Below are 57,671 nucleotides of genomic sequence, written 5' to 3'. Positions count from 1 at the left end.
GTAATCAATTGTGTGACCTCAACACCCAGCAGAAGCAAAACAACTGTAGATGTAAAGGTCCGGAATGTACGACACCTCCGAAACAACCATGGGATCCAGATGCCCAGCGGAATGAACAATACGATATTGCCAAACAGGTTTTTGACCCAGGTATCTGTATTGTACCTCTCCCTCTCCATAAGAAGTGGACGAATCGTCTCGAAGGGTACGAGATTATATTGATAATACATGCTAGGTGTTCGTCCACTGACAAACAGTAAAATGCCCATAATCAGTAGGTAAAGCACTGCCATGCAAGCAACAATGGTCAGTATCCACTTGGAGTGGAGCCACGACTTTTCGCTCATTCATCCCGTCCTCCGACCTTGAATTCCGCGAAGCGGTAAGGTCTATTTTAACGGGATATAGATCTTCATGTCCAGTTGTTCAGGGGTCGATTTCCAGACATCCGTCACTTCAAAGTCCGGCCCTTCCCTCCGTTCATAGTTAGACTGCGGCAACCAGCCGCCATAGATCATTTTCCGAATATCCTGCCCAGAGCCTTCCACGGTGAATTCTGCATACAAGCCGCCGGGAATTTCAATCGAGGTAAAACCGGGTTCAAGTACCTGCGATGCTCCACTGCTTTCTTCACCCACAATAAAAGAAAATGCTCCATCCTCTTCAAAATGACAGGCCACACCGTAAGCCATATCAGGGCGTGTCCTCTCCGGGATCGCCATGAATTTCTGTTCCATGCCAAAATCGTGATAAAATCCGGGTATTTCAGCATAATGCTGATTGTCATTCAGGTTGGTCTTATATTCATAGCCGACAATCCAGTTCGGTTCCCGTGTGACCAGACGGGGCGTGTTCATGTGGAAAGTTCCATCAAGCCGAGTTCGATAATCGTTAAAATCAATACTCTGTTGCATCTTCAGAAGAGACAACTGATCCACTTCCAGCTTACGCAGCTTCGCCGGTGTCATTCCAAAGTAGGCTGAAAATGCACGGGTAAATGCCTCTTGAGATTGATAGCCAAAGCTCATCGCAATGTCCAGTATGCCTTCCGATGTGCCCCGCAGCATCCCTACAGCTTCCGTTAATCTGCGTCTGCGCACGTACTCCAGTACCGTGAATCCCGTGATCGCCTGAAATAAACGCTGAAAATGAAACGCCGAAAAGCTCGCAGCAGCGGACGTCTCTCTGATATTAAAATCATCTTGCAAATGCTGCTCCAAATACTCAATAGCAAGCTGAATTCGTGTGTAATGATCCATAGTGACGGCTCCCCTATCTAATTCAAAATATCAAACGATTTCTTATGTAGTATGACTGAGATCCAGATCTTTTTTTTGATTTTGTGTGCGAACTTGTATGACGAAAGATACGCGAGTTCCGATTCTCTTCAAGTTGAATGACACTATGATACACTCTATGCCAAAATCCCCTTGTTCTACAAGGAGATGCTCTCTACGCTGGTTGATTTACCAGCAGAGATGTCTCTTGTGAACAAGGGGATTTGTTTGTCTAACAATCTTTTCTTAACCTTTCCAGTTCCCGGACACGGGATGAATACCCCATATATCTGTCGCATACTCACTAATGGTACGATCACTGGAGAATATGCCGGAATTAGCCGTGTTTAATATAGCTTTCCGAGTCCAGCCCGGAATATCCCGATACGCCTGATCAATCGCAGCATGCGCGTCGGCATAAGCAGCAAAATCACGCAATACAAAGTATTCGTCACCATGGGCCAGCAAGGAGTCATAAATATCCCAGAACTCCCCGTCACGATAACAGAATGCGCCTGGATGTACCAGTTGCTCCACGACCTCGCGAATGCGTTCATCGTGCTGCACAATCTCATTCGGACGATAGCTGCCGGAACGATAATACTCAAGTACTTCGTCTGCACGCAGACCATAGATGAACATATTTTCTTCCCCAACCTGCTCCGCCATCTCCACGTTGGCTCCATCCATCGTGCCAATCGTTAAAGCCCCGTTCATCATAAATTTCATGTTGCCCGTACCGGAAGCTTCCTTACCTGCGGTTGAGATCTGTTCACTAACATCCGCAGCGGGAATGATCTTCTCTGCAAGAGAGACGGAATAATTTTCGAGGAAAAATACCTTCAAGCGGTCATTCACGGCCGCATCCCGATTCACCGTGTCAGCCACGTTGTTGATCAACTTGATAATTTTCTTGGCAAAATAATAACTCGGCGCTGCCTTGGCACCAAAGATGAACGTACGTGGTACCATATCAAACGAAGCATCATTCTTAAGCCGGTTATACAGATGCATAACATGCAGAATGTTCAACAGTTGACGTTTGTACCCGTGTAGTCTCTTCACCTGCACATCAAAGATGGAATCCGGATTCACTGCTGTCCCGGTATGGTCTAGAATATACGCAGCAAGCCGCTCTTTGTTATCCCGCTTAATTGAACGGAACTGCTCCTGGAATGATGTATTATCCGCAAAACCAGCCAGCTGGTCCAGCTTGCCCGGCTCTGTTATCCATTCGTTACCGATTGTATCCGTAATCAGATCAGACAATTTCGGATTGGCATGCATCAACCAGCGACGATGGGTGATACCATTCGTTTTGTTATTGAAACGCTCTGGATACAGTTCATAGAACGGAGCCATCTCGCGCTCTTTCAAAATCTCGGTGTGCAGAGCTGCAACACCATTCACGCTATGACTGCCTACAATCGCCAGATGTGCCATCCGTACCTGATCGTTTGCAACAATAGCCAAATGCCCTATGCGATCCTGATCTCCCGGATACCGGTCCAGCAGCATGCCACAGAAACGTTTGTTGATCTCTTCAATGATCATGTAGATTCGTGGCAGCAGCCTGCTGATCATGGATACAGGCCACTTCTCAAGCGCCTCACTAAGCGTTGTATGATTGGTATACGATACAGTACGGGTTGTGATATCCCATGCTTCATCCCAGCCGTACCCCTTCACATCAATCAGGATGCGCATCAGTTCTGGTATAACCAAGGTTGGATGCGTGTCATTAATGTGGAAGGCCACTTTATCAGGCAAACGATCATACGGTAGCTCCAGCTTGTTGAACGTACGCAAGGCGCTCTGTACACCTGCTGAGCACATGAAGTATTGCTGCTTCAATCGCAGCAGCTTTCCTTCGTACTGGGAATCATCCGGATACAGGAATTCCGAGATTGATTCAACCGATCGGCTATAATCCAGATAACCGTAGTAGTTCGAAGGGGTGTCGAGTGAAGTCTCGCGCTTTGGCTCGGCACTCCATAGACGCAATGTATTCACATGGGTTTGACCATAACCGATGACAGGCACGTCATAGGGTATGGCGACAACCGATTCGGCATCTTTTGTAACAAACTGATATTCTCCATCCTGCTCATGAGCTTCTACTCGGCCCCAGAACTGTACTTCCACCTTTTTGTCTGGACGGCGGACTTCCCATTCATTGCCCTTATCCAGCCAATTGTCGGGTAACTCTACCTGATTACCATTGATGATTTTTTGCTCAAACAACCCGTATTTATATCGAATCCCGCAACCATGTCCTGCATATCGTAGTGATGCGAGTGAATCCAGGAAACAAGCAGCGAGTCGTCCCAGACCTCCGTTACCGAGTCCTGCATCCGCCTCTTGTTCTTCTATCTCTTCCAAGGAGAAGCCCAGCTCAGCTAAACTGTCACGCACCAATTCCAATTCATTCACATTCAACAGATTGTTGCCGAGCAGACGTCCAATCAGGAATTCCAGCGAGAAGTAATAGACCTGTTTATCCTGGCGCTGCTTGAACCCCTGATTCGACGCTGCCCAATCCTGGCCTGCATATTCACGAATCATGCTTCCCAGTACATGGTACACGTCTTCCTGTGTTGCTTCTTCAATCGGTTTGCCCAATTTGCTGACCAGATTCCGTGTAAATATACTCTTGAACGTTTCCTTGTTGTCAAACAAAAGTAGGTTCCTCCCGGGGAAATCCTGCAGGATGGTGGCGGTTCATATAAATTGAACTAGAGAATATTTACACTGGACACTTCGATGACAGAATAACCTTCCGATCGCTGTTATCCCCAGATTTTTTTGATTCCTTTTTAAAATGGGAAAATCCGGGGATAAAGGCGAGCGCTACGCTTCTTCAGGTCATTTCTGTCCTCTCCGTTTTGTGTAAATGTTTAAGTTGAATTTATATAATCAAGGGTAAAATTTGAAGACAGCATATGCTTTCGAAGCAGCTTTCTTGCAGAAAGCTTTTAGGAGACCGCTACGCTTCTTCAGAATCGATTTCGTCCCCTTCACTTACTGCCTACGCTCTTACCAAACAACGTTCGTGTATGAACCTTAAATCCATCCTACAGGATTTTTATTTTATATATATTTATAGAAGATATCGGTTACGTGGGGGCATTAGATAATAGTACTTTTCGCTAAAATGTATGGATTCGACGGGTCGCCAATCAGCGTCTGTCCTCCGGTCAGCTTCACGTCTTTATCGAGAATGACATTCTCAAGTACCGTCCCCTCACCAATGTAACATTTCTGCATGATGATGGAACCTTTTATTTTGGCACCCTTGGCCACCTGTACCCCACGGAACAGAATGCTGTCCTCCACCTCTCCACCTACGATGCAGCCATTCGCGAGAAGTGAATGTTTAACATCGGCGGTATCCAGGTATTTGGCAGGCGCTTCGTATTTAATTTTGGTCTGGATCGGATCTTCCTTGAAAAGTTGTTCATATTGCCCTGTGTTCAGCAGATCCATACTGTTGCGATAATAACTGTCAATGGAATTGATGACTGCGTGATAGCCATCATATGCATACGCAGCGATATTCAATCCATCCGGATTTTTTTGAATCACATCCCGGAAGAAATGGCTCTCGCCATGATCGATGCAGCGTTGCACCTGGCGCAAGAACAATTCTTTTTCCATGATGAAAATTTCTGTATATATATTCGGGTGATTAGCGCTTTGGTGAATGTCCACCACGTTACCGTCCCCGTCATGTTCAACTTTGACACAGGCGTCATGTTCAGGCAGCAGCTGATCTACTTTTTTGCAGACCAGTGTAACGTCCGCTCCTTTACTGATGTGATACCTGTAGACATCCTGGAGGTCTGCTTTGGTCACATGGCGACTGCCCGCATGCACAACATATTGTCCTGCCCCTCTGTGGAAAAAGTCCAAATTGTTATGGAAATGTTGCAAATCCCCTTGTGATGTATCTGTTGGATCGTTCCAGTCTGGTGGCAAAATAAACATGCCACCATGCTTGCGATCCAAATCCCAAGGTTTACCGTCACCAAGATGGTCCATCAACGAGCGATATTTTCGCCGTACAAATACACCAATACTCTCAATGCCTGCATTCATCATATTGGATAGAACAAAATCGATCAGACGGTAACGCCCGGCATAAGGCACCGCGGCTCCGCAGCGAAAATACGTCAATTCCTTCAATTCTTCAAGTTCATGGTCAAGGTTAATAACTCCGATCAATTGTTTCATCGCATGCACCGTCCTTTTAACTTCAATTAGGCCTTGCTGGTTATTCCTTGGCGAAGCTGGCGTTCCAGTTCTTCCTGATCCACGAGCAATATATCACTCTCATCTCCCGGTGCAGGCGAAATCTGTGTTCCATCTGGAATAACCAATCCTTCTGCGATAATAGCTCGGTAAATGCTCACATTTTGCCCGATTTTCACTCTTGGCATGATGACCGAATCGATGACAGCACTGTTCTCGCCAACTTCAATTCCATAGAACAGAACAGAATGATTGACCTCACCATGCACTACAGTACCCTCACTAATAATACAATTCCGCACCTTGCCCGAAGGTGAGATGTATTGTGCAGGTTGGTTCGGATTACGTGTGAAAATACGCCAGTCCGGATCATTCAGATTAAACGGTGTGTCTTCGTCCAACAGGTCCATATTGGATTCCCACAGACTGTGAATGGTACCTACGTCTTTCCAATAACCTTCAAATGGATACGCATATAAGGATTTTTTATTTTCAAGCAATAAAGGAATAATATCTTTACCAAAATCATAGGAGGTGGATGCCTGTTGTTCATCCTGGATCAGGAAACGTTTCAGTACATCCCACTTGAAGAGATAGATACCCATGGAAGCGAGTGTGCTCTTGGGCTCAGGAGGTTTTTCTTCAAATTCATAGATGCTATAGTCATCGTTGGTGTTCAGCACTCCGAACCGGCTGGCTTCTTCCAATGAGACATCAATGACCGATATGGTGCAATCCGCATCTTTTTCTTTGTGATACTGGAGCATTTTTTCGTAGTCCATCTTATAGATATGATCCCCTGACAGAATGAGCACATGCTCAGGATCGAATTGTTCAATAAAGTTCAGGTTGCGGAAGATCGCATCCGCTGTACCCCGGTACCAGTTGCTACCGTCTTCACGTTCATGTGGAGGAAGTACATATACCCCGCCGTTTTTCCGATCCAGATCCCAGTCACTGCCAATGCCAATATAGGAATGTAAGACAAGTGGTTCATATTGGGTCAATACACCCACTGTATCAATACCAGAATTAGAGCAGTTACTCAGCGGGAAATCAATGATTCGGTACGTGCCCCCAAAATATACAGCTGGCTTAGCCAGTGATTTGGTCAATCCTTTTAACCTCTTACCTTGCCCTCCGGCAAGTAGCATCGCTACGACTTCTTTTTTCGCCATCATTACAGCCTCCTCCACGTGCATTCGTTCTGATTCATTTCAGAGCCCATAATCGATATTCTGTTGTGTGGACACTGTTGTCTTGATTAGGAGCTTGCTGTACAGATGTGTAACCAGTGAATCTTTGTTGCAGTTGAACTTCTTGGATTGTAAAGCCTGAAATAGAGATGATGCTGGTGTAGAATTGCTTGACTGTCTTACAGAGGTGAATGTTAGATGCAGAACTTAAGGTGTAGCTCGTGAACAATGAAATAGTCTACTCCTATTTAACATTAAACACGAAACGGACTGGGGAATCTTACTGGAAAACATCGACATCAAGTTGCGGGTAAGATTACCCTTTCTCTTGCCGCTGTTATTCATATTGTATTCGATATAAGAGAAGTAAACTCCTTTTGGAAAATTCATGGTAAAAGTGTGACACTACTAGACCCATAAACCTATAAAATCAAAAACGCAGGTCTTACGAATCATAAAATGGCAATCAATTTGTAAATTTTTAGAGGATTATATAGAAATGTGTCGAATAGATAGATGTAGTATAGAAGTTATGATCAGATTTGCCAAAGCAATCTATTAGGAATTTACATACTAATAACTATAAATTATTTGGAGGTTAACATTGAGTACATTAACAAATTGCTACAAAATAAAATTAATAAGCAAATCAGATGATGAAGACTATATCAAAGCTTTGAAAATATATGAAGATCAAACACCAGTAGAAATTAGAACAGCTAGCAATGAGATATCATATTGGATAGACAAGAGTAGAGATGATAATGCTGATTTTAACTTTATGGTTTTTGCAGTTTATCTAGATAATGTAGTCATTGGGTTCTCAGAAACAGCGTATTTCTCGCATAACAGATTTGTTTTATTTGATTACATTACTTTTAGCAAGGATTTTAGGGTAAATGCTGTATTCTTTCCAGTATTCAGTTTAATAAAAAACTATTTTAAAGATAGAATGAATTTTTCGGTCGATTATTGGATCACTGAAATTAGTGATCGTGAAAATGGAAAGCAAATCGACAAGGAAAGTGCATTTTTAAAGAAACTCATCTATATGGAAAATTTCTGCTGTATTGATATTGATTATGTACAACCACAATTAGGAAATAATAACTTCGAGAGTTCGTTTCAGTGCAAGCTCTATTTGCAAACTAATTCAGAGATATCACAACTCTCTAGAGATACTGTCGATAGTATTGTAAAGAATATATATTACTCTTATTACTTTAATTGGTACATTCCATTTTTAGAGGAATCTGAGTTGAAATTGTACAAAATTAATTTAGATAAGCATTATAGTTATTTTAAAAAAAGTATGAATGATAAGAGTAATGTTGCTGTCAAGTACAACAAAAGTTATATAGATGATTCACATATCCAAATAACTTCAGGTTCAGTTCCAGCAAGTAAAAAAAGAAGTAAAACAATAAAATATATGATCATGGGACTATCCATAATATTCATTCCTATATTAACAGTTGTTGCATCAATTTATCTGTTTAAGTTACTTGGATTTAGTCTCGATATCTCATATGGTTTTGCTGGAATTGCTCCTGCTATAATTTCAGCTATTGTTGTATGGGTGACAAGCAAGAAGGGAGACAAATTTTAATGTTTTTGGCACAGCATTATTATATTATGACTATACTGTGAAAGAACTGGAATAAAGCGAAAAAGAATATCAAAATTAGCGAATAGTGCCGCCTTATTCTCATTTTTATAGTATTTATAAGCATAACTACTTAATATATGAAACCTATCTAAATCAATTACTTTGAAATCGTTTTGTTTTAGTATTTGATGGATATATTTCTTGGAATAAACCCATAATTTATGTTCTGTATTAAAGTACTGTGTAACCGCCATTTCAACGTTTTTTTTATGAACTGATGACTTATAGAATTCCATGCTCCAACTACTCTCGAACTCTAGGATTAAGTATCCTTTTGAAGAGATAACTTTCGAAAGTTGAGATATTGAATTAGTCGCATTGCAATAATTAAGCACACTTCCAACACAAATTCCTAAATTAAATGACTCGTTCTCAAACGGCATGTTTTCAACACTTCCAACAGTATATTTATTGAAGTGAGATATGTATTTACCCGTTAAATCTAAATGGTGCATTTCTTCTTTAAGATTATATGTGCTGCCTCCTGATCCTGCATTAAGTATGTTTAATGGAATATCATTTTTAATTTTTTTTATATACTTGTTTACATACCGTGTTAGTTGTTGTTTTGTGTACTTATGCCAGTTATCACCCTCTGGCCAAATATCTTCATGACTATTATAAAAATCTATAACCTCTTTATTATCTATACTTTTCATCACAAGACCTCCAAATAATTTATAGTTATTTGGAGGTTTTTCTCTACACTTTTAGATTATTTCTCGGATTAAACCGTGAAAGCACATCCTTCTTCCGTTCAACAGACACTTCTGTGTATATTTGGGTCGTGCTTACATTGGTATGTCCGAGAATTTCTTGGACTGATCGTAAATCTGCACCATTGTTCAGAAGATGTGTAGCAAAGCTGTGCCTGAGATAGTGCGGTGTTGATTTTTTGCTAACTTTAGATAAATCCCTGTATTTAGAGTAAATATCCTCAATGGAGTAAATGGAGAGTCGATCACCATATTTGTTAAGGAACAGAGCATCAGATTGGGGGTCGAAATGTTCGCGGGCATGCAACCATGTTTTAATTTTATGGATGACTTCGCTGCTTGAAATGTAGAGCAATCGCTCCTTACGACCTTTTCCAAAAATCAACACGGTTTTCTCTTCGAGATCGATGTGCTCCATATCAATATTCACTAATTCTCCAATACGAATTCCAATAACATAGAGCAGTTCAATGATAGCATCGTTACGAAGGTTGATTCTTCTTCTAAAACTCGTGTGTAATTGTTTCATGTGCTCTTGTGGTGCATTTAGTAACTTTTCAACCTCATTGACAGAAAGTGTCTTTGGAATACGTCTTGCCGTTTTGAATTTTTTTCCGAAACCAATAATTGGGGACTCGATTATATCTCCGCTTTGAACCAAATAATTAAAAAATGCTTTGAAGCATATGTACTTTCTTTTAATGGTCGAGTCTTTAAGTGTGTGTTCACTGTTTAATTGTTCCAGATACATTCGTAAATTTTCTCTGGTTACATCATGAATATGTTTAGTATCAAGCCATTCTACAAGTCTGTTGAGATCAGACAGATAGGCTTTAATGGATTTAAGGGATAGATTACGCTCCACGCTTAAATAAGTCTCATATTGCTTAATATAGGTGTTTAGGTTACTTGTACTAAGTCTCATGATGCCTCCTGATGTCGATGTCATATGTTGCCAATGGCCCGACCTACATTATTACGCATTGAACTCCATTTGTGAAGATGCCCAAAGGCATAGATACAATATCCGAGATTTGAAAAACAAAAAAGAGCCGGATCCCTTCCGACTCGATACGTTCTCACTTATATAATTTTGCGGAACAGCTCCATCACTTCATCCTTGGACGGTTGATAGGGATTGCCTGGTGCACAGGCATCTTTCATCGCGTTATCGGCAAGCAGTTCCACATCGGGATCTTTTACACCCAGTTCAGACAGTTTCTCAGGAATGCCGACTTCCTTCGATAGCTGACGTATGGCCTCAATGACGTAATCGGAACACTCCTCATCACTTCTACCCTTCACATCCATACCAATTGCCTTAGCAATATGACGGAATTTGCCGGGTACATGCTTGGCGTTCAACTCTTCCACATAAGGGAGTAACATTGCGTTACAGACACCGTGCGGCAGATCATATATGCCACCCAGTTGATGCGCCATCGCATGGACATAACCCAGGCCCGCATTATTAAAAGCAATCCCGCCAAGGAAACACGCATACGTCATATGTTCCCGTGCTTCCAGGTCACTGCCGTCTCTCACGGCTCTTGGCAAGTATTCAAAGATCAGTTCAACAGCTGCTGCAGCTGTCGCACTTGTCACTGTAAATCCACCTGGTGTAACCATCGCTTCTACGGCATGTGTCAACGCATCCATTCCTGTGGCCGCTGTGAGACTTGCAGGTTTGCTGAGCATCAGCTCAGGATCATTAACCGACAGGGAGACCAGACTGTTGCGGTCCACCATCACCATCTTTACTTTACGTTCCTCATCTGTAATCACGTAGTTAATTGTCACCTCGCTCGATGTGCCAGCCGTTGTGTTAACAGCCACAAGTGGCACAGACTTGTGTTTTGATTGATGAAATCCTTCATATTCACGGATATGCCCACCGTTCGTAGCTACAATGCCAATGCCTTTGGCAGCATCCTGCGGTGAACCTCCGCCTATCGATATAATGGCGTCACAGCCATGATCCTGGAATACTTGTAGTCCATCATGTACATTCTGACATGTTGGATTAGGCTGCACCTCATCATATACTACATAGTCTAACCCTGATTTTCTTAGTATAGACAGTACCTGTTCAGCAACGCCTGAAGTAATCAATTGGCGATCACTTACAACCAGCGCCTTGCGGATACCCATCTGTTCAATCATCTGACCTGCTTCCTGTAAACAGCCTCTACCCATCAAGTTCACGGGCGGAACATAATATGCATGTGTTGCCATTTGAACCAGCCTCCTGTAACCCCTGATTTACTATCTCCATTGTAACTGAATCCGTTTTCAGATATAGTGAAATAAATCACAATGAATCCGATAAATGTTACACTTGAGGTTGATTTTTCCCCGTAATGAAAAAAACGACCCAGACACCCGAAGGTCTCCAAGCCGTCTTACTTATCTATCTTAAAGCTTTATCCGCTACTTATAGCTTACCGAAGGTACTTACACTAAAAGCATCCTTACGAAGGCTTACAGCGCCTTATCGTTCACGCCGTCAAGCCATGCCTCAATCTCGCCAATTACGGAAGATACACAGCCATCCTCGAATGGAGAGTTCAATCCAGCCAGTTCAACCAATCCAGTGAAGGACAGGCTTCCTCCCGCTTTACACAATGTCAGATAGTCTGCCCATGCGGACTTCATGTCCTCATTGCTGCGTTTCCAGAACTGGAATGCACAGATTTGTGCCAACGTATAGTCAATGTAATAGAATGGCGATGAGAAAATGTGACCCTGCTTATGCCAGAAACCACCCTGCTCCAGATACGCATTATCTTTGTAATTGATATGTGGCAGATAGGTCTTCTCAATGTTGCGCCATGCCTGCTTGCGCTCCGTTGGAGTTGCATCCGGGTTCGCATACACAAAATGCTGGAATTCATCCACAGCTACACCATACGGAATGAACAACAGACCGGAAGACAGGTGATCAAACTTGTACTTGTCCGTATCTTCCTTGAAAAACAACTGCATCCACGGCCATGTGAAGAACTCCATACTCATGGAATGAATCTCAGCCGATTCATATGTTGGCCAGTTATATTCAGGCACTGCAAAGTCACGGCTCTCATACACCTGGAAAGCATGACCTGCTTCATGCGTCAATACATCAATATCACCGGAGGTACCGTTGAAGTTGGAGAAGATAAACGGCACTTTGTAATCGTTCAGGAACGTACAATATCCGCCGCCCTGTTTACCTTTTTTGCTTACCAGATCCATAAGCTCGTTTTCGGTCATCATCTGGAAAAATGCATCCGTCTCTGGTGATAATTCAGCGTACATTTTTTTACCATTATCGATAATCCAGTCCGCGTCACCCTTAGGTGTCGGGTTACCCGTCTTGAAGCTGAAGCCCTGATCGTAATAATACAGCGTCTCCACATCAATCCGATTACGCTGACGCTCTCTGAGCTTGGTCGCCACAGGCACGATATAATCACGAACTTGTGCCCGGAAATTAGCAACCATCTCGGCGTTGTAATCCGTACGGTTCATGCGATCATAGCCGAGTTCGACATAGCTTGGATAACCCAGTTTCTTCGCGATCTGTGTACGTACTTTAACCAGTTCATCGTAAATGCGATCGAATTCAGCTTCATGTTCAGCCATGAACGTGTATCTGGCTTCCGAAGCACGCTCCCGCATGGAGCGATCCGTGGACAGTTCAAATGGATGAAGCTGTGGCAACGTGCGCTCTTCACCTTCGAACGGAATTTTGGCCGATGCGATCAATTGATTGTATTCTGTGGAAAGTTTGTTCTCCTTCTGAAGTTCTTCAATAATTTCCGGGCTGAATGTTTTCAGTGAAAGATCCGCCAGTTGGAACAGCTGTGAACCCCATTTTTGTTCCAACTCGTTGCGGAATTTGGAGTTAACCAATGCACGGTAAAAATCCGTGATATATTCCTGCACAATTGGTGCATTCTCATCCAGAAATTCGTTCTCCGCCTTGTAAAACTCATCATTGGTATCAATGGAATGACGGATGTAGACCAATTGGGCTTGTGTCTCAAAATCACTGCGCAGCGCGTTAATCTGATCCATGAACCCACTCTGTTCTTCAACCGTTGCCGCAACTTCAAAACCGCTCAACAGCTCACGGAAAGATGTCTTGATGTGTTCCAGATTCGGACGTGTATACGTATACTCACTAAATTTCATTTATGTACACCCTTTCCTGTTTGGCAGAATTTCGGGAGTATCCCGAGTTAAACTACCCCCTATTATACAAAAGAGCAGCTAAAAAATCCCATAATTACGAAAAATATTTGTCCATCGGTCAAATTGTGCAACATGAATGGTTACAAATATTACTTACTTATGTAAGGTCAGTGCCTCAAAATTTTTCCCCACACAAATAAGCCCGCCTCGCGTTAGCGAAGCCAGCTTATAGGTTGTCTCTCTTCTTTTCACATTTAAACAATACTAGCTTTGGTCTTTATCCATAATCTGATAGAACCAGCCCATTCCGACCATGCCCACGACCATAATAACAGCCATAATAATGATATATGTCATGAATGTAACCTCCCTGCTTCCGTATATTCATCACACTACTACTAGTGTACACGGTGAAGCGCCGTTTGAATTGACCGAACATTGACAAAAATACGAAATCTTTAATTTTAATAAATGGATTATTTCCCCGATCACACTAAATCATACGTACCTCGCTGCACGGTGCAAAGTTTCATCCGCCATGCTTACGGTGTATACTATACTTCTATGAAATGGAATTTGGATTTTTACGCAGAAAGGTTGAAAGACATGTCAACTCGCATTCCCTTACGTCAGCTATTTCTTACTGTTTTATTAGCCCTTATGTTATCTGTTTTGACCGCCTGTGCTGATGGAGAAGCCCATCTAACGGTAAATATGGATGGATCAACGGATCTGGATCTCAATCTCAACGTAAAGAACTCCGCTCTTGGAAAAATTGGACAAGACAATCTCATGCCTCTGATCGCAGATGCATTGAATCGAAATAACTTCCAGGCAGAGGTTTCGGAACAGGGAGATCAGAAGAAGCTCACAGCGACCACCCATTATGAAAAAAGCAATAAAACCAGCTTTGATACGTCCAAGTTACCACAAGGGATCAAGGTTGAACAAACAACTTCCCCCGGCTTCTTCACTTCCAAGATGCACATTACAGCAGAAGCCGATCTCATGGAGTCCATGCCCGATGGTGAGATCAAAAATCAAATTAACAAGGTGCCTAGCTTTCTTAAAAACCTCTTGTTAAAAGATGTTAACTTTGACTTCAAGTTGTCTTTGCCCATCAAGGCAGCCGATTCGAATGCGGATCAAGTGGAGGATGGCGGAAAAACGCTCATTTGGCACGTTTCACCCCTCCAGATGAATAAACTGGATCTGACTGTACAGGTTCCCAATATCCGGAATATCATCATAATTGCAGTCATAGGCCTATTATTTATCGCTGCTCTGCTCATTTGGTTTTTTGTTCGTCGCAGACGGACCAGACAGCGCCATAGTGCAAGATCACATCGGGGAAAAAATTAATTCTTCACACCAATTTTATTTGTGACTTGCCAAACGGTGTTATGGATAGTAGAATACATCCGTACTGTGTGAACGGTTAATTTTTTATTAAGCAAAGCTAAAGAGGTGACAGGTTTCATGAATATCCGCGAATGCCCACTACCTGGTATCGGAGTTAAGTACCAGTTTGATACAAAGGGCGGCCATCAGTTAGTTATTATTGTGCATGAGGACGGACGCCGTGAATTATTCTCCGTTGATCCACAAGACAACGAAGAACTCACTCTGATTGCAGATTTGGAAGATGACGAATGCGTGACTCTCTCCGGTTTAATCGGAGGCTGGTCGTAAATGACAGAATAACCTGTACCTTGAATTTCAAGGTACAGGTTATTTTTCTGTTACGTTACCCTTTGAGAGCGAATATATGGAACCCATGTATTCAATACGCGGCTAATCTCCGTGGAATGAAACGGTTTGCTGATAAAGTCCTGCATCCCGCATTTCAGACACTCCTCACGGTCACCGGCGCCTGCAAAAGCTGTAATCGCTGCAATAACCGGTATTTCTGGGTGGCTCTGTCTGATGTGGCAGGTCGCTTCAATCCCATCCATAACTGGCATTTGAATATCCATAAACACCAGGTCATATTGAACCTTGTTCAATATGTCGACGGCCTGTGCACCATTCTCAACGATATCACAGACTCCGCCAAACTTGCGCAGCATCTCCTCCAACAGATGACTGTTGACCGCTTGATCCTCAGCAATCAAAATTTTGATGTCATGGGCAAGACTCGCTCGATCCAATTGCAGTTCATCATTCGTGGTGACTTCAATCGGGTCATTACTTTCCTCCAACCACCGCTCCACTACGAGGGTGAACTGGAATTCTGCCCCCTCACCGATCTCACTCTGTACGCCAATCGCTCCGCCCATTAACTCCACCAGTTTTTTGCTGATCGCAAGCCCCAGACCTGTCCCGCCAAACTTACGATTGATGGCCGGATCAAGCTGTGAGAAGGATTGGAACAACTGATGCTGCTTTTCTATTGGAATGCCAATGCCCGTATCTCTTACCTTAAAGGTCAACATCAGGTTATCCTGACCATGCTCATCTGAGAAATCAGCACCTACGCTCACCATAATACGGCCCTGCTCTGTGAATTTAACGGCATTACCCACCAGATTAATCAAAATCTGCCGGATTCGTGTCTCATCCCCTCGAATGCGTTCAGGAATATGGTCCGACACTTCACAATAGAGTTCAATATTTTTTTCTGATGCCTTCAGTGCAAACAGCTCGATCACCCCACCCAGCATCGCCTTAATATCAACAGGTGCGCGCTCAAGATCCATTTTGCCTGCTTCGATTTTGCTGAAATCCAAAATTTCGTTCAAAATGTACAAAAGGGATTCGCCGCTATCAATCATGATTTCCGCAAAACCTTTCTGTTCATCATCCAGCTCGGTTTCCATTAACAGATGGGCCATGCCCATGATGCCGTTTAATGGCGTACGAAGCTCATGACTCATGATGGCGAGAAACTCGGACTTGGCCCGGTCTGCATGCTCTGCTGCTTCCTTGGCACGTATGATGTCCTTAACAGATGTCATATCACGGAAAACCAACACTGCTCCGCGGGTTCTACCCTGATCCATAATCGGCTTCAATTGGAACTCCGCCAGGAAACTGGACCCATCCTGTCTCCAGAATACGGATTCGGTACGTGGCAGACCTCGTCCCTCACGAACAGCCTGTAGAATTGGTGTATCCTTGGATGGGTAGGGGATGCCTTCGCTCTGCATTTGGATCATCATCTGCTCTAATGGTTTGCCATTCAATTCACTTGGACAGAAGTTCATGATCTCCGCAGCGGCCGGATTGGCAAAGTTCAGATTCCCTTCCAGGTCCAGTCCAATAACACCTTCAGACATGCCATTCAAAATCAATGCCCGTTCATAACTAAGATTCTCGATTTCCTCGACGTAACGTTTGGACTCAGTAATGTCACTCGTAATCCCGTAGATCCCAACAACTTTGTCCTCAAGTATAATAGGAACATTAATCACATTTGTTTCAATCCGCTGCCCATTTTTGTGAATTAAACCTATCTCGTAGCTCTGTGCATTGCCTTTCACCGTTTCCTCAAAATGATATCGAGTCTTCTCCAGATCCATAGGATCAATGAGGTGATCAAAAGGCCGACTCAGCAGCTCCTCCTTGGTGTGTCCTGTCAACTGTTCCTGACCCATATTGGCTTTCAGCAGATTGCCTTCCAGATCAAGAGAAGCCACACCTAGGGGATTACAGTCAAATAACGATCTGTACTCCTGCATGCTTAACTGTTGTTGCTGGCTGGCTGTGATATCGCGGGTTACGGCGACCATCTCCATTAATTCACCTGAATCGTCATATACATAGTGCGTAATCGTATCTGCCCATACCGTAGATCCATCCTTATGTAACAGGCGATAATTGAGCCGTTTGGGAGCCAGACCCTTTCTCTGCTCTTCTACGTACGCTTCAACCAAAGGCACATCCTCCGGATAGATAACAAATGTTCCCGGCTTACCTATAACTTCTTCCAACTCATAGCCCAACATGGTTTTACATGCATTCGATACATATTTAAATGTACGACTTGAATCGGCATCATGTATTGCAATCAGGTCTAGTGAAGACTCCGCCAGCAGGCGAGAGATGCGACTGCTCTCTTCCAATTGCTTACGTTGCACAATGAGGATTTCCTCTGCATCTTTTTGTTTCGTAATGTCAGCAGCCTGTATCAACAGATACAATGGCTCACCATTCGTTTCATCCCTAACAATGCAAGCTCTAATGGTTGCCCATAATAACGAACCGTCCTTTCGTTTCAGACGAACCTCCGTCTCGTACATCGGACTTGTTTCATGAGTCATTTCCCAGAACTTGCTGCGGAATTCCTCCATATGCAGATCTTCTTCGTAGATCATATGTATGACCGAAGTATCGATCAGTTCATCTTCACTGTATGCAAGCATCTCGCAAAATGCAGGATTAAGCTGCAACCACCGTCCATTTACATGCGATGCGACAGCAATGCCGATTGGTGCGTGCGTATACAATTGTTCGAACAGAGATCGGCTCTCTGTAATGGATTTCGACATTACATGTCCTCCTTTATGAGAATCTGAATGTATTCCGTATGAATAGATAGACCTGAACATAACTTCATCTATAGAGTACTACCCCAAATGCCATGATTGATAAACGAGATCGGGCAAAATCCCTGCATGAATCGACATATACTACACAATACCCGTGCTCTCCCGATTATACAATGTTGAATATTCGAATAGGAACGGAGGTTATGGATCATGATCATTGTTGCTAATCAACCCGTCCAGCTGAACCGCTCGGAATGGTCTGATTTTGAATGGTATTGGTTACAGCAACTCCAGAATCGTCCAACGAGGTATGTGTACCAATCCATGGATCATCTTCGATTTGAATGGGACTTGAGGGGCTCTCTCGTGGAAGCCGCGGAAGGACTGGATCGAAGCGGTGTGAGTTTTGCATCCTTTGAAAAATCCAGATGTAATCCTGCCTACTGGAATCGTAATGCGGAAGGTGGGTTTGAGCTAAGATCAAACGTGACCCCAGCCGACGGCATCCGGGATATCTGGAGGAATGGACACTTATATGCTTTTGAATGTGCAACAGCTACCGTTATTGTGCTGTATGGTGGCGTGCTGGGAAGCATTCGCGAAGACGCCTTTAATTCCCTGTTTCGAAATCTGTTACTCTTTGACTGGCATTATGACAGTGACCTGCGATTAACCGAAAAAAACGGTAGCGAAACCGCCCTGCCAGGAGATGTGTTGTATTTTAAAAATCCAGATGTTTCTCCGGAAACCCCTGAGTGGCAGGGAGAGAATACGTTCATGCTGCGCGAGAACTTGTATTATGGTCATGGCATTGGTATTGCAAGTGGCGAAGAGATTATACGTACCCTGAATCAGTTCCGCGTTCCAGGTAGCCGAGTCTCCGCCTACTTAATGGATATGGTGATCTATCCGGACTTCTTTTATTTATCCCGATTCGCCAAAAACAGCCAGAATAATATGGCCGCTGGTTCTACGCCTGTTTTACCCGGACAGTTATATGTACGACTTGGTGGCAGCCGTTATTTACGCAGTTGAACTACTGAAACGGAAACGGCTTTTGCATTCAATTGCGAACAATACCTCAATCCAAGTGATGACAAACAAGCCCAATACAGCAGCAGTTAGCCTGCCACCTCATTGGGCTTTCTTTACATCCAAAAGATCATTACTGCATCAACATTCGCCTTACCTTTGTACTACACCGAGGATCGCACCTGGCAGTTTACGCATTCGGGTCCAGTTGCACAACAACCTGTTTACCACTTACCTGAACACCTGTCGTTTTGCTACCGAATTCAGCCAGCGATTTGCTCAGCTGCTCAGCCCACTCCTTGCCTGCAACTCCTTCTTTGGCTCCATGCACCTGGATGACGAGTTTTACCGAATCACCCTTCTTCAGAATGCGCTCCGCCTGAGACTGCTTCGTCTCCCGGTCATGATCTTCCATCGCAAGGTTCAAGCGAATTTCCTTGACTTTACGTTTATCGGGGGATTTGCTCGCTTTTTTCTTCGCCTGCTGCGCTTCTGCTTTGGCCGCTCCAGCTCCAATCAGCTTGCATGGCGGTGGACTTGTCATCAAGGACAAGCACACTAGATCTACTTTATGCTGCTTTGCAAGTAGAAGTGCTTCCTGCGTGGACATCACACCCAGATCTTCACCATTCAGGCCGGTCAGCTGCACTTCGGCTGCTTTGATCTTTTCATTTTTGATCATGATTCTACCTCCTCTACATCAAAAGCCTGTCCTGACCATTTACGGATCAGAGCAGGCTAGGATGGTGTTGCTACTTATTTGTAATACATATCAGCGTATGAATATGCCAATCGGTTTGATTTACAGCGTGTTGAATGCTTCAGTCAGAACCGGTACAATTTGTGATTTGCGTGATACTACGCCTTTCAAGATAGCTCTGCTATCAGACAGCGTCACATTGTAGGCTTTCTCCACTGCTTTAGTGGATGTACCATATGCCAAAGCTACGGAATCGTTGTTCAGAATGTCTGTTACGACAAATACAAACAGGTCGAGACCTTTACTGGAGATAATCGCATCAATAGCTGCTTCAAGCTCAGGTTGCTTCACGAGAACATCATTCACGTCAACAGCATTAACCTGTGCAATTTCCACTTTGGATTGACCCATTACGAATTCTTTGGCATCCAGGGAAATCAGTTCAGCAATTGTTTTTTGGCTCAGATCCGCACCGGCTTTCAGCATGTCCAGACCATAGCTGTCTGCATCTACACCAGCAATGGCAGCCAGTTCACGCGCAGCGGCTACGTCCTGCTCTGTGCAAGTCGGGGATTTGAACAACAGGGAATCGGAGATAATGGCAGACAACATCAGACCAGCAATCGGTGCACTCACTTCGATGCCATTTTCTTTGTACATTTTATTCAAAATGGTTGCTGTACAACCTACAGGCTCTGCACGGAAATACAGAGGTCCGCTTGTCTCAAAGTTAGCAATACGGTGATGGTCGATAACTTCAACAACAGTCACTTCCTCAATATCGCTTACACTTTGCTGACGCTCGTTGTGGTCAACCAGAATAACTTTGTTTACTTCATTTGCAGCTGTTTTAATCAGACGTGGTGCTGCAATTTTGAATTGATCCAGTGCAAACTGGGTTTCACCATTGACTTCGCCGAGACGAACAGCTTCAACGTCCTGACCCAATTTTGTTTTGAGATCCGCATAGGCGATTGCCGAACAGATCGTATCCGTGTCGGGATTTTTGTGACCGAAGATTAACGCTTTTTCCATATTCATAGCCCTCCGTCAATTCTGATTTATATAAGTTTAACCAAAGAATGTTTACACTTGCCACTCCGATGACAGAATAACCTTCCGATCGCTGTTATCCCCAGATTTTTTGATTCCCTTTTAAAGGGAAAATCCGGTGATAAAGGCGAACGCTCCGCTTCTCCAGCTTTTTTCTGTCCTCTCCGTTCTCGTGTAAAAAGTTTAGTTGAACTTATATAGAAAATATATGTCATATTTCAATCATACCCTACTGATTATAGCGCTAATAAGGCTTAATTCCAATCCCTTTACAGCGAATTAATTGCAAATCATTCTCAGGCAAGTCATTTTGGAAAATAGCCAAACTTGGTTCATTCCCTCAAGTCGATATGGTATGTATCCTATTTATTCCATCGTACAACCTTATAAATTAGCATACGAAACTCTGATACGCAACGAAAACATTAATTCTCAGGCTCTTCCGCGCTCTGCCCTTGCCGTACAAAAAAGGTCTGTAGACTGCCGTCCTCGCTAATCTCCAGCAGGTTCAATTGTGCTCCGTAGGCACATCCACCATCAATGCCAATTTTGTCTCCGCTCGGGTCAAACCAAATGCCTGTCTCTTCATGCAAATGCTTCACGGGGGTGTGTCCAAATACAACCGTCTCTCTAATCGTTGTTGGTTTGGAATAGAATGATTCACGAATCCAAATGAAGTCCCGCTCGGACTGGCTTCTCCAATCCTCGATATCCGGGTTGATCCCGGCATGCACAAAAATATAACCCGGAATCTCGTACACCAGCGGAAGCTGGTCCAGAAAACGAAGATGGTGTTCATAGTGTGTACGTATCCACTTTTTGGCTTCAGCATAAGCTTCCCAATCTATCTGTTGCTCATCATAAGTAAGTTCCAGATCCAGATAACTTGCCATCGTCTGTAATCCGCCATTACGAATCCAGTGTTGATCATATTGCTCAACATCCTGGGTTAACGCCTTGACCATCATGGCATCGTGATTGCCTTTAATCACCATAATATGGTGCTGTTGCTGAAGCTGCATAATCTGTTCGATGACCTGTTTGCTGCTTGGACCGCGATCCACATAATCACCGAGTAAAATCAATTCATCCTGCTGCGGATTATAATCTGCAAGCTTAAGCAGTGCATTAAATTCATCGTAACAGCCATGAATATCACTAATGACACATCTGCGCATGTGAATCTCTCCTCTCCCTGATCACGCAAGAGTATAACCGGAACCTTGCATGAGCAAGATTCCAGTCTGTTCAGAGTAGTTATTCCCGCTTGCTTACCATTAGTCCTGCTTGAGTCCAAAGGCTTCTGCAATCAAGCCGAATGAGCGCAGACGTGCTTCAAACGAATGGACCGCTGATGCAATAATGACTTCATCTGCTTCATGGCGTTCAGCCATTGCGGTAATTTTATCTTTCACCTGATCCGGTGTTCCCACGATGGAAAAAGAACGACGTTGACGAATCTGTTCCATCTCCATCGCTGTGTATGGATAGTTGTTCACCGTCTCCAGAGATGGGAATGAACTTTGTTCAAGACCTCGTCCAAGGCGTAAGAAGAAAAGTTCATTGCTGCGCGCAAGTTCAGCGGCTTCTTCCTCTGTCTCCGCGCAGAATGCCGAGACAGCAATCATTGAATGTGGTTTGTCATTCAGGATGGACGGTTTGAAATGTCTGCGGTAATGTTTCATCGCTTCTTCGCCGCCTGGTGTTCCGAAGAATTGGGCAAACGCATACGACGTCCCTTGCGCTGCAGCAATTCTTGCACCTTCGGAGCTGGAACCCAGCAACCACACTTCTGGTACCGTGGGAACCGATGGTCCGGCTACCAGAGATGCAAACCGATGATCCTCAGGCAATTGCTCGTGGAAGTATCCGCCCAGATCCGCGATCTGTTGTGGAAAGAATTGTACATTCGATGATTTCCCTTCATTCAGAGCTCTGCTGGCAATTGGCATGCCGCCCGGTGCTCTGCCAATCCCAAGGTCAATCCGCCCCGGATGCAAAGCTTCCAGCAGTCGGAAATTCTCTGCAACCTTATAAGCACTATAATGAGGTAACATAACGCCACCGGAACCTACGCGAATTCGATCCGTATGTGCAGCCACATGTGCAATCATAACTTCAGGACTGGAGAATGACAGCGCACCACTACCGTGATGCTCCGACATCCAGAACCGGGAGTACCCCAATTGATCCGCATGTTGTGCGAGTTTCACCGTTTCCTGCAACGTATCCTGTACATTTCGTCCTTCATTGATATGTCCATGTTCGAGTACACTCAGTTTCATATATATTCAATCCTCTCGTCTGTTAGGTTCATAAGTACTGTGAATATGAGATCTGCGAATATTACGCGCTTTTGCTCACTTCATTCTTGCTCATTCCATTGTAACATTAATTATTACAGTTTCAAACTTTAGTTATTCTCTTTATTACCACACTTGTGCAAGAAACATGCAAAAAAACGCCACCAGCTTTTGAACTGGTGACGTTTTTGATCTGACCTATTGCAGAAAATTGATTTATGGTGCACGTTTTGGTAACAACTTCACATACTCGTCAGACAGTTTCATCAGGCTGAGCACATGTTCATAATCGGCACGATACGGTTCCAAATCCGTTACCGGCTCGTATGTTTTCAGCGAATAGGCTGTTCCATCGTCAAAGCCCACACCCGGGATAAACATGATGTCATTGTTAACAAATGAACCCGTCGGCAAATAATACCGGATACCGAAGGCATTATGGTCCATGTTGAGCAGATCATGTCCGAAGGCAGTGAATTTCTCATCCTGGAGCGAAACACCCATCAGGTTCATGATCGTTGGCAACATATCCAACTGACCGCCTGGCTGCTCAATCACTTGTCCTTTGGTCTGTTTCGGCGTATGAATCATGAACGGAATATTGAATCGACTTACTTTACCGTCATAAGGGACGCCCAGATTGGCCTGAATCTGCTGTGTAATCTCTTCATCAGCAGGCAGACCAAAGTGGTCCCCGTAGAGTACTAAAGTAGTATTATCCCATAATCCGTTCGCCTTCAACTCATTAATGAGTTGACCGATGGCATAATCCGTATAGTTGATCGCTTGCAGATAATCGTGAAGCAGTTTGTTCGTAATGGTCGCAGGAATCGTGATGCGTGCACGATCAGCGGGAACCGTAAACGGCGAGTGGCTCGATGCCGTAATGAACTGAGCATAGAACGGCTGATTCGCAGCCTGATGCGCAGTCATTTTTTCCACACCTACACGGTACAACTCTTCATCCGATGGTCCAAAGTCATTGAATCTGTCATTCTCGAAGCTGGGCTTGTCGAAGTAACGAGTGAATCCGAGTGCCGGATACATCTTGTTCCGGTTCCAGAAGGTGACGTCATTGACGTGGTACGTCTCGGACTCATATCCCTCTTTCCCCAATAACTTGGGAAGACTCGGCAGTTCACGGTCACTATACCCTGCTGACATGGGAACAACTCCGGTTGGATAGATAGACGTGTTCGACATGAACTCCGCGTCTGATGTGTTTCCCTGTCCGATCTGTTGGAAAAAATGAGAGAAATAATAGCTTTCTTTGGCCAGATCATTCAGTACCGGTGTTAACTCCTGACCATCCAATGAAGCATTAATCGGGAAATTCTGAAAGGACTCCAGTTGCAGTACAATCAGGTTACTACCTTTGGCCTGACCAAAATATTTGGCTTTCACGGCTGTACCGTCACTTGGTTTATCCTGATACGGATACTGGCTAACCAGCTCATTGATCTTGGCAATCGTTTCGTTAATGTTGCCATTGGCAATGGCCTCATTTTCTTTGCTCGTCAGAATGGCAGACGATACCTGGTAGTTCAGGAAACCGAGATTCTCGGCTCGCACCAACTCGTTATCAATCGTTTCACCTTTGACAATAAAACTGCCAGACAGCACGATGCAGAATGCAGCCGTAAGCGCAACGCCGAGCTTGCCCCAGTAACGTCTGCGAATTCTACCAAACGTCAAACCGCTATCGCGGTAACTGCTGTGGTTACGCCCGCCAGCACGTTTGCGCATAATCAACCATATTGGCAATGCCAGTACGATGTCTGCAAAAAACAGAAAGTGCTCCGGTCGTACCAGTGGTCCGATACTTCCCCGTACTTGGGCAACTTGCCCCAGCTCACTTAGCGCGGTATAGGTGGGTACTGAACTGAAATGAACGTTATACAGCGTAGCCGCGAACAGCACCAGAGAAAACAGAACATTAAATCCTCCGTATACTGCTCGCTTCCAGCCTTTGGGCACGATCAGATCCAGCAGGCAAACCACAGTTAGTGCGCCTAATGCGTCAGTTAACAGACCGATGCCGGACAGACCCTGGAAAAAGAAATACCGCAACAGTGACAGCTTCAGCAGCATAAGAATGAATAACACGGCAAATAAGGTCCGTGATGAAGTTCGTTCATTTTTGGAATTATACATGGTCGCTTTCAACCCTTACCCTGAAATTTTACGTTCATTTTACAAAACGCATATTTCAGTATAACAGTTTTCTGGTTGCTATTCCATGGAAGTTCCGTGTAGGACAGGGTGAGCGTTACGCAATTGTAGATATATCCGTGTTCTGCGTGTCCGCTCCCTCTCTCTGTCCCTTAATGGCTGCTTGTGCAGCAGCAATTCGTGCATAAGGGATCTGTTCAGGCAAACAGCTTACGTAATCCAGACCAATGCGGTGGCAGAACGTAATCGACTCCAGGTCAACAACATTTTCTCCACAGATCCCTGTCTTCAAATGAGGTTTTCGAATTCGACCTTGGACTACCGCCATCTCAATCAGTTGTCCGACTCCCTCAATGTCCAGTACATGAAATGGATTATTCGTTACCGGACGAGAGTCCGTATCACGTTGAAGGAGAAGGAGCCGCTTCTCCGCTTCATGGCGACTATATCCAAATGTCATCTCTGTCAGCTCATCCGTGCCAAACGAGAAAAAGTCAGCCTGGCGAGCAATGTGAGTCGCTGTCAGCGCCGCTCTCGGAGCTTCGATCATCGCCCCTACTCTATAGAGACAATGCCGCTTTTCTTCACCCAGCACTTGGTCAGCCACATGATCCACCAGATCTCTCATCACCTGAAGTTCATGCACATGACCGATCTGCGGGATCATAATCTCGGGACGTACCCACCAGCCTTGCCGGATGCCTTTCACCGCTGCGCGGAATATCGCTTCCAGCTGCATATCAACGATTTCCGGGAATACCGTACTCAGCCGACAAGCCTGTTGCCCCAATGTCGGATTATGTTCATGCAATTCACAGACTCTGCGAATGACACGCTCCAGCTCCTCCAGTTCAATCTGATGGTCTATTTGCTCCTGCCACTCCTCTGCTTGTAACCACTCACGTCGTTTCTCCAACATTCCCAGATCCGGTAGCAGTTCATGCAACGGCGAATCGAGCAAACGTATCGTTACCTGGTATCCATCCATCGCTTCGAATATCTGTTCAAAATCAGACTGTTGCATCGGCAACAGACGCTCCAACCCACGCCTGCGTTCGGATTCAGTGTCTGCCAAGATCATTTTTTGTACAAATGGTAACCGCGCAGGTGACAACAGCATATGTTCTGTACGGCATAGACCTATTCCCTCGGCCCCTTGTAGCCGTGCTGTCATGGCATCCTGTGGATGATCTACATTGGCCAGTACCTTCAGCTCTTTCACTTCATCAGCCCAATTGAGCAGTAGTTGCAGATCTGCTGATAAAAGTGAATCTGAGTTGTTATAAGCTGGACATTCATCATTAGTTACTGACTGAATCTGTATGGGCAGATGCCCATTGCTCGCTTCGCTGTTAGAAGTAGGATTGGTGTAAAGCTTCTGCACTTCCGTGATATGCGCAGGTTGGATGCGAAGAAGTGCATCCTCCTTGGTGAGGAGTCCTTCATGGACAAAATCCACAGTACTCCTCAGTGTGGCTGTTGAAGATAATCGTGCGGGCTGGGTCTGCACAACATACAACGCGCCGGATTCAATCACAAAGGTGATTTCCTGCACTTCTCCCTTATGCGTCTCCAGCTGGCTACCTATCTCCAGCAAACTTGTGTACAGCTCAGGTTCGTCATTCCGTAAACGCTCTAGGCCGTGATCTGTTTGGCTCGCGTTCCCAGTTGGGACGTATTGTCCTGTAATTCCCTTTTCACCTGTAAGTGGGTTACACTTATATATTGTTCCGGCCCCGCTTGATTCTCCACATTTTCCATGTATCATCGTCTGTATAAGAACAGGAGCGCTTTGCTCCGAAGAGATGTAATATGATTTACGCATGATCTCGTCCTGAGATCTGGATGCTTTAATACGCTGTGAATGATATACCGCACGTACTGCTTCTTTGAATTGAAGTTGAACATCTTGAGGAAAAGGGTTACGCCCCTCCCCTTCAATTAAATATTTAAATTCGGTAATGGTTAATTCAAGTTCCGTTTCATCCCGACCCTTGACGTGACTCGATATTTCTGTGAAAAATTCAGACGGAATTGCATATACCAGCTGTCCATATTCCTTTAAGTAATCTAGATAACATTGGAGTGCATACAACCGATCACCGGTTTGACGTGCGAGTCCTTCCACAGTAATATCATTCAGACCAACATTGAGCAGTGATCGTGTCGCAGTTGCTGAGGCTCGATCCTGGTCCGTACGTACCGCGAGTAGTAGCGGATTCTCCGAATGTCCGAAGAACTTCCCGGTTTGCTGTTCCAGATGCCGGATCGCGTTAATAATCTCTTCCTCTCCTTCACCGGAAAGATGTCCAAGACGGGTACAGAACTCGCGACAGCATTCCGTTGTGACTACAAATCCGGCCGGGACAGACCACCCTGCATGGATTAGCTCTGCAAGATCAGCCCCTTTACTGCCCATTAGCCCTTTCATCTCTGCCGTACCTTCTTCCAACAGAATTACCCGTTTTGTCATTACAGCTCTCCCATCCGCCATTCATGGCTATGCTTGAAGACTTCAATCCCTGCGTTACAGATCAGCCTTCACTCTAATGGTATGTCACAATCGTTCAGTCAAGGACATCCGCTTTTGCATTTTGTGCTCGTTATCCTGTTTTTTTGTAAACGTTACACTAAAATAAGATGAAACAAGCCTTTCGAGCAGTTGCATTGGCTCATTCATCACAGTGAAGCAAAAAGAAGCCCCTTCAACTAAGCTGAAGGAACTTCACATTCTATTTAGTATTCACTTACCTCAAACGTCAGCACCCGATCAAACAGGATATAATCCTTCCGACTCTTAAATGGCCCTTTGTTGTTGTCGTGTTTATCGATCGCATACGAAGCTTTTCCGCTTCCAGCTTGCTTGGCTTCATACCAGTCGATGAAATCATTCACTTCTTTCATGCTTAGGTCGAATTCCTTCTCCAAGCCCGTTGTCATGGTAACGACAAAGATGGCACGGTTAGTGGAAGGTTCCTCTGGTTGTTCCGGAGTTGTAGGTTCTTCTGGTTCTGGGTTAGGGAGCTCTTCTCCATACGGAGTAGCAAATGCTTCGTTGGAGTATTCAGTTTCAACACCATTAATCGTAGTCGTTACAACAAAATAATACGTAGTTCCGTTTGTAAGAGCAGGAATGACAAAGTTCCCATTTTCATCTTTTGTAGCAACAACAGTTTCAGTATATTTTCCTGATTCCGTCCCATACCTCACAATATAATTTTCTGCACCATCTATGGCTCCCCAATTTAGTCCGACCTGAGTATTTCCAGGAGTTGCTTTCAGATCAATTATATTTGGATTCATCATCTCTACTACACCTATCGTAAGTTCATTAATATGAGCCCATGACGCCGCTCCATCTACTTCTACCTTGATGCCTTCGTAGACCCCTGGAGTAATTGCTACTGGTTCGGTTATGGTAACAGTTGCATTTACATACCTTCCCACTTTAGGGCTCACCAAAATCCATTTACCATCTTTCAAACCGTACACTGTGTAATAGTTATTGGATTTAGGATTAGAATACGCAGCAACTTGAATAAAGTTAAGACTTAATTCCTCTGGAAAAACATATTGAATTGTTCCTTTTGTTGCACCCGAATTCCAAAGAGTACCCAACTTACCGTCAATAGAATTTTTACCATAATTCGCACTATATGTACCATTTACTGTTACAACTGTTTCCTTTGGAGGTGAAATTCCTTGCATCCCTTCTACTGTAGCTACTTCTTCATTTGCTGCCATAGCTACGTTCATGCTCATTAAACATAATAACACTACCGCAAATACTGTTTTCTTAAACTTAGCAATCACTCTATTATCCCCCTATTAATATAATAAGTGACTAATGTAATATGTACTTGAAAATATGTCTAAACATAAACTTGCTAATCTATAAAATTCAGCTAAATTCTGGATTTTTATTTTTTATTGGATATAAAAAAAGCCCAAGAAGAATAAATCTCTCCTTGCGCTTCCAGATTGTATATCCAATGAATTAGCTATTCCCATTCACCTTTTTTGATGTAAGTTGCATCATAAGCAACAATTACATTCGTTTTATCTGTTACCTTTTGTATATCATCGAACACAACTTCTTCTTCGCCGTAATCTACTAAACTCGAATCCACTTTCTCGAAGACCCCACAATCCTTCACATAAATTATATCTGGATGGTTAGAATCATATCGTAAGCTTTCAGGAAGATCTTCACCCAAAATTTCATGCGATTCGGCAACCGTAGTCGTCGATATTGCTGTAACAGGAATCATTCCAATAACAGCTATTACTAAAAGCGAGGCCCAGATTTTTTTATTCATAGGATGTCTATTCTCCAATTCATTTTTCCTATATTATACATTAAAATGGATTGTTATAATATTTTCCTTTTCTCCGATGTTGAATCCAGCGTGTTTGTTATTTTGTAGTTTTTCGCTCATTGTAATTCCTCCACTGTTTTAATTTTTAAAAACGAAAAAGACCGCCAGATATATGACGGTCAGGCTTCTGATTATTGATATAGATATTTGAAAAATAAAACTGTACCAAGAACACCTATTACCAAAAACATAATTGCTGAGTTCCGATATTTCTTCCACATCCGAATGGCATTAGCAATATTTAGTATGCCTAGTGCAAGCATGTTAATACGAGAATCTACTTGAAACAAGTTATATACTAACATAATGGCAACTACTATCGAGATACACCAGAACCATAATGGAATTTTATCCTTTATCATTGATCTGCTCCTTTAGTTTATATCCTATCTGTTATAATATATTCCTCAATCTAATTAAAATTCCTTTATTTAGTCTATTAAACAAGCAGATTATAGATTAACGAAAAGGATAATACCAGTAGATTCATAGAGTGCCCGTGAGTTACATCACAAAATTTTGATAGTTTTGAAAGTTATATGGTTTTCTTGATTTTTTCGAAAAACATCTCACAGACCATTCATTATCAAGCCATAAACCGCAATACATCCTCAATCTTCTTCCCATGAGAGATCACACCGTAGTTCATCCAAGACATAAAATCCACTTCATACACATTACCGCTCTTCACCGCAGGCAGACGTTTCCATTCATCCCTATCGAGCAGTTCGCGCTCCTCTCCAGGTTTAGCAGAATTTCCAGTGTCAAATGTAATCAACAAGTGATCCGCATGAAGCTGACTTAACTGGTCCAATCCAATGAAAATCCTCCGCTCGTGTCTTGTCCATTGCTGCACACGGGAGTGGGGAGTCAGTCCAAGATCCTGATAAATTACAGGTCCGACATAGCCCTGCTGAACCCCATAGAGAGTAATATCCGAAGCAGATATACGCAAAAAAGCTACTGTTTGACCACGCATATAACGTGCTAACCGACTCTTAGCTTCCATTGCCTTGTCCTCATACGCACCAATTACATCTTGAACCCGATTCACCTTCCCTAACACATCGGCTGTCGATCTTAAAATGGAGCGCCAGTCCTCTCCCAAATGATCTACGTAAAATGTAGGTGCTACCTGCTTGAAGCGGTCCAGATTCCATCGATCATATCCCTTATCCAGCATGATAAAGTCCGGTACATTACCCAGATTAAACTGCGCATCCATCTGGCTCACATCAAATTCAGGTACGTCATCCAACCCCAAATATTGCTGCCTGCCCCAAGAATGATGCGAACATTGCAGTACAGGTTTTACGCCAAGAGCCAACACAAAGTCCTCCAGATAAGGAGCAAAGACACGAACCTCTTGACGGTGATGACGGCGGTATAACCCAGGTGAAATACCAGCATATTGCTTAAATCGGCGGCCAAAATAATACTCGCTGCTAAATCCCACATTCTGTGCAATTTCATGGATGCGATCATCCGTGAGCTGCAATAGTTGCTTCGAGCGCTCCAGCCGAACCGCATTTACATATTCAAGCGGGAGCTTGCCCGTAATTTTTTTGAATTGCCGAGTGTAGCTGGCTCTTGTTAGACCAATATCTGCTGCGAGCTCATCCACGGTTATCGTCTGATCATAGTGGTCGCCAATATAACGAATTGAACTTTGAAGACGGGCACGATCATCGGGTACTTCTGTTTCGAGGGCACTATGGCGAAGCAAGGCACGAAACCACTCCTGGAAACGAAGCTGTACCTCCCATTGCTCCAGCCAATCGCCAGTGACCTGTTGACGCAGTATTTGTTCCAAGGCTTCCAGACAGGAACTCCACGGACTGAAGCTGAGTTGCATAAGCGGTAATAATGTCGAAGAATCTGGACTTTGGAAAAGTTCCTGCTGCTCCTCCGTGTTTCTTCTAGACAAAGCGTTCGAAGTCTCTTCGCTTAACTCAGCCACCATTAGATCAAGCTTATAGTATTGCAATTCACTTCCTGTCCCAGGAGAACCTTCTATTTTAACGGATGTTCCAGCCGGAACAAACATAATCATTCCTTTTTCCAGATGAGATTCCCGATCTGAGCAAACTATTGAACCCTTCCCAGACGTTACAACAAATATAGCGTGTGAAGTCGACATTCTGTATAACAAACGTTTATCGATATGAGATTGATGGTGATCTACGTATTCCATATGCTGAAGTGAGCATAGCCAGGGCTTGGGGATCAGTTGTATTATCGTGGGGCACATGTTCATCGTCCTTAACTGAGAATTATTATCATTTAAAATAGTGTATACGAAAAAAGAAAGCTCTTCAACCCTGGCTGAAGAACTTTCTTTTAAGTAATCGATTCAATTATGGAGTCAATTTTTCCAAGAGATCATCAATTTTCATGGAATTTGCTGTAATCGCACCTGATTGCCAATGTGATCTTTCCATAATATATACCTGATTGTTCTTAACGGCCGGAAGAGATTTCCACAATTTGCTGTCAAGTACCTTCAAGGCTTCCTTGTTCTCAGGAGAAGACCATTCACCATTGGAAGGGAACACAATAAGATGATCTGCATCAAGTTGCGGCACGGCCTCTTCAGACAGAATTTCCTGGTATTCTTCCATCTTGTTAACCAGAGGATGAGGTGTTAGGCCAAGCTCCGAATAAATAAATCCGGTGAACCGATTTTTCACACCGAACAGTGCCAGTGTATCATCGTTAACATTCAGTCGGACAACTGCGACAGTCTCGTCTCCAACCGCTTCCTGCAACTTCGCCTTAGCATCTGCAATCTTGGCCTTAAATGCCGCAGCAACTTCTTCACCCTTGTCCGGTTTCCCTACAACATCGGCAATGGTTTTCAAAATTTGATTCGAATCCTGCAGTACGCTCTCAGGCAGACGATATGTCGGTGCCACCTTGGAGTACATCTCATATTTCTCCATATCTACCCCACCATCTACAATGATGAGATCCGGATCATACTCCAACAAAGCCTCAATGCTCCCCGTAGTATCAAATTGAGGAACATCCAGTCCTAAATAATCCTGTACACCCCACATCGGGTTATACCACTGCACTACAGGTGTAATATCAAGCGCCTTCAAATAATCTTCCACATATATTCCAGCAATCCGCTGTGGTTGAACCGGAATCGTCACATCTCCAAATTCATCCTGTACAACTCGTGTCGCAGGCTCTGTCTCGTTTCCAGAAGTATTTTCTCCAGAAGCCGCACTTTCCGTTGCAGTTGCAGGAGTCTGTTCCGCATTCGTAGCGGTATTTGTACTACATCCTGAAACAACCAGACCCATGAGCAGTAATGTAATCGCCCACCCTTTGAAACCTTTAACTAAACCTACCATGTTACCCTTCACCCCTATGTGATCTGTTGATGTAACCGTGAGAATATTTCACATATAATGATTATCATTCTCATCGATTGCTTAGGTGAATTGTACCTTATGCCTCAGCCGACCCACAATGTACATTTGATGTTGTTTTTTTATACAAACGAAAACAACCCTGTTGGTCCTCCCCCGCTTATCGCAGGGGCAACCTGCCTTGACGATAACTTTCCAACAGCTGATCCACAAAGGAATCGTTCGCCGTACCCTGTAACAATGCAGCACCAATTAAACCCATATCATCACTCACATACCCCGCTAACTCAGGTTCGCCGGTGAGAGCCAAAGTCTGTTTGAACGCCTGTTCCCTGCATGCGCGCAGCACCTCTTCTTCAGCTACCGCGGTATCTTGAGCCCATCGTACAAAAGCTTGCATCCACTCGTCAGCAAATGCAGAAGCATCCCTTTCATCCAAGTAAATTTCCACATCCAATCCTTCGAATGTCTGCTGAGTCAGAATCCGTCCCTCGTTAAGATCCAACAGTAGCTTCTCCACATCCGTTTTGCTCATTGATCTCTCCTCCAGTTCCTCGTCAAGTCAGATACATCTCTGGTATAACGAAACGTTTCATCATCTGCTTTGGATCGGCTGTAAAATGATCCAATTGAAGTTCCTCATATTCGCTAAGGATACTTTCAAAGATACCAGCGATCACACCACAATCTGCCAAAGCATTGTGCCTGTGAATTCCATCTGTATTCAGATCGTAATACCGAATCAGAAAATCTGTAGAAACGACCTCGTTAATCTCAGGATGAATGTAGGTGAACATCGCTTTTGTATCGAGCACCGGGTTGGTCAACATCGGAAGCCCATACTCATCACAATGCCGCTTCAAGATGGGTAGGTCATACTCATATCCAGCTTGTGTCACAAGAACGTTATCACCAATAAATTTCTGAAATTCCTGAAATGCTTCTACGAACGACGGAGCCTCCAACATTTCCTCATTCGAAATTCCTGTTAATTTCGCCACAGGTTCTGGTATTGGTTTGTTCGCACGTGTAAGTGAAGAAAATGTTGTCTTGCATTGTTGACCTCTTTGGTAATGCATCGCACCAAATTGAGTCACACTCTCCACCACAGGATTAATGCCTGTACCTTCGAGATCAAATATGCAGTACATTCTATCCTGTAATGAAGATACGCTTAGATTTTCAATAAAGTATGTATCAGGCAAAAGCGTAATTTTCATCCGCCAACTCACTCCTCCCCACTATCATTCTGGCAAATGCATTTCTCATATATAACTCTGTCACTCCCACAATCGGGTGACCTGGACCAACTTGTGCGTTCCATCAAACTGCAACTTATAGATGTCCGGCATCGTAGTCTTCTCCCAGAAATCATAACCGTAGGAAGAATCATAATGTTGTAAAATAAGAGTCATTACATCTCCATGGGTTCCGATGACTACCTTGTGATCCGCATGCCTATCCAAAATTTTCTCGATTATCGCTACTGCCCTTGAGCGAGCCTGTTCACCAGACTCCCCACCTGAATACGCATACGTAGGATCACGGTACAACTGCTGCTTGGCTTCACGAAAATTATGATGCTTCACATCCGAACTCGACAACTGGCGTTCACGCAGATCTTCCTCCGTCACCACAATTCCACCTGACTGATCTGCCAGAATCTGAATCGTATCCACCGCTCGTCTATAAGGGCTAGAATAGAACAGTTGAATCTGCTCCCCATGGAGCAGACTGGCAACCGTTCCTGCATCTTGATGACCTTGCTCTGTCAGTCCACGCTCGCGTTCCTGGCCTTCAACATATCGAGACTCCGCATGTCTGACAAAATACAAAAACGTACTGGCCTCACTCATCATTCATCCGCCAACCCTTTTTTCTTCTCAATGACAATCAGGCAGGTACTGTCTGGCAAAGGCGCAGGCTCACCATTTTCCTTCATGAAGATCATTCGTTCTCCAAGTGCTTCCGTGTACCCCTCCTGGAGAAAATGTCGGAACGTAATCATCTCGGCTTGTTCACCCAGCGCTTCTCGAATACAGTTCTCATAGGCTGTCGGCGTGAATATACCGAACTGTTCCTGAATTTCATGCACGTATGCCTCTTCGCCCCACGTATAGGTGTAGAGAAACTCCATTGCATCGTTGATCGGCAATACGACCTCATTGTCTGAGACCCGCTCATATTGAATTGCACGTCCCTGAAAACCCTCTGCATACCGCTCCAGCCAGCGCATCCCATCCGGTTCCAGGAAACGAATCCGGCGCTTCTGCGCCTCCGGCTCACTCATGATCCCATCCCGAATCAGAATTCTTCCTCCAGGTGACAGCACACGGAATGAACTTCTCAGCGCTGCTACAACCGTATCGGAATTAAATCTTCGACCGTCCAGTTCAATATATGAATATAATTCATGCAGAATGGATGAAAAAATAACCGTATCTACTGTGCCTGGCTGCACATATTGCTCCAGTTGCAGGGCATCGCCCTTCATCACTTGCCAGCGATGTCCCTCACGCTGTTTTTTACGCTCCAACGCTTCAATGACATTGGCTGAGATATCGATACCAATCGGCTCCACTTCCGGTTTTTCCTGCTCAATCAGATCCAGCAGAATTCCTCCACCTGGACCAATATCCAGTACCCGTTTACCAACGATATAGTTGAGCAGTACTTTTTTGTAATCACCGGAGCTGTTCATATCCGACAAATAAGTCTCTTCGTTGTGGAATCTGTCATAGGCATCCCGGCGCAATCCGAACAGGTCAAATAACAGCAGTACAGCCTTCTCGTATAACGGCGACTTTTCCGCTTCAATACAGAATGCAATCAGCTTCTCGGCAGCCGGAGAAAATTCGAAGGTCACGAATAATGTATCCGGCAGATCCGTATGACGTTCAATGCGATGGGTTAGATGGGGATAGACGATCTGCTCCCCTGCCACAATCTGTTCCCACGAATACTGTTCCAAATATTTTTCAATCATTCGTTTCTTGTAAATATTGAGCTTCTTGACGCCCTTGTAATCGTAATACATCGTATTCATCAATGGTTCGAAGCTGATATGGCGAACGATTTCAGATCGACTCTCCATGGATGTTGGATGCATGCTCTCGCTGCGAAGTGTCAACAGGAACACTTTCACCATCTCCTGCAACGAAAAATCCTGCATGGCCGACTCCACATACCATAATGTGCGATGAGCCAGCGGAGCCAGCGCCTGTTCTACATCCAGTTCCGTTTGGAGCTTGGCATAAGCCGTATCCATAGCTTCTCCTTGCCGAATGGAAGAACTTCTTAAGCGGGATAACCGTTCCTTCACGCTCCAGTCCTCATGATTCGGTCCGGTGATAATCCAGCCTACAATTCGCTGTACCTCAGCCTGAACCTGATTCCATAACGCTCGATCAACGCCTGCAATAATGCACTCATTTAATGCCATCAGTATGGTGTGCAATTCATCTGTAGTAAGCCATCCTTTGACGATCAAGCGGTGAAGCGGAGCATTTTCGGCAAATGGAATCTCACCGCGTATGTATTGACCAATAAGTCCATGCGTAGCAATCAGAGTACGAATAATCTCATGCCTTGGTGTGTGTGAAGTCGGCGCAGTATGCTCGCTGATATCTGTACTCTTACTTATAGTAGCACTCGGAGAACCAGGTTGATTTATACTCGTCTCCTTAGTCGTACCGATGTCATTATCCTGGTGCTCTGCTCCTGCGTATAGATCATATAACTGAGCGGACCCCACATTGTGTACAAACAAGTTAACGCCCTGCTTTTGCCATACCCGCCGCTGCTCCCGTGATCCAGCCTTCGCCGTCTCTGACCAGATTAATACGTCCTCCAGAATTTCTCGCACCCAAAAAGAAACCTGAAGCTCCTCCAGCACGAGAAGTGTACGCTCGGTGTAATCCAGCACCGGATTAGTTCCCTCAAGTTCGGCAATGGAATGAATGCGTTCGAGGTTAATATGGGGCTTCTCCGCTGCTGCCAGCAGTTGCAGCCATAGCTGCTGGGCTTCCGGCGTATTACCTGACTTGTGTGATTGTATGGCCTTTAATGAATGCAGCATGAATAAGTCCCCTCTCTTTCTCTACCCTTATATATAATATAGTTAGATTCGTTTATAAGTTGAACTATTGTATAACTGGCTCTTTATCTTCCGGCAATGTGGCACTCATTAATATTACCCAGCTTCGAGCCACATCACCCGCAGGATCACCCGACATACCAGTCATCCAATCAATGACCCAGTATTGATCGCCAGCCTCACTGAGCATAACATTATCGTGGTGAAAATCGCCATGACAGATCTGCTGTTAATCAGACAATGTTTTATTCTTTCTGGACGACATCGAGTGGAAGATCCATTTTATATAAGGTGCTCGAATCGTGAGGCGTTCCGTATGGAAGCTCTCGGGTATCGTTAACATGATCGGATTTAATGAAGACGATTCTGTAATCGTTACACCTACTCCTCTACTTGAAAAATAGAATCAATGATCAGCGGCAAATTATCCCTTACGGACACTGCACCGAATACGGAACGAGCGTGTACCCCCTGATTCCCAAATACCTCCATCATCAAATCCGAGAATCCATTCAGCACTTTATGATGCTCCTGATACGAAGCGGACGCATTAATGAATCCCTGCACTTTAACCACTCTCTTCACCCGATCCAGTGAACCCAACACATCTCGAACGACAGCAAGCACCTCCAGTCCAGCATTCCGGGCAAAATCATACCCCTGCTCTGTTGTGAAGTCTGATCCCAGTTTGCCACGTTCGGAGGTATCCGGTCCTTTCCCCGATACATACATAATTCCATTCACAATAACGGCATTAGCGTATTTCGCTGCGGGGGCACTGGCCTGTGGTAAAATGATCCCCAGTTCATTTAATCTTGCTTCAATCATCATATATTCTCTCCCTCTTTTATGGTCCTCACGGAACCCGATTCCTTGTATTCCTGCCTATAAACTCTTGGTGATACCTGAACGGTACGTTTGAACATCTTGCCAAAATGAGAGAAGTTACTGAACCCCGCAAGCCAGGCGATATCTGTAATGGATTCCTCACTTTCTCGCAGTAAACGCTGTGCTTCCTTCACCCGTAACAGATTCAGATAATCACTGAAGGTAAATCCCGTCGTTTGTTTGAACAATCGACTCAGATAATGCGGACTAATGCGAAACATGCCCGCCACCTCCGGTAATGTCAGTGGTTTCTGATAGTTCTCATTCAGGTAACGTACAACTGCCTGTGTCTTGGGATGAAGAACCGGCTCACGATCATCGGAGCTTAACCTGCCCAGGTGTTGATTCCGATAGGCATGCAGCAACAATTCAATAGCCCGGTGACGGAGCAACAGGTTGCTTCCAGGTTGAGGACGAAGCATTTCATCCACCATTTCACTAACCATCCGTTCTAGAACCTCAGTGACCTGTGAAGGAAACCTTACAATAGGAATGTCCCAGCAGAAGGGTTCCTTCAAGCCTTCAACTAACTCCGTGGAAATAGCTATGGTTGCAAAAAGCTCAGGCTTCAAATACAGCACCATCCGTTCATGGTCAGGCATGCCACTCTCCAATGTTTTATGAACCGTATTTCGGTCAACAAACACCAGATCACCAGCCTTTACCCGGTAAGTCCGGTCCTTTATGAAATAGATACGCTCACCAGACAACAAGTAATATAACTCATAATGATCATGCAGATGGTCATCCGTCATCGAGAAATATCCAATGCGACGATCATATTCGATGTGCAGTAAATCCGAGGGATCATGAAAATCTGCACTGAAAGGTTCTGTCATGTCGCCCTCTCTCCTTTCCATAAATTATAGCAAAATATGCGGCATTTGAAAGCGGTTACGCATAAAATGCGGCGAAAGAAGTACTCCCTTGTTATAGTCTAGAGCTATATTCAAGGAGGCGATAGACATGAGTAACAAGAAACGTTATGTATTAGTCGGAACTGGCGGCCGCGCCGAATTTTTTTATGGTGCTTTGACCCGGGATTATAGGGATACATCCGAGCTTGTCGGCTTTTGTGATATAAATCAAGTCCGCATGAACTACGCGAATCAACTATTGAAGGAAAAGTACGAGTATCCTGAGGTACCCACTTATCCTGCAGATCAGTTTGATCAGATGATTGAGAACGAGAAGCCTGACTATGTCATCGTAACGAGTGTTGACCGCACCCATCACAAGTACATCATTCGTGCGATGGAACTGGGTTGTGACGTTGTCACCGAAAAACCGATGACCATCGATGAGGAGAAATGTCAGGAGATTCTGGATGCTGTCAAGCGGACTGGTCAGAACGTAAGAGTGACCTTTAATTACCGTTATGCACCGCACCATACTAAGATTCGGGAACTTATTCTGAATGATACCATCGGGAAAGTCACTTCCGTTCACTTTGAATGGCTGCTGAATACCCGCCACGGGGCAGATTATTTCCGCCGTTGGCATCGGGACAAGCGTAATAGCGGCGGATTACTCGTGCACAAATCCACCCATCACTTCGATTTGGTGAATTTCTGGATTGGCTCGCAACCGGATACCGTGTTTGCATTTGGTGATCTGATGTATTACGGCAGAGAAAACGCAGAAGAACGCGGTGTAACGCAATTCTACAACCGGGCAACCGGCAACCCGATCGCAAAGGATGACCCTTTTGCACTGCATTTGGATTCAGACGCACATATGAAGTCCATGTATCTGGATGCCGAATCGGAAGATGGTTACCAGCGCGATCAGAGTGTATTTGGGGATGGCATCAACATTGAGGATACAATGGGTGTTCTTGTGAAGTATCGGAACAAAGCCATTCTGACCTACTCCCTCGTTGCCTACCAGCCATGGGAGGGTTATCGTATTGCCATTAATGGCACCAAAGGCCGGATTGAAATGAACATTGTGGAGCAATCCTATGTCAATTCATTGGGTGACAAAAGTAAAGAAGGTGCTTTAATCGGTAAAACGTTGCGGGTTCTTCCAATGTTTGATGCGCCATATGAGGTTGAAGTGGAAGAGAAAGCAGGTGGACATGGCGGAGGTGACCCGGTTCTGCTGAATGATCTGTTTGGAGAGTCTGTTGAAGATCCGTTCCATCGCGCTGCTAACCACGTGGACGGTGCCAGATCCATTCTGACGGGTATTGCTGCCAATCGCGCCATCGCGACGGGTTTGCCTGTCAACGTCAATAATCTGGTTCGTTTCTAAGTCTCCCAGGTCTGCACTACATTATTAATTTCATTTAAAGGCTGCGCATATCACGCAGTCTTTTTTATATTTTTATAATTAATCTGCACGCAAGTTGACTCGGTAGAAGGAGGAAATCTATGTTCTTCTCTTTAAAAAACCGTCTGATTGCCTTTATCGTTGTCCTGTTTGTCCTCGCTTTTGGCACACTCTCCTACCTGCTCTTCAAGGAATCACGCACGGTCATTCGCTCTTACATCGAATCCTCTGCTCTTGAGAAAATGGAGGAATACGGTTCATACGTAGACATGGTGCAGATGCAGATCTACGATGTCGCCTCTCTTGTTTTTAATAGTGATATGGGCAAAAACTGGGATAACGCGATCGGTGATCCGAACCTGCCCGAAGGAGAAAAGATGCTGGCCAATCTTACGATGAGCCGTTTTCTTACTCAGGCAACCAACAGTTACACCAGTATCTCGGATGTATCCATCTATCGTCGGAATGGACTGCGAATTGGCAGCGAGAATCAGGTAACATATGACCCTGCCTTTGTACAAGAATCCTGGTATACGAATTTTTACACGTTGGGAGAACGCTGGTTACCTGCACACACCGATCAACATGAACGTGTCAGAGATCATGGTAATCCGGTGGTCAGTCTGCTGATGCCCATTGGCACCTTTCATCATGCTACAGCGCAGAATGTCATGAAGGTGAATGTCAGTGAATCTTATTTTCTGGAGCCGCTCCGGCGCATACATCTTGCGGAGAGTAGCACTATTTTTCTACTGGGCGAGCAAGGAAATCCTATTCTGTCACAACAGATAGACGCGTTGGGTGCTGTAGCTACCGCAGAGATCGATCGTTTTCGAAACAGCCCGCTCAAATCCGGTGTGGCATACCTCAAAAACCAGGAAGGACAGCGAGACATTCTTGTATTCAAGAAACTGGGACGTACCGGCTGGATGTTGGCGGGTATCGCACCTGAAAAGGAAATGTACCTCTCTCTCCATAAGCTCCAAAGCACAATTGTGGTGGTGACGATTGCCCTGATTCTGGTCTCCCTCTTGGCTGCTGCATGGTTATCCCATGGCGTAACCAAACCTTTGACCAGACTGGTGCTGGCGATGAGACAGGTTCAACGAGGTGCTTTTGACCAAGCGGATTCACTTCTGCCTCCAGATAAAAATGTAAAGAGCGAGATCAGTTATGTAATCTTCACTTTCCGTTATATGATCAGTCAGCTACGGCAGCATATCCAGAATGAATTTGAACTGAAACTGCTTCGCCAGCAAGCAGAGTACAAAGCACTTCTCATACAGATTAATCCACATTTTATGTTTAATACTCTGGAGCTGGTAAGCAGTCTTGCCATTCAGCGCCGAACGGATGATACGGTTCAGGTCATTGAGGATCTGGGTAAAATGATGCGCTTTTCTATCAATACCAATGACGACCGTGTTCCGCTAACCGAAGAGCTGGATTATGTGCAGCGTTATATCTCCATTTTGCAGACTCGTTTCGGTCATAAACTCGACATTTCGGTAACGTTAGAAGGTACACTGAACTCCGTGGTCATCATCAAGTTTATTCTTCAACCACTTATTGAAAATGCAGTGAAATACAGCTTCCAGCATCAGACGACAGCTCAGGTACAGATACGGATCAACCGGATGTATGATCGTCTGCACATCAGCGTTTCAGACAACGGACCGGGTATTCCAGCAGAAATAATCAATAAGTTGCAACATCCGGTTGCTCCCTCCTCATTGGAATCCATATTGCATAATGGAGGCTGGCATATTGGACTGGGCAATGTTATTGCTCGTTGCCGTCTGCATTATGGTGGCTTGTTCACGGTCCACATGGAGAACGATGAAAACGGAGGCGCATGTATTGAACTGACTCTACCCGTACAGGAGGAATATGATGTACAACGTATTAATCGCAGATGACGAGATCGAAGTTCGCGAAGGATTAAAATTGAAAGTCGATTGGCATGGCATGGGTTTTGTCATAACAGGAGAAGCCTCTAATGGGATCGAAGCGGATGAACTTTTGAAATCTGAACATTTTGACTTGCTAATTACCGATATGAATATGCCTGTCATGGATGGCATCAGACTATTGGATGTCTGCCGCAGTTATAATCCTTCTATTCAGATTATCATTATCACGGGTTATGAAGATTTTCAATATGCCAGAGCGGGGGTCCGCAGTCAGGTCATGGATTATTTACTGAAGCCTGTAACCCGGGATGAACTGAAAGCCACATTAGGCAAAATCAAAGCGGATCTGGATGAACAACGTAAAGTTCGAGGCAATTCCGAATTGATGCAATGGCGACTCTCTCAGTATTACCGGGAAATGAAGGAACGTTTCCTTCTTGATCTCGTTAAAGGCAATCGCCTACCGCCTTCCTCCATGCCAGAACGGCTCAGATTATTTCATCTCGAATCATGGCAAGATCAGAAGGTCTGTTTCATCACCGCCAGTATAAGTCAATCGGACAAGCAGGATATTCGAAAAGATCGCTCACACGAGCAGATGCATCTTCCTTTTGAGATGGTATGTTATGAAATCGCCCAGTCTGATTCAGACAATGTCCAGGTTTTTCATGATTCGGCACACGCAGGGATCATGCATTTCATAGTGCAAGATGGTATGCAGCATGAATTCATCCAACAGCTTACGGAACATACGGCATCCGTTTTTTCCATGGAACTCAAGATTGGGGTGGGGCTTTCTGGTTCCGGACTTGAGCACTGGAAAGAAGGTTATATCCATTCCCTTCTGGCATGGAATTCAGCTGAACGGGCTGTCAGCGGGCCAAACCTTCAGGCAGGAACAGACTATAATCCATTACTGCCTGAAGAAACAACACGCAAGCTGCATCGTTGCCTCATTCGAGGAGAATTGGACTCCTTCCGCAGCATCATCCACAAGGAACTTCACGAGGCATTCCAGCTTTCTCCCTCTCGAATGACACGAAGTATTTTTCAAATTTCACTGTTGATGGATTTTCCTATAGCCCCGGAATGGATACTGTGGCTTAAGACGCCAGATCAAGCAGAACGCTTATTAATGCAATGGGCTCAAGACTTCCTGAGTCGACAACTTCCTTCAGAAGATGGGGATGAGACGGTTATAGACTTAGCCAAGCGATATATCGAGGAGAACTACATGCAGGAGCTAACCTTGACGTTACTCGCTGAACGGTTTAACTATTATCCTACCTATTTCTCCGAACTGTTTAAGGAAGGTGCAGGGACCTCTTTTATTCAGTATGTGACGGGCGTTCGGATGAAACACGCCTTGCAACTGCTGAAGGAAACCCAATTAACCGTGTGGGATATTACAGAACTGACCGGCTTCAGTTCACCAAGTTATTTCAGCTCGAAATTCAAAAGAATGTTCAACATGAGTCCGTCAGACTATCGCTTGCTGCATTCCGAAAAAATCGATAGCCATGATCCGAAGAAATGAGATTCAAGCTTCTCCCCTTCCCCGGTATGATGTGGTTACCAAGAGAACGCCGCATGTTGTAAGCGGATTCATAACTGGTAACTATTATTCTTACCCATTCAGAAGGGAGGCACATGATGAAAAAACAGACCAAACCCTTATACGGTCAGCACAATACCACAGCCTACTTGTTTCTTCTGCCCTGGCTGATCGGACTCTTCTGTCTGACACTGGGACCGATGGTTGCGTCCCTATACTTATCCATGACCAAATTCAATCTACTGTCATCACCGACTTGGACTGGACTTAGCAACTATGTTCACATCTTTACCGAGGACGATACCTTTCGCAGGTCCCTTGGGCTGACGTTTTATTATGTTTTTCTATCTGTTCCACTAAGGCTTGCCTTTGCTCTACTGGTGGCGATGGCGCTGAACAAAGGTATTCGAGCCCTCGGCATCTACCGGACTGTATATTACATCCCTTCCCTCTTGGGCGGCAGCGTTGCGATTGCAATCGTCTGGCGGCAACTCTTTGAGGGGAATGGATTGGTCAATCAGTTTTTAAGCTGGTTTGGTATCTCGGGACCATCCTGGATTGCGCATCCAGATTATGTGGTCTACACCATCATTACACTATCCGTGTGGCAATTCGGGTCTGCCATGGTCATCTTTCTTGCTGGCCTGAAACAGATCCCGGCAGACTTATATGAAGCGTCCGATGTCGATGGAGCGGGAAAAATACGTCAATTTTTCGGAATCACTCTGCCCATGCTCTCCCCCGTTATCTTTTTTAACCTGATCATGAGCATGATCAATTCATTTCAGGCGTTTACACCAGCTTACGTGATCGGAGATGGCCGCGGGGGTCCACTCGACGCAACGATGTTTTATACCTTGTATCTGTATCTGAAAGGTTTCTCGTTCTTTGATATGGGTTATGCTTCAGCTCTGGCTTGGATCATGTTGGTCATTATCGGAGTATTCACCGCAATCGTCTTTGTTACATCCCGATTTTGGGTGTTCTACGGGGATAATCAGGAGGGGAGGTAATGCATATGCCAATCAAACGACAACTGGTTCAGGCCGGGAGGCATGCCGCCATTATACTCTTCGGTCTACTGATGTTATATCCAGTACTATGGTTGATTCTCAGTTCGTTTAAACCAAACCATCTCATTTTCACCAGTGGCAGTCTATTCCCAACCAGCTTCACGCTGGAGCACTATATTAATGGCTGGAAAGGTCTGCAGGGTATCTCTTTCGGCCGTTTCTTCGGCAACTCCGTGCTGATCTCGGTCATGAGTGTGTTAGGTAATGTGATCTCCTGTTCCCTTGCAGCCTTTGCTTTCTCCAGATTAAAGTTCAGATTCAAAGGCCTGTGGTTCAGCATGATGTTGGTTACGATTATGTTGCCTTACCATGTTACCCTGGTGCCTCAGTACATTCTCTATAATGAGCTTCAATGGATTAATACGTATTTCCCGCTGATTCTGCCTAAGTGGCTTGCGCAGGATTCCTTCTTCATCTTGCTCATGGTTCAATTCATACGCGGTATACCGCGGGAGCTGGACGAGAGTGCAACCATTGACGGTTGCGGGCAATCACAGATCTTTTTCCGAATCGTAGTGCCACTGCTCGTTCCAGCACTGATTACAACCGCGATCTTCACCTTCCTGTGGAGCTGGGATGATTTTTTCAGTCAGATGATCTATCTGAGCAAAATTGATCTGTTCACCGTGCAGTTGGGCATTCGCTCTCTCTTCGATCCATCAGGACAATCCGATTGGGGCGCATTACTTGCCATGTCCACCCTGTCACTGCTTCCCGTGACTATCATCTTTTTATTGTTTCAGCGATATTTCCTTGAGGGCATTGCAACCACAGGTCTGAAGTAACAACACGTTTCTCATATCAATAGACAGGGGGATTTACCATGTTCAAACGTTTCATGATTGGTATGATTACTTCACTTTTGTTACTCGTAACAGCTTGCTCTGGAACAGACCATACAGGTGCCAATGATAATGCAGGCAATGGTAATGATAATGGAACGACCGAGGGCGGACAGGTCGAACTTCGCATCATGTGGTGGGGTGACCAGAAACGGGCAGATATTACGAATGAAGCCCTGAAGATCTTTCAGGCGAAACATCCGGATATTAAAATTGTAGGTGAATTTGCACCCTCCTCCGGATATTTCGACAAACTGAATACCCAGCTGGCATCAGGCACAGCACCAGATATCTTTTTCCTTGGCGGAAATGTCGTGGACTATGCCAAAAAAGATGTCCTGCTCAATCTGGACCCGTATGTTGGCAACGAACTGAATTTGGACGGTATGGATGAAACTATGATCGAATACGGACGTCTCGACGGGAAGCTGCAACATATTTCTGCCGGTGCGAACGCACGAGGAATTGTTGTTAACAAGGTACTCTTTGAGAAAGCCGGCGTACCTTTACCAGCTTCAGATTGGGACTGGGCGGACTATGCCGCCATTAGCAAGGAGTTGTCCGACAAGCTCGGAGACGGCTTCTATGGAACGTACAATTTTACCGTCGACGGGATGGATATTTTTCTAAAACAACGGGGTAAACAACTGTATGACATGAAAAATGGTACACTTGGATTCGCCAAGGAAGATATTCTGGAATGGTTCCAGTATTGGGAAAAGACCTCGGCATCCGGCGGTGTAGTCACACCGGAATTGCAGGTATCCAACCCGCATGATGATACCAGTAAATCCCTGTTGATCACAGGTAAAGCAGCCATGACTCTACTACCATCCAACCAACTTGCTGCATTCCAGAGTTTGACGGAAGATCCTCTGGTGTTACTCCCTGTACCACGAGGCCCTAAGGGAACGGGTGTTGTATTTGAATCCAGTCAGGGATTATCAGGTTATGCCAATACCAAACATCCGAAGGAAGTGGCAACGTTAATGGATTTCTGGATTCATGATCCTGAAGCAGCCAAAATCCTTGGTAATGACCGTGGCGTGCCCGTTACAGAAGCCAATCGAAATCTTCTTCAGGAGGGTGCAGGCCCTGTGGAGGAGATTGTCTATAACTATACAAACCTTGTCTCTGAAGCTACGAAAACTGAACCTTTTGACGTGAGTTACAATCCTCCTGGATTTGCAGAGTTCTCCAAGTTAGCTCAGACGACAAATCAAGAGATCGGGTTTGGACGAAAAAGTGTGGAGCAAGCTGTCTCCGACTTCTATAACGGGACCGTTCGTATTTTTGAATCGAATCAATAACCAGAAACCAGACACTGTGAGGAGGAACATATGACAGAAGAGATACTGAATCGGCTGCGCAACATTTCGATGATGGATCAAATTCAGCCAGTTAAACCGGAAGATCAGCAGTTATTACAAGAATGGCATGCATCGGGTATCCGGTTTGTGGCATCGGGCGGACGAATGGAAGCTACGTATTATACAGCAGTAGAGAAATTACTTGCTTGTATTCTGCCCATGGGAGACAACGATCCTGTTTTACAAGAAGGTGGCATCTATCTGGGATGTTGGTTAGAGAGCACAGGTACCATCAATGCGGAGCTGCTGTCTCGCCTGCTGCCTTCCGTGTCCGAAACAACGTACCTCGTATTTGCCAAGCATCAAAGAGAAGATGGATTGCTCCCGTATAAACTCACGGCAAACGGACCCTCTTTCCGGCAAATCCAGTTGGTCACTCCGCTGGCACGCAGTGTATGGAACCACTATCAGCTTCATATCAATCATGGCAAGCAGTCGCCTTTCCTGAACACGATGTATAAGGCTATGGTTCGTTACGATGAGTGGATTGCCCACAACCGTAATACCCGAGGAACCGGCTGTGTAGAGGCCTTCAGTACGTTTGACACCGGACATGACTTATCCCCACGTTTCTGGCATGTTCCGGACACACCTTACATGAATGATGCTTCTGCCTATCACCCGGATTCTCCGATTCTGCCTTTTCTGGCACCAGATCTGACTGCCAATATCTATTGTCAGCGCTTGTATCTGTCCCGCATGGCTGAAGAACTGGGAGAATCGGGAACGGATTGGAAAGCAAAAGCCGAGTCTAGCCTGGAAAGTCTTTTCCGTTATTGTTACGACGAACAGGATATGTTCTTCTATGATCGGGATAGTAATGACGAATTGGTCAGAGTCCAATCTGATGTGTTGCTCCGCGTAATGGCCTGCGAGGTGGGTGACCGTGAATTGTTCGATAACCTACTGCGTCGGTACCTGTTGAATACAAGCAAGTTTTTCGCTAAATACCCGTTTACATCGATTTCAATGGATGATCCCAGATTTGATCCCTTTTCCTCCTATAACAGCTGGGGAGGGGCATCCAATTTCCTGAGTCTGATTCGGACGCCACACGCATTCGAGTATCATCATAGATATGTGGAGCTAACCTGGGTAATGCAGCCTATCTTGTCCGCTCTATCCAAAGATAAGCGATTTGGTCAGGTACTAAGCCCCTGGACCGGAGAACAAGGTTTTACCGAGACGTACTCACCCTCCATCCTCTGTCTCCTCGATTATGTGGAGCGATTATGCGGAATTATGCCTGTTGGATCGAATCAGCTCTGGTTTACCGGACTGCTCCCCATCGACATGGATCATGGTGAGATCGTATCTGGCAACACGGCTTATAGCCGGAAAGTCAACGGAGTAGGATATGAATTGGTCAACACGCCTGATCGCATGACGGTATATCTGGAAGGCAAGGTTCATCTGGATGGCCCGTCAGGGATTCGACTGGTGACGGATCATAGTGGACATCTGGAAGGCGTTATTGGAATGAGCGTTCGCACCGTTGAGGGAGAGCTTTTCTATCAAGGAGAGCACATTCCGATTCGGGTCAAAGGAAATGAAATGCAGCGTTACGCTGATGGAAGTTTGAGCACCGAGCGCGATATTGGCATCATCCATCCTACGTATCGTTAATTGTTTGTATGCAAAAAGCGCAAGTTGCCGAGGTATACTTCCCTGCACTTGCGCTTTTCCCTTTTGCGCGTTTATATTTCTTTATTTCTTATTCATAGGGACACAAGATAGAAATTGACTACCACTGCGGAAATCATTCTCTCTCTGGTTACAGAGGAGATGAGTTTCACCTTACACCTTCCGGTTCCACGCCGGGTGACGATAAAATTCAATCGTATCAATATAATTTACTGTGAACTGCTGTTCCACATCCGACAGGTTCAACAGTTTGCGGTCGATTTGCTTCATCCCCATGACCACATCATGGCGAAGCAGGTCCATCGCAATTTTGCCTACAAACCCGCCTTCCATCTCCTTATGCTTGGTACGAAACTCTTCGTTGTAGATCAGTTCAGGTGTGAATGCCGCTTCGACGAAAGCATTAACGAGCGTAAGCTCATTGCCCTCGATCTGCACTGCTAGATAATAATTGCCACGCTCATCCTTAATGAGGTCTTTATACATCTCTACGATCATGTGAATCACTCCTCTATTATAAAAGAAACCCCGTTAGCCGTAACGAACATGGGCTATCAAACGTACACCTTCCTACCCCGTTCCTTCATATACTAGGTACAAATGGCGAACGGAGGAATACTTATGAGCTGGCAGCATCTCCATACTGGAAAAACACTTCAGCAGCGCCTGGCAGAACTCCAGGGGCACCTTGCAGAACTGAATACTCCACTCTCCGGGTTGGAACCGGGACGTATTCGTCGTGTCTATCCAAGGCAGTTTATCAAAGTAAACCGGCAGTTATTCATTCCACTCAGTCTGAATTCCATTCGGGTATTCGATATTCCTCGAACACGGCGAGGCGTCAGAGTGGGAATCCGCACGACTTTCCCTTCCAGGAATGCATTTAACAATATCAGACTTGTGGGCGTGGGACTGGATTATCTTGAACTCCAGGGAAAAGGCAGAGTCCCTTCCCGTATATTATTTCCTCTCTCCAGCGTCGAGTCGATCTATCGGCCAACCACTGGAAGAAAAAAACTGAAACGGCCTTGTAGGCGGAAGTAAAGCTGGTTCTTTTCGCAAGCCATACAATGGTTCCCAAATGTCTGCATACGGGTGCTCCCTTCCAATATATAATTATAACCCATGCAACCACTTATCTGCTGAAGAATCATTTTATGTCAAAAAGCGGTGAGAACAGAACTGCTTCTGTATCTCACCGCTCAGCCAGTTACGGATCAAGCTGACCCTTCACATGTGTACATCAGATGCCTGTCCATACGTCCTTGGCATAACGACCTTCCTGCTGAAGCTGATTAAGCCAATCTTCTGCTTCCTTCGCGGATTTGCCATGAATATCAGCGTATGCCTGCTGGAGTGTGGCTTCCACATCAGGTGCCATCTTGCTGCCATCACCGCAGATATACAGATGCGCTCCCTCTTCAAACAAAGGAATCAGATGACGGGCATCGTCTCTCATCAGATGCTGTACATAACATTTCTCCTCCCCGTCTACACGGGAGAAGGCCGTATGAAGCTTCACAAGCCCTTCTTGCTGGGCTGCTTCCAATTCATTTTTGTACAGATAATCATGCTCGGGATTCCGGCATCCAAAGTACAGGTGGGCTTCGCCAACCTCACGACCTTGTTCCTTCAATACGTGCCTTGCCTGCAAGAAACCTCGGAATGGAGCAACACCTGTACCCGGACCTACCATGATAACGGGAACCTGTGCATCCTCCGGCAGTTGGAAGCCGGATTCCGGTGTCCGCGTGAACATGACGATCTCGTCACCCGGTTTCAGGTTTGCCAGATAGTTGGACGCAATGCCTTTGTATTCTCCCTGTCCACTCCATGCTGGGGCGCGCACAACACTGACCGTAATACTCGCTTGATCGGGCTGAACACGCGGTGAACTGGAGATCGAATAATATCTGGCTTTTAATGAAGGCAATAATTCAAGGAAACGCTCAAACGGCAGTTCACATGCCTCATATTTCACCAGATAATCCAGCATGGAGATCCGTTTATTCCGCACTTCATCCATATACACAGATTCATCAAGCAGCGCTTCAAGTTCTTTCTTATGCGGTGGACATACGGTGTATGCTGCCATTTCTCTCAACTGCGCACGAGTTGCCGCCTCCTGAAGCTCAACGCTATGACTGAGCAGATCATACAGGTTCACCGGTTGTTGCAGCGGCAGATGCGCGGCACTCCGACCGGATGCATCCAGAACAAGATGCTCCGTTCCGGTGAATCCATAACGACGCAATACACGTTCCACAAGTTCCGGTGGATTCTGTGGCAGAATGCCCAGATGATCCCCTTCCTTGTAGGTTATGCCTTCAGGCAATTTAATCTCCAGGTGACGTGTGCTTCGTTCACTGCCCGCGTCGTGAAGCTCCCTGTTCTCAAGTACTTCTGCCACATGGGCATCATACGTATCCGCAAGCGGTGTTACGGCGAGCCCACTGACAAACTGTACAGATAGGGAACTGCGTTCGCTATTGGAGCTTGTGTTCAGTTTCAGTCCCATCGTTCGTGCGAGATCTGGCCATAATTGCTCTGTCCAATCCCCCACCTGTTTCTCGAAATCTCCACTGGCATTGGACTCACCCAGCGGTGATAACCGCTCTGCTCCTCTGGAAGATAACTGTTCATCTATTAAACGCGGAATACGCTGATAGGTGCTGGCCCAGTTGTGGTCACCGCATCCAAGAACGGCGAAACGCACACCCTTGAATTCATTCGCATCTGCATGTTCGATCCACTCGACAAACATCTTGGCATTACTTGGCGGCTGACCATTATAGGATGCACTGACAATAATGACGGCACCCTCCTTTGGCAGTTTGCCAACACGATCATCCAGCGTAGCAACCTCACTCCGGAAACCCTGATATCTGGCGGTATCTGCAATTTCACGTGCAATGCCTTCAGCGGTACCCAGATTGGAACCGTACAGAACAAGCATCGGTGTGTGGTGGGCATTGGCTGCATCCGGCTCCGTTCTTTTGGCAACTGGCTTTGGTTCTTCAACCGCTACACCCGGAACGGCCATGACTGGCTGCCCACCACGCGCACGTACACGAATTGTGAAGTTATCCGGTTTGAGCGTCAGCGTTTCTTTCACTTTTAACTGATAATCCGAATGATCTATGAAGTCAAAATGCTTCAACACCATGCCCAGTACCAGCGTTGCTTCCTGAAGTGCAAACTGCTGACCAATGCAGGCCCGTTGACCGTTACCAAAAGGTTTATAGGCATCATGCGGCACTTTGCTCGGATCTTCGAACCGTTCCGGGCGGAATTTCTCTACGTCGTCTCCCCATGCTTCGCGGTCACGATGCAGCTTGGGAATAAGTACACTGACACTGTCTCCTTTTTGCAAAGGATATTGACCCGCAAGTACCGTGTCCTCTTTTGCATACAGGGAAAATGCCGGGGCCGTAGGCCATAACCGCAGTGCTTCATTCAAAACCATGCGAACATACTTCAGATTGCGAACCTGGTTGTACGTGGGAACCGGATCTTTCAGAATCTGATCCACCTCAGCTTGTGCTTTAGCCAGCGTATCCGGATTCTTCATCAGATAATAAACGGCGAAGGATAACAGTCCACTTGTGGTCTCATGTCCAGCAATCAGGAATGTAATAATCTGATAACGTATGTTCTCATCATCCAGCGTTTCTCCTGTTTCCGGGTCCTTGCCACTGAGCATGTGGGACAACAGATCATCTGCGCCTTCCTGCGGTTTCTCTTTGCGCTCGGCAATAATGTGATCCACCAAAGAGAACATGGAACGGATATCCTGTTCAAACTGTTTCTTTTTGGTGATCATCAGCTTGTCTTGCAGACGCAGTCGCTGCAATGAACTCATGGATTCATCCAACGCACGAACCATACTCGTAATGAATGGATGTGGTTCTTCCCGATAGAAGCTGTTAAACCGATAGTTGAACCCACACAGACCAATCGTGTCGAGCGTAAGACGTGTCATATCATCCGGAACGTTAACCGTCTCATCCGGGTTCAATCGTGACCATTTCTGAACCAGCTGCACAGCCAGATCAATCATTTTGTTGTGATATCCCTGCATCGCACGTTGACTGAAACTTGGCAGCAGTACGTTATGGGCTTTTTTCCAATTCGGCTCCTCGGTCCAACTCGTAAATAGTCCATCTCCTGCAAAAGCACGAACCTTCGCAAGGGGTGCCCAAACACGTTTGTCGAATTTGGATTCATCTGTTACCTCGGCGACCAGTTTGTGACCGGAAATATACAATTCACTTCGCCCGGGGTACTCCATACGAAAGATCGGTCCGTATTCTTCAGCCAGTTTCACCAAGGATTGCACCGGCTCTTCAAAGTTCAATTGCGGCAAATTGCCCAGTGGGCCAAATGTTTTTGGTTGAGGCACTGAAATTGGTGGCATGACACTCACTCCTTCTTTCCAAGTTAAGAGTTCTACAACTAAAAAATAATGACTTGATTTACAGACTCGATTACACTTACTCTTCAGATCAACAGATTCAAGTTATTTTTTGCACATTTTCATATTTCATCCAGATAACGATAAAACCACAATAGAACTAACTGACCAAAATGGTATATTGGTCATTTTTGATTAAAAAAAATGGAGCCCTTCGTTATCTTCTTTTACCCTAACATTTCCAGTTCTAATCTTCAACAGTCCCAAAGTCATAGGACCTCAGGACAGGGATTAAGGTATAATTATGAATTCTTTAACAGAACCTGAATAACAGACTCCATCTCTAATGGAGCAACTGTCGTTTCATAACGGCCATGGATGTCCCCATTACGGTCAATCAGGAATTTGGTGAAATTCCATTTGATGCCGTCACCTTGATACAATTCTGGATGCTTCTCTTTCACAAAGGTGTCCATCCACTCTCCTTCCTTCGTGTCCAGATCATAACCTTGAAATGGCGCTTCTGTAGTCAGATAACGAAACACAGGATGCATCGATTGCCCAACGACCTCAACCTTCTCCAAAATCGGAAAGGATATCTGAAACTGACTTCTGCAATACTCAGCTACCTCAGCGCTACTACCAGGTTCTTTGTCGTTAAACTGGTTGCACGGGAACGCCAGAATCTCCAGCCCCTGATCACCATATTTCTCATACATCTGCTGAAGTTCACTGAATTGCCGGGAGTAGCTGCACCGACTTGCTGTATTCACAATAAGTAGCACCTTCCCTTTAAAAGCAGAAAAATCACCCTTGTGTCTATCCATAAACGGAACTTGGTAAGAAAATATACTCATCTGTATTCATCCTCCTCTTTCTCTTTTGTATCTCATATGAACTCTCTCTTGAGATGGATTATACACCTCCATTATTAATAGGTGAAATATATAATAAATATAATTTTAATAGCTTTTAACTATAGTATACGAAATAAAAAACTGCCCTTAGCAGTCACACACTGCATCTCGGACAGTTATCAAAATCATGATGTTAAATCACGCTAAACACATCGTTAACCCATAATTAAACCATATACAATGCCTGGTCCGTGTACCCCAATGGTTAAATCATTTTCAATATCGGAAGAGCGGCTTGGCCCGGAAATAAAGTGGATGCCTGCTGGAAGATTCTCTCTCCCCGCTTCGTCAAATCGATCCAGCGTCTCACCCAGTCTGGTGTGCAGTCGATCTACTGGAATAATGATGATGAGTACCGTAGGCAAGAGACTGACTGAACGACCTTTTTCCGGTGAAGAAAGTACAGTAACCGAGCCTGTGTATGCTGTTGCATAATCCGCCATGACCACACCGATATCAGCCTCAGCTGCCCGAGCCTTCCAGTTCTCATCCGCCTGACTATTCCAGACTGAGATCTGTACATCCGGAAGCTGCTCTTCCAATCCGAGATCCTGTAACGCCTGTTCATTCTGACGAATGATATACCTGGCACTCAGTTCATGAGACTTGTTGGCAATAAATTGAGATACTTCTTCCATGTTCTGAACCCGGGCAATGTGTGCGCCTACACTCACAAAGTTATCTGTAAATGCTTGAATACGCTTCTCTTCATCCCATTCCAGTTCAGTCCAAAAGTCGGGTGCTCCCCGAAAGGGTTGGGTCGGCGCATGGCGTTGCCTTGGTCTCCTCAATTTCGAAGCAATATCATTCATGAACTGCTCCTGTTTCTCCATGGACTTCTTCTCCAATTGTGCGAGCCATTGCTGATGTTCAGTGACCATGCTTATCCTCCCCTTCTTCTCGTTCACGAATAATCTGCTCCATACGACTGCGAACGGAAGAATCCATGGCCGGTTGCTCTTGGTTCAGTTCCTGATCCAGCTTGTTCCATTGTTGCCGGAAGGATTTCTTGGCGAGACTTGGGGCAACCCGATACTTGTTCCAGCCTTTGAGAGGACCCAACTTGAGAGAAATGCCGTTGTTGCGTACAACTGCCTTCTGCCCGATCTGTCCCAGGCGTATGGCCGCACTGAAACGTTTGGAATTGGATACAACAGCGGCAAATCCCTTCATGCCCATGCTTTCCATTTTGTTTCCATGGCCGTCTTCCACTTTACGCCTGCGTAAATAAACGAGCATATCATGCAATGGAATTTTAACTGGACATGCTTCATAACAGGCTCCGCACAGACTCGAAGCACCCGCAATATCGTTCCATTCATCAATGTTGCCATTAAGTGCAGGTGTCAGTACTGCGCCAATTGGACCACTGTATGTTCCACCGTAGGCATGACCTCCAATATGACGATATACTGGGCAAGCATTCAGACAAGCACCACAGCGAATACAATTCAGCAACTCCTGGAATTCAGGATCACCGAGCTGTAAGGATCGACCGTTGTCCACGATAATAATATGCATTTCATCCGGTCCATCCGCATCCGCTGTTCGGCGAGGACCTGTGATGCCTGACATGTACATCGTTAATTTCTGACCTGTTGCGGAGCGTGGCAACAAGGTTGCCATGACCTCCAGATCCGTCCACGACGGGATGATCCGCTCCATGCCCATCAGTGTAATCTGCGTTTTTGGAACAGTGGATACCATACGGGCATTGCCTTCATTTTCGAACAAAACCATGGAACCCGTCTCTGCAATTGCAAAATTGCAGCCGGTCATGCCGATATCTGCTTCGAGGAATTTCTCACGCAGCTTTTTGCGAACAAATCCAGCAAGTACCGTTGTGTCCGGCTCCAGAATTTCACCCGCTTCCTTCGATAACAACTCTGCAATCTGGTAGCGGTTCTTATGGATGGCTGGAATGACAATATGAGAAGGGGCTTCACCTGCCAACTGTATGATGTATTCACCCAGATCGGTCTCAATGGCTTCAATGCCCGCCGACTCCAATACATGATTCAGGTGCACTTCCTCCGACACCATCGATTTGGACTTCACCACCGTAGAAGCCTGCTTGTGCGCCGCAATATCCAGCGCAATCGCCGCTGCTTCCACCGATGTATCTGCAAAATGAATATGAACCCCGTTCGCACGGGCGTTATTCACAAATTCATTCAGGTAATAATCCAGATACGCAATCGTGTGCAAACGAATCTGACGGCCACGTTCCCGCCATTCATCCCAGTTTCCATGTTCTTCTGAGGCAGATTTCTTCCCGTTACGCAAACGTTCTGTCGTGAATTTGACTGCTTTTCGCAGAAAATCATCATTCAAGGCCAGTCCGGCACGTTCTTTGACCGTAGTATCCATAACTCCCGGTTGGCTCATCCTGTTCGCACCCCCTCATACAGTAGTTCCGCCAGATGCATCACACGCACCGGTTCATTCCGATAACGCAGATTACCTGCGATATTCATCAGACAGGCCATGTCCAGCCCCACCAATACTTCGGCTTGTGTCTCTTTGACATGATCGACCTTCTCCGTCACCATCGCTCCTGAAATATCGGACATTTTGATGGCAAACGTGCCCCCGAACCCGCAGCAATCCTCAGCAAATGGGAGCGGAACCAATTCCAGACCTTTTACTTGAGAGAGCAGCGCCATCGGCTCATCCTTCACACCAAGCAGACGGCTACCATGACAGGATGGATGATAGGTTACTTTGTGCGGAAAATGTGCGCCCAGATCGGTTATCCCGAGCACCTGAACGAGGAATTGAGTAAACTCATAAGCTTTGGCTTCCAATCGTTTTGCCTTCTCCAACCATACTGGTTCATCCGCGAACAGCTCGGGATAATGATGAATCATATACGTACACGATCCCGAAGGACATACCACAAAATCACTGTCGTCAAACGCTTCAAGAATCGTTTTGGCCGCTACCCGAGTCTCATCCCAGTACCCGCTATTGTAGGAAGGCTGACCGCAGCAGGTCTGCACCGGCGGAAAATCCAGCCGAACGCCATGAGCGGCGAGCAATCTGACCATGGCCTCCCCCACTCGGGGATAGATGGCATCGCTGAGGCAGGTAATGAATAAGGAGACCTTCATAATTACACGCTCCTATTAACTGATTAGTAGATGAATTGACTAAGAATATTTACACTGGACACTCCGTTTCGTGTAAATGTTTAGTTCAATTTATATAGATAAAATCCAAAAAATTAAACCGTGATGATATCAATATCGTATCCGCTCAAACGTTCTGTCTGTTCAGCCTCCAATGGCTGATTGGTAACGATCGTATGGACTGCATTTAACCCGGATACTCGGGCAAAAGCACGTACACCAAATTTACTGGCATCTGCAAGTAAGATGACCTGATCGGATATGCCAACCATCTTCTGCTTCAGCCTTGCCTGGAGTTCATTGGATTCACTGATTCCTCCACCTTCGAGATGTACACCTTTGCACGACATGAACATTTTATCCACGTGATACGTTTCCAAAGAACGCTCCGCCAGCGGCCCAACAAAAGACAACGAGCGAGATGCCAACTGGCCCCCTGTTGAGATGACCTCAACCTTGTCACGGTTGCTGAGTTCAGTAGCGATTTGGATCGAGTTGGTTAAGACCGTCAGCGGGAAATCCGGCATATTCGCTGCCATATAACCTGCCGTTGTGCTCGCATCCAACAGAATGCGATCACCCGGATTAATCATCGCCAGAGCCGCTTGTGCAATCCGTTTTTTCTCTTCCGCATGGGTTGTCTCCCTGATCCGGTAAGGGATCTCCGGTTGATCTTCCTTCACACTTACTGCACCACCGTGAGACCGGCGCAGTCGTCCTGCCTGTTCCAGCCGATCCAGATCCCGCCGGATCGTTTCCT

Annotated in this window: 46 protein-coding genes (2 of these 46 cut by a window edge); 12 read left to right on the top strand and 34 right to left on the bottom strand. The window is 45.2% G+C overall.

What is annotated here, in order from left to right:
* The 5 genes from CXK86_RS14460 to CXK86_RS14440 form a co-directional block, all read right to left on the bottom strand.
* Positions 1–347, bottom strand: the 5' portion of a protein-coding gene (locus tag CXK86_RS14460) for a VanZ family protein (protein WP_101313928.1). The gene continues 112 nt to the left of window position 1, outside the view; the window shows 347 of its 459 coding nt (coding positions 1–347); the start codon lies at positions 345–347; the stop codon falls past the left edge of the window.
* A gap of 42 nt (positions 348–389) precedes the next feature.
* Complete coding sequence (locus CXK86_RS14455; RefSeq protein ID WP_101313927.1) at positions 390–1,259, bottom strand: effector binding domain-containing protein; 870 nt, start codon at positions 1,257–1,259, stop codon at positions 390–392.
* Positions 1,260–1,523: 264 nt separating this feature from the next.
* A complete protein-coding gene (locus CXK86_RS14450) occupies positions 1,524–3,956 on the bottom strand; it encodes a glycogen/starch/alpha-glucan phosphorylase (protein WP_101313926.1) in 2,433 nt (810 codons plus the stop codon).
* A 450-nt stretch (positions 3,957–4,406) separates the two neighbouring features.
* Positions 4,407–5,510, bottom strand: a complete 1,104-nt coding sequence (gene glgD / locus CXK86_RS14445) for a glucose-1-phosphate adenylyltransferase subunit GlgD (RefSeq protein WP_036608765.1) — start codon at positions 5,508–5,510, stop codon at positions 4,407–4,409.
* Between the two features lie 26 nt (positions 5,511–5,536).
* Positions 5,537–6,706: a glucose-1-phosphate adenylyltransferase gene (locus CXK86_RS14440; protein WP_076249585.1), complete on the bottom strand. Its 1,170-nt coding sequence runs from the start codon at positions 6,704–6,706 to the stop codon at positions 5,537–5,539.
* A gap of 622 nt (positions 6,707–7,328) precedes the next feature.
* Here CXK86_RS14440 and CXK86_RS14435 point away from each other — a divergent pair.
* Complete coding sequence (locus CXK86_RS14435) at positions 7,329–8,333, top strand: hypothetical protein (protein ID WP_101313925.1); 1,005 nt, start codon at positions 7,329–7,331, stop codon at positions 8,331–8,333.
* Here CXK86_RS14435 and CXK86_RS14430 read toward each other — a convergent pair.
* The 4 genes from CXK86_RS14430 to CXK86_RS14415 form a co-directional block, all read right to left on the bottom strand.
* Entirely contained in the window at positions 8,330–9,052 is a 723-nt protein-coding gene (locus CXK86_RS14430; RefSeq protein WP_101313924.1) for a hypothetical protein, read from the bottom strand. The genes CXK86_RS14435 and CXK86_RS14430 overlap by 4 nt on opposite strands.
* Before the next feature lie 43 nt (positions 9,053–9,095).
* Positions 9,096–10,034 carry a tyrosine-type recombinase/integrase gene (locus tag CXK86_RS14425; protein WP_101313923.1) on the bottom strand — a complete coding sequence of 313 codons (939 nt, stop codon included), beginning with the start codon at positions 10,032–10,034 and terminating at the stop codon, positions 9,096–9,098.
* Between the two features lie 158 nt (positions 10,035–10,192).
* Positions 10,193–11,344, bottom strand: coding sequence for an iron-containing alcohol dehydrogenase (locus CXK86_RS14420; protein ID WP_101313922.1), 1,152 nt, complete (start codon positions 11,342–11,344; stop codon positions 10,193–10,195).
* Between the two features lie 246 nt (positions 11,345–11,590).
* Entirely contained in the window at positions 11,591–13,285 is a 1,695-nt protein-coding gene (locus CXK86_RS14415) for a M3 family oligoendopeptidase (protein ID WP_101313921.1), read from the bottom strand.
* Between the two features lie 606 nt (positions 13,286–13,891).
* On the opposite strand from CXK86_RS14415, the gene CXK86_RS14410 reads away from it, so the two are divergent.
* Both CXK86_RS14410 and CXK86_RS14405 read left to right on the top strand, forming a co-directional pair.
* Positions 13,892–14,647: a DUF3153 domain-containing protein gene (locus CXK86_RS14410; protein ID WP_144029797.1), complete on the top strand. Its 756-nt coding sequence runs from the start codon at positions 13,892–13,894 to the stop codon at positions 14,645–14,647.
* Between the two features lie 117 nt (positions 14,648–14,764).
* Positions 14,765–14,977, top strand: coding sequence for a cation:proton antiporter regulatory subunit (locus tag CXK86_RS14405; RefSeq protein WP_017688899.1), 213 nt, complete (start codon positions 14,765–14,767; stop codon positions 14,975–14,977).
* Between the two features lie 50 nt (positions 14,978–15,027).
* Here CXK86_RS14405 and CXK86_RS14400 read toward each other — a convergent pair whose 3' ends face one another.
* Positions 15,028–17,775 (bottom strand): PAS domain-containing hybrid sensor histidine kinase/response regulator, encoded by a 2,748-nt coding sequence (locus tag CXK86_RS14400; RefSeq protein ID WP_180361766.1) that lies wholly within the window; start codon positions 17,773–17,775, stop codon positions 15,028–15,030.
* 210 nt (positions 17,776–17,985) lie between these two features.
* Here CXK86_RS14400 and CXK86_RS14395 point away from each other — a divergent pair, with 210 nt between their 5' ends.
* Positions 17,986–18,810, top strand: coding sequence for a protein-glutamine gamma-glutamyltransferase (locus CXK86_RS14395; RefSeq protein ID WP_081745900.1), 825 nt, complete (start codon positions 17,986–17,988; stop codon positions 18,808–18,810).
* 187 nt (positions 18,811–18,997) lie between these two features.
* On the opposite strand, the gene infC is transcribed toward CXK86_RS14395, so the two are convergent.
* From infC to CXK86_RS14305, 17 genes are all read right to left on the bottom strand, one after another.
* On the bottom strand, positions 18,998–19,489 hold the full coding sequence (gene infC / locus CXK86_RS14390; RefSeq protein ID WP_047842654.1) for a translation initiation factor IF-3: 492 nt from the start codon (positions 19,487–19,489) through the stop codon (positions 18,998–19,000).
* 120 nt (positions 19,490–19,609) lie between these two features.
* Positions 19,610–20,542 carry a manganese-dependent inorganic pyrophosphatase gene (locus tag CXK86_RS14385; protein WP_017688903.1) on the bottom strand — a complete coding sequence of 311 codons (933 nt, stop codon included), beginning with the start codon at positions 20,540–20,542 and terminating at the stop codon, positions 19,610–19,612.
* A gap of 443 nt (positions 20,543–20,985) precedes the next feature.
* Positions 20,986–21,738: a metallophosphoesterase family protein gene (locus tag CXK86_RS14380; RefSeq protein WP_101313918.1), complete on the bottom strand. Its 753-nt coding sequence runs from the start codon at positions 21,736–21,738 to the stop codon at positions 20,986–20,988.
* Positions 21,739–21,837: 99 nt separating this feature from the next.
* A complete protein-coding gene (locus CXK86_RS14375) occupies positions 21,838–22,845 on the bottom strand; it encodes an LLM class flavin-dependent oxidoreductase (protein WP_101313917.1) in 1,008 nt (335 codons plus the stop codon).
* A 234-nt stretch (positions 22,846–23,079) separates the two neighbouring features.
* Positions 23,080–25,017, bottom strand: coding sequence for an LTA synthase family protein (locus CXK86_RS14370; protein ID WP_101313916.1), 1,938 nt, complete (start codon positions 25,015–25,017; stop codon positions 23,080–23,082).
* Between the two features lie 115 nt (positions 25,018–25,132).
* Entirely contained in the window at positions 25,133–27,508 is a 2,376-nt protein-coding gene (locus CXK86_RS14365) for a putative PEP-binding protein (protein WP_180361765.1), read from the bottom strand.
* 263 nt (positions 27,509–27,771) lie between these two features.
* Positions 27,772–28,848 (bottom strand): fibronectin type III domain-containing protein, encoded by a 1,077-nt coding sequence (locus CXK86_RS14360; protein ID WP_257467853.1) that lies wholly within the window; start codon positions 28,846–28,848, stop codon positions 27,772–27,774.
* A gap of 188 nt (positions 28,849–29,036) precedes the next feature.
* A complete protein-coding gene (locus CXK86_RS14355) occupies positions 29,037–29,354 on the bottom strand; it encodes a hypothetical protein (protein ID WP_047842650.1) in 318 nt (105 codons plus the stop codon).
* A gap of 646 nt (positions 29,355–30,000) precedes the next feature.
* The gene (locus tag CXK86_RS14345) at positions 30,001–31,554 is read right to left on the bottom strand and encodes a helix-turn-helix domain-containing protein (RefSeq protein WP_257467871.1); all 1,554 of its coding nucleotides are present in this window, start codon (positions 31,552–31,554) and stop codon (positions 30,001–30,003) included.
* 217 nt (positions 31,555–31,771) lie between these two features.
* Positions 31,772–32,776: an ABC transporter substrate-binding protein gene (locus CXK86_RS14340; protein ID WP_101313913.1), complete on the bottom strand. Its 1,005-nt coding sequence runs from the start codon at positions 32,774–32,776 to the stop codon at positions 31,772–31,774.
* Positions 32,777–32,954: 178 nt separating this feature from the next.
* Positions 32,955–33,329, bottom strand: a complete 375-nt coding sequence (locus tag CXK86_RS14335; RefSeq protein WP_101313912.1) for a hypothetical protein — start codon at positions 33,327–33,329, stop codon at positions 32,955–32,957.
* A gap of 22 nt (positions 33,330–33,351) precedes the next feature.
* Complete coding sequence (locus CXK86_RS14330; protein ID WP_101313911.1) at positions 33,352–34,014, bottom strand: 3'-5' exonuclease; 663 nt, start codon at positions 34,012–34,014, stop codon at positions 33,352–33,354.
* Between the two features lie 60 nt (positions 34,015–34,074).
* Positions 34,075–34,650 carry a histidine phosphatase family protein gene (locus CXK86_RS14325; RefSeq protein ID WP_101313910.1) on the bottom strand — a complete coding sequence of 192 codons (576 nt, stop codon included), beginning with the start codon at positions 34,648–34,650 and terminating at the stop codon, positions 34,075–34,077.
* A complete protein-coding gene (locus CXK86_RS14320) occupies positions 34,650–36,872 on the bottom strand; it encodes a class I SAM-dependent methyltransferase (protein ID WP_101313909.1) in 2,223 nt (740 codons plus the stop codon). The genes CXK86_RS14325 and CXK86_RS14320 overlap by 1 nt, the downstream gene beginning before the upstream one ends.
* 64 nt (positions 36,873–36,936) lie before the next feature.
* Positions 36,937–37,113, bottom strand: a complete 177-nt coding sequence (locus tag CXK86_RS14315) for an aminoglycoside phosphotransferase family protein (protein WP_257467870.1) — start codon at positions 37,111–37,113, stop codon at positions 36,937–36,939.
* 158 nt (positions 37,114–37,271) lie between these two features.
* Complete coding sequence (locus CXK86_RS14310; RefSeq protein WP_101314066.1) at positions 37,272–37,718, bottom strand: RidA family protein; 447 nt, start codon at positions 37,716–37,718, stop codon at positions 37,272–37,274.
* Positions 37,718–38,617, bottom strand: a complete 900-nt coding sequence (locus CXK86_RS14305) for an AraC family transcriptional regulator (RefSeq protein ID WP_101313907.1) — start codon at positions 38,615–38,617, stop codon at positions 37,718–37,720. Before CXK86_RS14305 ends, CXK86_RS14310 begins: the two co-directional genes overlap by 1 nt.
* A 127-nt stretch (positions 38,618–38,744) precedes the next feature.
* Between CXK86_RS14305 and CXK86_RS14300 the strand changes: the two genes are divergently transcribed.
* From CXK86_RS14300 to CXK86_RS14270, 7 genes are all read left to right on the top strand, one after another.
* Complete coding sequence (locus CXK86_RS14300; protein ID WP_101313906.1) at positions 38,745–40,034, top strand: Gfo/Idh/MocA family oxidoreductase; 1,290 nt, start codon at positions 38,745–38,747, stop codon at positions 40,032–40,034.
* Between the two features lie 119 nt (positions 40,035–40,153).
* Complete coding sequence (locus tag CXK86_RS14295) at positions 40,154–41,971, top strand: sensor histidine kinase (RefSeq protein WP_101313905.1); 1,818 nt, start codon at positions 40,154–40,156, stop codon at positions 41,969–41,971.
* Positions 41,946–43,502 (top strand): response regulator, encoded by a 1,557-nt coding sequence (locus CXK86_RS14290; protein WP_101313904.1) that lies wholly within the window; start codon positions 41,946–41,948, stop codon positions 43,500–43,502. Before CXK86_RS14295 ends, CXK86_RS14290 begins: the two co-directional genes overlap by 26 nt.
* A gap of 116 nt (positions 43,503–43,618) precedes the next feature.
* Positions 43,619–44,533 (top strand): carbohydrate ABC transporter permease, encoded by a 915-nt coding sequence (locus CXK86_RS14285; RefSeq protein ID WP_047842642.1) that lies wholly within the window; start codon positions 43,619–43,621, stop codon positions 44,531–44,533.
* Positions 44,534–44,538: 5 nt separating this feature from the next.
* A complete protein-coding gene (locus tag CXK86_RS14280; RefSeq protein WP_047844271.1) occupies positions 44,539–45,378 on the top strand; it encodes a carbohydrate ABC transporter permease in 840 nt (279 codons plus the stop codon).
* 38 nt (positions 45,379–45,416) lie between these two features.
* Positions 45,417–46,745 (top strand): ABC transporter substrate-binding protein, encoded by a 1,329-nt coding sequence (locus CXK86_RS14275; protein WP_101313903.1) that lies wholly within the window; start codon positions 45,417–45,419, stop codon positions 46,743–46,745.
* Positions 46,746–46,775: 30 nt separating this feature from the next.
* Positions 46,776–48,431: an MGH1-like glycoside hydrolase domain-containing protein gene (locus CXK86_RS14270; RefSeq protein WP_101313902.1), complete on the top strand. Its 1,656-nt coding sequence runs from the start codon at positions 46,776–46,778 to the stop codon at positions 48,429–48,431.
* A 171-nt stretch (positions 48,432–48,602) separates the two neighbouring features.
* Here the strand turns inward: CXK86_RS14270 and CXK86_RS14265 are convergent, their stop codons facing one another.
* Positions 48,603–48,947, bottom strand: a complete 345-nt coding sequence (locus CXK86_RS14265; protein WP_047842639.1) for a hypothetical protein — start codon at positions 48,945–48,947, stop codon at positions 48,603–48,605.
* A gap of 123 nt (positions 48,948–49,070) precedes the next feature.
* Here CXK86_RS14265 and CXK86_RS14260 point away from each other — a divergent pair, with 123 nt between their 5' ends.
* Entirely contained in the window at positions 49,071–49,493 is a 423-nt protein-coding gene (locus CXK86_RS14260) for a hypothetical protein (RefSeq protein WP_101313901.1), read from the top strand.
* A 199-nt stretch (positions 49,494–49,692) separates the two neighbouring features.
* Here CXK86_RS14260 and CXK86_RS14255 read toward each other — a convergent pair whose 3' ends face one another.
* From CXK86_RS14255 to CXK86_RS14230, 6 genes are all read right to left on the bottom strand, one after another.
* Positions 49,693–52,866: a bifunctional cytochrome P450/NADPH--P450 reductase gene (locus CXK86_RS14255; protein WP_076327813.1), complete on the bottom strand. Its 3,174-nt coding sequence runs from the start codon at positions 52,864–52,866 to the stop codon at positions 49,693–49,695.
* A gap of 299 nt (positions 52,867–53,165) precedes the next feature.
* Positions 53,166–53,720, bottom strand: coding sequence for a glutathione peroxidase (locus CXK86_RS14250; RefSeq protein ID WP_101313900.1), 555 nt, complete (start codon positions 53,718–53,720; stop codon positions 53,166–53,168).
* Between the two features lie 215 nt (positions 53,721–53,935).
* Positions 53,936–54,661: a LutC/YkgG family protein gene (locus CXK86_RS14245; RefSeq protein WP_101313899.1), complete on the bottom strand. Its 726-nt coding sequence runs from the start codon at positions 54,659–54,661 to the stop codon at positions 53,936–53,938.
* On the bottom strand, positions 54,651–56,168 hold the full coding sequence (locus CXK86_RS14240; RefSeq protein WP_101313898.1) for a LutB/LldF family L-lactate oxidation iron-sulfur protein: 1,518 nt from the start codon (positions 56,166–56,168) through the stop codon (positions 54,651–54,653). Before CXK86_RS14240 ends, CXK86_RS14245 begins: the two co-directional genes overlap by 11 nt.
* A complete protein-coding gene (locus CXK86_RS14235) occupies positions 56,165–56,893 on the bottom strand; it encodes a (Fe-S)-binding protein (protein WP_017688927.1) in 729 nt (242 codons plus the stop codon). Before CXK86_RS14235 ends, CXK86_RS14240 begins: the two co-directional genes overlap by 4 nt.
* Positions 56,894–57,006: 113 nt before the next feature.
* Positions 57,007–57,671, bottom strand: the 3' portion of a protein-coding gene (locus CXK86_RS14230; protein WP_101313897.1) for a DeoR/GlpR family DNA-binding transcription regulator. The gene runs 97 nt beyond the window's last position; the window shows 665 of its 762 coding nt (coding positions 98–762); its start codon lies off the right edge, out of view; the stop codon is at positions 57,007–57,009.

This window comes from Paenibacillus sp. BGI2013 (genome assembly GCF_002843485.1).
In the GTDB taxonomy this organism is placed as follows: Bacteria; Bacillota; Bacilli; order Paenibacillales; family Paenibacillaceae; genus Paenibacillus; species Paenibacillus amylolyticus.
This window is presented reverse-complemented; position numbering and strand designations above follow the sequence as displayed.

What these genes read in the sequence shown, in the direction of transcription:
- CXK86_RS14290 (WP_101313904.1), top strand. Translation starts at nt 41,946, where the DNA reads ATGTACAACGTATTAATCGCAGATGACGAGATCGAAGTTCGCGAAGGA.
- CXK86_RS14335 (WP_101313912.1), bottom strand. Translation starts at nt 33,329, where the DNA reads ATGAGCAAAACGGATGTGGAGAAGCTACTGTTGGATCTTAACGAGGGA.
- CXK86_RS14425 (WP_101313923.1), bottom strand. Translation starts at nt 10,034, where the DNA reads ATGAGACTTAGTACAAGTAACCTAAACACCTATATTAAGCAATATGAG.
- CXK86_RS14250 (WP_101313900.1), bottom strand. Translation starts at nt 53,720, where the DNA reads ATGAGTATATTTTCTTACCAAGTTCCGTTTATGGATAGACACAAGGGT.
- CXK86_RS14325 (WP_101313910.1), bottom strand. Translation starts at nt 34,650, where the DNA reads ATGAGTGAGGCCAGTACGTTTTTGTATTTTGTCAGACATGCGGAGTCT.
- glgD (WP_036608765.1), bottom strand. Translation starts at nt 5,510, where the DNA reads ATGAAACAATTGATCGGAGTTATTAACCTTGACCATGAACTTGAAGAA.
- CXK86_RS14455 (WP_101313927.1), bottom strand. Translation starts at nt 1,259, where the DNA reads ATGGATCATTACACACGAATTCAGCTTGCTATTGAGTATTTGGAGCAG.
- CXK86_RS14355 (WP_047842650.1), bottom strand. Translation starts at nt 29,354, where the DNA reads ATGAATAAAAAAATCTGGGCCTCGCTTTTAGTAATAGCTGTTATTGGA.
- CXK86_RS14245 (WP_101313899.1), bottom strand. Translation starts at nt 54,661, where the DNA reads ATGGTCACTGAACATCAGCAATGGCTCGCACAATTGGAGAAGAAGTCC.
- CXK86_RS14380 (WP_101313918.1), bottom strand. Translation starts at nt 21,738, where the DNA reads ATGCGCAGATGTGTCATTAGTGATATTCATGGCTGTTACGATGAATTT.
- CXK86_RS14330 (WP_101313911.1), bottom strand. Translation starts at nt 34,014, where the DNA reads ATGAAAATTACGCTTTTGCCTGATACATACTTTATTGAAAATCTAAGC.
- CXK86_RS14270 (WP_101313902.1), top strand. Translation starts at nt 46,776, where the DNA reads ATGACAGAAGAGATACTGAATCGGCTGCGCAACATTTCGATGATGGAT.
- CXK86_RS14430 (WP_101313924.1), bottom strand. Translation starts at nt 9,052, where the DNA reads ATGAAAAGTATAGATAATAAAGAGGTTATAGATTTTTATAATAGTCAT.
- CXK86_RS14285 (WP_047842642.1), top strand. Translation starts at nt 43,619, where the DNA reads ATGAAAAAACAGACCAAACCCTTATACGGTCAGCACAATACCACAGCC.
- CXK86_RS14300 (WP_101313906.1), top strand. Translation starts at nt 38,745, where the DNA reads ATGAGTAACAAGAAACGTTATGTATTAGTCGGAACTGGCGGCCGCGCC.
- CXK86_RS14365 (WP_180361765.1), bottom strand. Translation starts at nt 27,508, where the DNA reads ATGACAAAACGGGTAATTCTGTTGGAAGAAGGTACGGCAGAGATGAAA.
- CXK86_RS14260 (WP_101313901.1), top strand. Translation starts at nt 49,071, where the DNA reads ATGAGCTGGCAGCATCTCCATACTGGAAAAACACTTCAGCAGCGCCTG.
- CXK86_RS14295 (WP_101313905.1), top strand. Translation starts at nt 40,154, where the DNA reads ATGTTCTTCTCTTTAAAAAACCGTCTGATTGCCTTTATCGTTGTCCTG.
- CXK86_RS14255 (WP_076327813.1), bottom strand. Translation starts at nt 52,866, where the DNA reads ATGCCACCAATTTCAGTGCCTCAACCAAAAACATTTGGCCCACTGGGC.
- CXK86_RS14275 (WP_101313903.1), top strand. Translation starts at nt 45,417, where the DNA reads ATGTTCAAACGTTTCATGATTGGTATGATTACTTCACTTTTGTTACTC.
- CXK86_RS14310 (WP_101314066.1), bottom strand. Translation starts at nt 37,718, where the DNA reads ATGATTGAAGCAAGATTAAATGAACTGGGGATCATTTTACCACAGGCC.
- CXK86_RS14385 (WP_017688903.1), bottom strand. Translation starts at nt 20,542, where the DNA reads ATGGAAAAAGCGTTAATCTTCGGTCACAAAAATCCCGACACGGATACG.
- CXK86_RS14395 (WP_081745900.1), top strand. Translation starts at nt 17,986, where the DNA reads ATGATCATTGTTGCTAATCAACCCGTCCAGCTGAACCGCTCGGAATGG.
- CXK86_RS14410 (WP_144029797.1), top strand. Translation starts at nt 13,892, where the DNA reads ATGTCAACTCGCATTCCCTTACGTCAGCTATTTCTTACTGTTTTATTA.
- CXK86_RS14370 (WP_101313916.1), bottom strand. Translation starts at nt 25,017, where the DNA reads ATGTATAATTCCAAAAATGAACGAACTTCATCACGGACCTTATTTGCC.
- CXK86_RS14305 (WP_101313907.1), bottom strand. Translation starts at nt 38,617, where the DNA reads ATGACAGAACCTTTCAGTGCAGATTTTCATGATCCCTCGGATTTACTG.
- CXK86_RS14405 (WP_017688899.1), top strand. Translation starts at nt 14,765, where the DNA reads ATGAATATCCGCGAATGCCCACTACCTGGTATCGGAGTTAAGTACCAG.
- CXK86_RS14280 (WP_047844271.1), top strand. Translation starts at nt 44,539, where the DNA reads ATGCCAATCAAACGACAACTGGTTCAGGCCGGGAGGCATGCCGCCATT.
- CXK86_RS14345 (WP_257467871.1), bottom strand. Translation starts at nt 31,554, where the DNA reads ATGTCGACTTCACACGCTATATTTGTTGTAACGTCTGGGAAGGGTTCA.
- CXK86_RS14400 (WP_180361766.1), bottom strand. Translation starts at nt 17,775, where the DNA reads ATGTCGAAATCCATTACAGAGAGCCGATCTCTGTTCGAACAATTGTAT.
- CXK86_RS14320 (WP_101313909.1), bottom strand. Translation starts at nt 36,872, where the DNA reads ATGCTGCATTCATTAAAGGCCATACAATCACACAAGTCAGGTAATACG.
- CXK86_RS14440 (WP_076249585.1), bottom strand. Translation starts at nt 6,706, where the DNA reads ATGGCGAAAAAAGAAGTCGTAGCGATGCTACTTGCCGGAGGGCAAGGT.
- CXK86_RS14420 (WP_101313922.1), bottom strand. Translation starts at nt 11,344, where the DNA reads ATGGCAACACATGCATATTATGTTCCGCCCGTGAACTTGATGGGTAGA.
- CXK86_RS14415 (WP_101313921.1), bottom strand. Translation starts at nt 13,285, where the DNA reads ATGAAATTTAGTGAGTATACGTATACACGTCCGAATCTGGAACACATC.
- CXK86_RS14375 (WP_101313917.1), bottom strand. Translation starts at nt 22,845, where the DNA reads ATGAAACTGAGTGTACTCGAACATGGACATATCAATGAAGGACGAAAT.
- CXK86_RS14265 (WP_047842639.1), bottom strand. Translation starts at nt 48,947, where the DNA reads ATGATCGTAGAGATGTATAAAGACCTCATTAAGGATGAGCGTGGCAAT.
- CXK86_RS14340 (WP_101313913.1), bottom strand. Translation starts at nt 32,776, where the DNA reads ATGGTAGGTTTAGTTAAAGGTTTCAAAGGGTGGGCGATTACATTACTG.
- CXK86_RS14235 (WP_017688927.1), bottom strand. Translation starts at nt 56,893, where the DNA reads ATGAAGGTCTCCTTATTCATTACCTGCCTCAGCGATGCCATCTATCCC.
- CXK86_RS14240 (WP_101313898.1), bottom strand. Translation starts at nt 56,168, where the DNA reads ATGAGCCAACCGGGAGTTATGGATACTACGGTCAAAGAACGTGCCGGA.
- infC (WP_047842654.1), bottom strand. Translation starts at nt 19,489, where the DNA reads ATGATCAAAAATGAAAAGATCAAAGCAGCCGAAGTGCAGCTGACCGGC.